The organism is Novosphingobium sp. BL-S-19, from assembly GCF_055521675.1.
This window is the reverse complement of the sequence record NZ_CM145498.1, coordinates 2666458-2722659: the sequence shown is the minus strand read 5'-3', so window position 1 is coordinate 2722659 and position 56202 is coordinate 2666458. Positions and strand designations below refer to the sequence as shown.

At 64.8% G+C, this 56202-nt stretch carries 52 protein-coding genes, 1 other RNA gene and 1 pseudogene; 26 read left to right on the top strand and 28 right to left on the bottom strand.

From position 1 onward, the window contains the following. Window positions 1-162: 162 nt before the first annotated feature. Window positions 163-1380 (top strand): hypothetical protein, encoded by a 1218-nt coding sequence (locus ACZ1JV_RS20995; protein WP_465150365.1) that lies wholly within the window; start codon window positions 163-165, stop codon window positions 1378-1380. A gap of 165 nt (window positions 1381-1545) precedes the next feature. On the opposite strand, the gene ACZ1JV_RS20990 is transcribed toward ACZ1JV_RS20995, so the two are convergent. Continuing rightward, window positions 1546-2808, bottom strand: coding sequence for a CaiB/BaiF CoA transferase family protein (locus ACZ1JV_RS20990; protein ID WP_465150364.1), 1263 nt, complete (start codon window positions 2806-2808; stop codon window positions 1546-1548). 155 nt (window positions 2809-2963) lie between these two features. Here ACZ1JV_RS20990 and ACZ1JV_RS20985 point away from each other — a divergent pair, with 155 nt between their 5' ends. Continuing rightward, window positions 2964-3746 (top strand): SDR family NAD(P)-dependent oxidoreductase, encoded by a 783-nt coding sequence (locus ACZ1JV_RS20985; protein WP_465150363.1) that lies wholly within the window; start codon window positions 2964-2966, stop codon window positions 3744-3746. 150 nt (window positions 3747-3896) lie between these two features. Here the strand turns inward: ACZ1JV_RS20985 and ACZ1JV_RS20980 are convergent, their stop codons facing one another. Beyond that, entirely contained in the window at window positions 3897-4838 is a 942-nt protein-coding gene (locus ACZ1JV_RS20980) for a GGDEF domain-containing protein (protein WP_465150362.1), read from the bottom strand. A 189-nt stretch (window positions 4839-5027) separates the two neighbouring features. Between ACZ1JV_RS20980 and ACZ1JV_RS20975 the strand changes: the two genes are divergently transcribed. Further along, on the top strand, window positions 5028-5528 hold the full coding sequence (locus ACZ1JV_RS20975) for a VOC family protein (protein WP_465150361.1): 501 nt from the start codon (window positions 5028-5030) through the stop codon (window positions 5526-5528). On the opposite strand, the gene ACZ1JV_RS20970 is transcribed toward ACZ1JV_RS20975, so the two are convergent. Then, window positions 5515-6576, bottom strand: a complete 1062-nt coding sequence (locus ACZ1JV_RS20970) for a LacI family DNA-binding transcriptional regulator (protein WP_465150360.1) — start codon at window positions 6574-6576, stop codon at window positions 5515-5517. The genes ACZ1JV_RS20975 and ACZ1JV_RS20970 overlap by 14 nt on opposite strands. A gap of 259 nt (window positions 6577-6835) precedes the next feature. On the opposite strand from ACZ1JV_RS20970, the gene ACZ1JV_RS20965 reads away from it, so the two are divergent. After that, entirely contained in the window at window positions 6836-8011 is a 1176-nt protein-coding gene (locus ACZ1JV_RS20965) for an acyltransferase family protein (protein WP_465150359.1), read from the top strand. 240 nt (window positions 8012-8251) lie between these two features. On the opposite strand, the gene ACZ1JV_RS20960 is transcribed toward ACZ1JV_RS20965, so the two are convergent. From ACZ1JV_RS20960 to ACZ1JV_RS20925, 8 genes are all read right to left on the bottom strand, one after another. Continuing rightward, on the bottom strand, window positions 8252-9421 hold the full coding sequence (locus ACZ1JV_RS20960) for a thiolase family protein (protein ID WP_465150358.1): 1170 nt from the start codon (window positions 9419-9421) through the stop codon (window positions 8252-8254). Beyond that, window positions 9421-9825 carry a Zn-ribbon domain-containing OB-fold protein gene (locus ACZ1JV_RS20955; protein ID WP_465150357.1) on the bottom strand — a complete coding sequence of 135 codons (405 nt, stop codon included), beginning with the start codon at window positions 9823-9825 and terminating at the stop codon, window positions 9421-9423. Before ACZ1JV_RS20955 ends, ACZ1JV_RS20960 begins: the two co-directional genes overlap by 1 nt. A gap of 97 nt (window positions 9826-9922) precedes the next feature. After that, the gene (locus tag ACZ1JV_RS20950; protein WP_465150356.1) at window positions 9923-10843 is read right to left on the bottom strand and encodes a TIGR03619 family F420-dependent LLM class oxidoreductase; all 921 of its coding nucleotides are present in this window, start codon (window positions 10841-10843) and stop codon (window positions 9923-9925) included. 30 nt (window positions 10844-10873) lie between these two features. Continuing rightward, window positions 10874-12082, bottom strand: a complete 1209-nt coding sequence (locus tag ACZ1JV_RS20945; protein WP_465150355.1) for a CaiB/BaiF CoA transferase family protein — start codon at window positions 12080-12082, stop codon at window positions 10874-10876. Window positions 12083-12355: 273 nt separating this feature from the next. Further along, entirely contained in the window at window positions 12356-13507 is a 1152-nt protein-coding gene (locus ACZ1JV_RS20940; RefSeq protein ID WP_465150354.1) for a CaiB/BaiF CoA transferase family protein, read from the bottom strand. Then, window positions 13504-14256: an SDR family NAD(P)-dependent oxidoreductase gene (locus tag ACZ1JV_RS20935; protein WP_465150353.1), complete on the bottom strand. Its 753-nt coding sequence runs from the start codon at window positions 14254-14256 to the stop codon at window positions 13504-13506. The genes ACZ1JV_RS20940 and ACZ1JV_RS20935 overlap by 4 nt, the downstream gene beginning before the upstream one ends. After that, window positions 14256-15698 carry an aromatic ring-hydroxylating oxygenase subunit alpha gene (locus ACZ1JV_RS20930; RefSeq protein ID WP_465150352.1) on the bottom strand — a complete coding sequence of 481 codons (1443 nt, stop codon included), beginning with the start codon at window positions 15696-15698 and terminating at the stop codon, window positions 14256-14258. The genes ACZ1JV_RS20935 and ACZ1JV_RS20930 overlap by 1 nt, the downstream gene beginning before the upstream one ends. A gap of 11 nt (window positions 15699-15709) precedes the next feature. Next, complete coding sequence (locus ACZ1JV_RS20925; protein ID WP_465150351.1) at window positions 15710-16996, bottom strand: metal-dependent hydrolase family protein; 1287 nt, start codon at window positions 16994-16996, stop codon at window positions 15710-15712. Window positions 16997-17235: 239 nt separating this feature from the next. Here ACZ1JV_RS20925 and ACZ1JV_RS20920 point away from each other — a divergent pair, with 239 nt between their 5' ends. The 5 genes from ACZ1JV_RS20920 (at window position 17236) to ACZ1JV_RS20900 (ending at window position 24806) form a co-directional block, all read left to right on the top strand. After that, window positions 17236-17571 (top strand): 2Fe-2S iron-sulfur cluster-binding protein, encoded by a 336-nt coding sequence (locus ACZ1JV_RS20920; protein WP_465150350.1) that lies wholly within the window; start codon window positions 17236-17238, stop codon window positions 17569-17571. Between the two features lie 103 nt (window positions 17572-17674). After that, the gene (locus ACZ1JV_RS20915; RefSeq protein WP_465150349.1) at window positions 17675-19000 is read left to right on the top strand and encodes a cytochrome P450; all 1326 of its coding nucleotides are present in this window, start codon (window positions 17675-17677) and stop codon (window positions 18998-19000) included. Then, entirely contained in the window at window positions 19000-19854 is an 855-nt protein-coding gene (locus ACZ1JV_RS20910; protein ID WP_465150348.1) for an SDR family NAD(P)-dependent oxidoreductase, read from the top strand. The genes ACZ1JV_RS20915 and ACZ1JV_RS20910 overlap by 1 nt, the downstream gene beginning before the upstream one ends. Before the next feature lie 66 nt (window positions 19855-19920). Further along, window positions 19921-22281 (top strand): TonB-dependent receptor, encoded by a 2361-nt coding sequence (locus ACZ1JV_RS20905; protein ID WP_465150347.1) that lies wholly within the window; start codon window positions 19921-19923, stop codon window positions 22279-22281. Between the two features lie 290 nt (window positions 22282-22571). Further along, window positions 22572-24806, top strand: coding sequence for a TonB-dependent receptor (locus tag ACZ1JV_RS20900; protein ID WP_465152619.1), 2235 nt, complete (start codon window positions 22572-22574; stop codon window positions 24804-24806). Window positions 24807-25010: 204 nt separating this feature from the next. Here ACZ1JV_RS20900 and ACZ1JV_RS20895 read toward each other — a convergent pair whose 3' ends face one another. Together ACZ1JV_RS20895 and ACZ1JV_RS20890 are read right to left on the bottom strand one after the other, a co-directional pair. After that, the gene (locus ACZ1JV_RS20895) at window positions 25011-25319 is read right to left on the bottom strand and encodes a YdeI/OmpD-associated family protein (protein WP_465150346.1); all 309 of its coding nucleotides are present in this window, start codon (window positions 25317-25319) and stop codon (window positions 25011-25013) included. Between the two features lie 181 nt (window positions 25320-25500). Then, complete coding sequence (locus ACZ1JV_RS20890; protein WP_465148548.1) at window positions 25501-25728, bottom strand: hypothetical protein; 228 nt, start codon at window positions 25726-25728, stop codon at window positions 25501-25503. A gap of 75 nt (window positions 25729-25803) precedes the next feature. Here ACZ1JV_RS20890 and ACZ1JV_RS20885 point away from each other — a divergent pair. Next, window positions 25804-26621: pseudogene (locus tag ACZ1JV_RS20885) on the top strand (IS5 family transposase). Between the two features lie 550 nt (window positions 26622-27171). On the opposite strand, the gene ACZ1JV_RS20880 reads toward ACZ1JV_RS20885, so the two are convergent. Genes ACZ1JV_RS20880 through ACZ1JV_RS20870 form a run of 3 tightly spaced genes read right to left on the bottom strand, consistent with a single transcriptional unit; the run spans window position 27172 to window position 29391 of the window. Continuing rightward, on the bottom strand, window positions 27172-27969 hold the full coding sequence (locus ACZ1JV_RS20880) for an alpha/beta fold hydrolase (RefSeq protein WP_465150345.1): 798 nt from the start codon (window positions 27967-27969) through the stop codon (window positions 27172-27174). A gap of 8 nt (window positions 27970-27977) precedes the next feature. Beyond that, entirely contained in the window at window positions 27978-28469 is a 492-nt protein-coding gene (locus ACZ1JV_RS20875) for a flavin reductase family protein (protein ID WP_465135642.1), read from the bottom strand. A 28-nt stretch (window positions 28470-28497) separates the two neighbouring features. Then, a complete protein-coding gene (locus ACZ1JV_RS20870) occupies window positions 28498-29391 on the bottom strand; it encodes a LysR family transcriptional regulator (RefSeq protein WP_465150344.1) in 894 nt (297 codons plus the stop codon). A 155-nt stretch (window positions 29392-29546) separates the two neighbouring features. On the opposite strand from ACZ1JV_RS20870, the gene ACZ1JV_RS20865 reads away from it, so the two are divergent. The 7 genes from ACZ1JV_RS20865 to mmsB all read left to right on the top strand — a co-directional run bounded on the left by ACZ1JV_RS20865 (window position 29547) and on the right by mmsB (window position 36039). Continuing rightward, the gene (locus ACZ1JV_RS20865; protein WP_465150343.1) at window positions 29547-31040 is read left to right on the top strand and encodes a CoA-acylating methylmalonate-semialdehyde dehydrogenase; all 1494 of its coding nucleotides are present in this window, start codon (window positions 29547-29549) and stop codon (window positions 31038-31040) included. A 76-nt stretch (window positions 31041-31116) separates the two neighbouring features. After that, window positions 31117-31587 carry a hypothetical protein gene (locus tag ACZ1JV_RS20860; protein ID WP_465150342.1) on the top strand — a complete coding sequence of 157 codons (471 nt, stop codon included), beginning with the start codon at window positions 31117-31119 and terminating at the stop codon, window positions 31585-31587. A gap of 26 nt (window positions 31588-31613) precedes the next feature. Then, window positions 31614-32756 carry an acyl-CoA dehydrogenase family protein gene (locus tag ACZ1JV_RS20855; RefSeq protein WP_465150341.1) on the top strand — a complete coding sequence of 381 codons (1143 nt, stop codon included), beginning with the start codon at window positions 31614-31616 and terminating at the stop codon, window positions 32754-32756. An 18-nt stretch (window positions 32757-32774) separates the two neighbouring features. Next, complete coding sequence (locus ACZ1JV_RS20850) at window positions 32775-33833, top strand: enoyl-CoA hydratase/isomerase family protein (protein ID WP_465150340.1); 1059 nt, start codon at window positions 32775-32777, stop codon at window positions 33831-33833. Then, window positions 33830-34174 (top strand): YunG family protein, encoded by a 345-nt coding sequence (locus ACZ1JV_RS20845; protein ID WP_465150339.1) that lies wholly within the window; start codon window positions 33830-33832, stop codon window positions 34172-34174. Before ACZ1JV_RS20850 ends, ACZ1JV_RS20845 begins: the two co-directional genes overlap by 4 nt. Window positions 34175-34184: 10 nt before the next feature. Further along, the gene (locus ACZ1JV_RS20840) at window positions 34185-34967 is read left to right on the top strand and encodes an enoyl-CoA hydratase-related protein (protein WP_465150338.1); all 783 of its coding nucleotides are present in this window, start codon (window positions 34185-34187) and stop codon (window positions 34965-34967) included. A gap of 202 nt (window positions 34968-35169) precedes the next feature. Then, complete coding sequence (gene mmsB / locus ACZ1JV_RS20835; RefSeq protein ID WP_465150337.1) at window positions 35170-36039, top strand: 3-hydroxyisobutyrate dehydrogenase; 870 nt, start codon at window positions 35170-35172, stop codon at window positions 36037-36039. A 201-nt stretch (window positions 36040-36240) separates the two neighbouring features. Here mmsB and ACZ1JV_RS20830 read toward each other — a convergent pair whose 3' ends face one another. The 6 genes from ACZ1JV_RS20830 to ACZ1JV_RS20805 all read right to left on the bottom strand — a co-directional run bounded on the left by ACZ1JV_RS20830 (window position 36241) and on the right by ACZ1JV_RS20805 (window position 41140). Then, a complete protein-coding gene (locus tag ACZ1JV_RS20830) occupies window positions 36241-38079 on the bottom strand; it encodes a diguanylate cyclase (RefSeq protein ID WP_465150336.1) in 1839 nt (612 codons plus the stop codon). A gap of 166 nt (window positions 38080-38245) precedes the next feature. After that, window positions 38246-38452 (bottom strand): hypothetical protein, encoded by a 207-nt coding sequence (locus ACZ1JV_RS20825; RefSeq protein ID WP_465150335.1) that lies wholly within the window; start codon window positions 38450-38452, stop codon window positions 38246-38248. Window positions 38453-38457: 5 nt separating this feature from the next. Then, a complete protein-coding gene (locus ACZ1JV_RS20820) occupies window positions 38458-39012 on the bottom strand; it encodes an NUDIX hydrolase (protein ID WP_465150334.1) in 555 nt (184 codons plus the stop codon). After that, the gene (locus tag ACZ1JV_RS20815; RefSeq protein ID WP_465150333.1) at window positions 39009-39692 is read right to left on the bottom strand and encodes a TPM domain-containing protein; all 684 of its coding nucleotides are present in this window, start codon (window positions 39690-39692) and stop codon (window positions 39009-39011) included. The genes ACZ1JV_RS20820 and ACZ1JV_RS20815 overlap by 4 nt, the downstream gene beginning before the upstream one ends. Window positions 39693-39708: 16 nt before the next feature. Then, window positions 39709-40530 carry a TPM domain-containing protein gene (locus ACZ1JV_RS20810; protein ID WP_465150332.1) on the bottom strand — a complete coding sequence of 274 codons (822 nt, stop codon included), beginning with the start codon at window positions 40528-40530 and terminating at the stop codon, window positions 39709-39711. Window positions 40531-40534: 4 nt separating this feature from the next. Then, window positions 40535-41140: a LemA family protein gene (locus ACZ1JV_RS20805; RefSeq protein WP_465150331.1), complete on the bottom strand. Its 606-nt coding sequence runs from the start codon at window positions 41138-41140 to the stop codon at window positions 40535-40537. Between the two features lie 213 nt (window positions 41141-41353). Here ACZ1JV_RS20805 and mscL point away from each other — a divergent pair, with 213 nt between their 5' ends. Then, window positions 41354-41770 (top strand): large conductance mechanosensitive channel protein MscL, encoded by a 417-nt coding sequence (mscL, locus tag ACZ1JV_RS20800; protein WP_465150330.1) that lies wholly within the window; start codon window positions 41354-41356, stop codon window positions 41768-41770. A gap of 61 nt (window positions 41771-41831) precedes the next feature. Further along, window positions 41832-42194: a transfer-messenger RNA gene (gene ssrA, locus ACZ1JV_RS20795) on the top strand. A 55-nt stretch (window positions 42195-42249) separates the two neighbouring features. Here ssrA and ACZ1JV_RS20790 read toward each other — a convergent pair. Together ACZ1JV_RS20790 and ACZ1JV_RS20785 are read right to left on the bottom strand one after the other, a co-directional pair. Continuing rightward, window positions 42250-43320, bottom strand: a complete 1071-nt coding sequence (locus tag ACZ1JV_RS20790; RefSeq protein ID WP_465150329.1) for an acyltransferase family protein — start codon at window positions 43318-43320, stop codon at window positions 42250-42252. 84 nt (window positions 43321-43404) lie between these two features. Beyond that, entirely contained in the window at window positions 43405-43683 is a 279-nt protein-coding gene (locus ACZ1JV_RS20785) for a hypothetical protein (RefSeq protein ID WP_465150328.1), read from the bottom strand. A 295-nt stretch (window positions 43684-43978) separates the two neighbouring features. On the opposite strand from ACZ1JV_RS20785, the gene ACZ1JV_RS20780 reads away from it, so the two are divergent. Beyond that, a complete protein-coding gene (locus ACZ1JV_RS20780) occupies window positions 43979-46102 on the top strand; it encodes a malate synthase G (protein WP_465152618.1) in 2124 nt (707 codons plus the stop codon). Between the two features lie 83 nt (window positions 46103-46185). Further along, the gene (locus tag ACZ1JV_RS20775) at window positions 46186-46638 is read left to right on the top strand and encodes a hypothetical protein (protein WP_465150327.1); all 453 of its coding nucleotides are present in this window, start codon (window positions 46186-46188) and stop codon (window positions 46636-46638) included. Between the two features lie 31 nt (window positions 46639-46669). Here the strand turns inward: ACZ1JV_RS20775 and rsmA are convergent, their stop codons facing one another. From rsmA to ACZ1JV_RS20755, 4 genes are all read right to left on the bottom strand, one after another. Next, on the bottom strand, window positions 46670-47488 hold the full coding sequence (gene rsmA / locus ACZ1JV_RS20770; protein WP_465150326.1) for a 16S rRNA (adenine(1518)-N(6)/adenine(1519)-N(6))-dimethyltransferase RsmA: 819 nt from the start codon (window positions 47486-47488) through the stop codon (window positions 46670-46672). Further along, window positions 47485-48552, bottom strand: a complete 1068-nt coding sequence (pdxA, locus tag ACZ1JV_RS20765) for a 4-hydroxythreonine-4-phosphate dehydrogenase PdxA (protein ID WP_465150325.1) — start codon at window positions 48550-48552, stop codon at window positions 47485-47487. The genes rsmA and pdxA overlap by 4 nt, the downstream gene beginning before the upstream one ends. Beyond that, window positions 48527-49924: a peptidylprolyl isomerase gene (locus ACZ1JV_RS20760; RefSeq protein ID WP_465152617.1), complete on the bottom strand. Its 1398-nt coding sequence runs from the start codon at window positions 49922-49924 to the stop codon at window positions 48527-48529. The genes pdxA and ACZ1JV_RS20760 overlap by 26 nt, the downstream gene beginning before the upstream one ends. Window positions 49925-50139: 215 nt before the next feature. Further along, on the bottom strand, window positions 50140-52443 hold the full coding sequence (locus ACZ1JV_RS20755; RefSeq protein WP_465150324.1) for an LPS-assembly protein LptD: 2304 nt from the start codon (window positions 52441-52443) through the stop codon (window positions 50140-50142). Between the two features lie 95 nt (window positions 52444-52538). Here ACZ1JV_RS20755 and ACZ1JV_RS20750 point away from each other — a divergent pair, with 95 nt between their 5' ends. From ACZ1JV_RS20750 to ACZ1JV_RS20730, 5 genes are all read left to right on the top strand, one after another. Beyond that, complete coding sequence (locus ACZ1JV_RS20750) at window positions 52539-54002, top strand: leucyl aminopeptidase (protein WP_465150323.1); 1464 nt, start codon at window positions 52539-52541, stop codon at window positions 54000-54002. 22 nt (window positions 54003-54024) lie between these two features. Then, entirely contained in the window at window positions 54025-54462 is a 438-nt protein-coding gene (locus tag ACZ1JV_RS20745; RefSeq protein ID WP_465150322.1) for a DNA polymerase III subunit chi, read from the top strand. A 110-nt stretch (window positions 54463-54572) separates the two neighbouring features. Continuing rightward, window positions 54573-54995, top strand: coding sequence for a nucleoside-diphosphate kinase (gene ndk, locus ACZ1JV_RS20740; protein WP_054440762.1), 423 nt, complete (start codon window positions 54573-54575; stop codon window positions 54993-54995). A gap of 114 nt (window positions 54996-55109) precedes the next feature. Continuing rightward, the gene (locus tag ACZ1JV_RS20735; protein WP_465150321.1) at window positions 55110-55838 is read left to right on the top strand and encodes an MliC family protein; all 729 of its coding nucleotides are present in this window, start codon (window positions 55110-55112) and stop codon (window positions 55836-55838) included. Window positions 55839-55904: 66 nt separating this feature from the next. Next, window positions 55905-56150 carry a hypothetical protein gene (locus ACZ1JV_RS20730; protein WP_465135617.1) on the top strand — a complete coding sequence of 82 codons (246 nt, stop codon included), beginning with the start codon at window positions 55905-55907 and terminating at the stop codon, window positions 56148-56150. Window positions 56151-56202 lie beyond the last annotated feature (52 nt).

Genomic DNA, 56202 nt, shown 5'->3' with positions numbered 1-56202 from the left:
CGCCAATTCCGGGGACAGCAATCCCTGCGCGTTCCTTGCCATCGTACCGGCTAGGGTGCCCACCTGCGGAACCTGCGGGTTTCTCCCGATTTCGGGCTGATACTCGGGTCTCGATAGTCGCATGCTCCTCGCATTCGATGCGCCAGTCGCAAGGTCTTCGCCATGCACGATCTCGAAGAGCTGTTCCGGCTCGGTCCACCGCGACATCTGGCGCGTTTCGTTCGTGCGTCCCGCCCGCCGTTCGTCAAGCCGATGCCGCGCGTGCTGCTGGTGCTGGCGGTGGGCTGGCTGCCGCTCTTCCTGCTGACGGCCATGAGCGCGCCGGACCAGATGCGCGATCTTGTGCGCGATATTGCCGTCCATGCGCGCTATGCCGTGGCGACGCCGTTGCTGGTGGTGGCTTATTCCTCCTGCGGCCGGCGATTGGGGCTGATCGCCGGTAACTTTGCGCGCGCCGGTCTGCTGGATACAGCAGGGCGGCAGATATTGGTCGAACAGGTCGCGGTCAGTCGACGGCTGCTCCAGTCGCGCACGGTCGAAGTGGTTGCGGTCGTTCTTGCCGTCGCCTCGGCGGCAGCGACGCTGAGCAGCCTTTCGATTTCCGAGGAGATGGCGGCTTGGACGCGTAATGCCGGGGCGAGCGACCTTTCGATGGCGGGGCTCTGGCAATTCGCGATCAGTTTGCCGCTGCTGCTGACGCTGTGGTTCGGCTGGCTCTGGCGCATCGCCGTCTGGGCGCGGCTGCTGGTCCGCCTGTCGCGCCTCGATCTCAACCTGATCGCATCGCATCCGGACCAGTGCGGCGGGCTTGGCTTTCTAGGCCAGTCGCTGCGGGCCTTTGCGGCGTTCGGCATGGCGCTCGGCGCGATTTCGGCGGGGCGGCTGGGGCACAATCATCTCGCCGGAACCTCGACTTCCTTCACCGACGGCTTTCTTGCCGTGGGGACGGTGGCGGTGGTCGCCTTGCTGTGCATCGGCCCGCTTTGCGCGTTTTCCGGGCGGATGATGCAGACCTGGCGCTGGGGTTCGATGGCCTATGGCGCGCTGGCGACCGAACTGGGCACGCGGCTGGAAGCGGCATGGCTGGATCGGCACGATCGGCTGATGGCGGAAGGTGAGCAGGGCAGCAGGCAGGTGGAGCGCACTGAGCCTACGGATGGCGATGACGGACGGCCGGCGATCCTTGAAGCGCCCGATTTCTCGGCAGCGGCGGACTTGTTTGCGGTGGCGGGCAGCGTTCAGTCGATGCGCTTCATTCCGGTGGACACACGCAGCGTCATCATGCTCGCGCTGGCGACGTTGCTGCCTTTCGTGGCTGCGCTGTTCCTGACGATGCCGTTCGACGTGGTGTTGGAGACGCTGAAGAACCTGCTGGTTTGATGGCCCGCGCCGATCAGTCAGACACCAGTTTCGTCATCCCCGCGAAGGCGGGGATCCCGCTTATCTTGCGGCAGGACGAGAGGTTGCAAAAGAAGCGGGGCCCCCGCCTTCGCGGGGGCGACGATGGATTGGTAATGGTACGCGGGTTGATCAGCCGAGAGGTGCTTACACCGCCCCGGCTGCGCGCAGTTCCGTCAGTCGCGCTTCGTCTATGCCGATCTCCGCCAGCACTTCGGCGGTGTGTTCGCCCAGCATCGGCGGAGCCATGCGGATGGTCGCCGGGCTGGCGGACATCTGGGCGAGCGGGCTGGCGATCAGGTCCACCGAACCGCTTTCGGCAAAGGCGTGCGGCGTGGTGGCCCGCAAGTTCCGGTGCTTGACCTGCTCGTCCTCCCACACGTCCGCCAGTTCGTTGTAGCGCGCGGCGGGGATGCCGACTCCGTCCAGCATGTCCTGCATCTGGGTGACGGTGAAGCCGCTGCTCCAGGTGTTGATCAAGTCCATCAATTCGGCGCGGTTGGTCTTGCCGCGCTTCAGGTTGCTGTCGAAGCGCGGGTCGGTGAACAGTTCGGGCTGTTCCATCAGCACGGTCAGGCGGCGATAGTGCTCGTCGGTGCCGGCGGTGAGGTAGATGATGCCGTCCGCGCAGCGCATCAGGTCCGCCGGGCCGCCGCCGTTGCCGCCGTTGCCAAGGCGGGGAGGGGCCTGACCGCTGATCAGGTAATCCTGCATGATGTGGCTGACCATCGCCACCGAACTGTCGAGCAGGGCGATGTCGATGAACTGGCCCTCTCCAGTGCGATTGCGGTATTGCAGCGCGCCAAGGATGGCGAGGGCGGTGTTGTGGCCGGTCACGAAGTCGACGAGGCTGGGGCCGGTCTTCAGCGGACCGTTGCCGGGCTGGCCTTCGGGAATGCCGGTCACCGCCATCATGCCGCCGGTGGCCTGGAATAGCCCGTCATAACCGGGGCGTGCGGCCATCGGGCCGGTCTGGCCGAAGCCGGTGACCGAGCAGTAGATCAGGCGCGGGTTGATGGCCTTCAGGCTATCGTAATCGAGGCCGAAGCGCGCCAGATCTCCCACTTTGTAGTTTTCGATCAGCACGTCCGCCGTCTTCACCAGTTCCTTGAGGATCGCCTGACCCTCCGGCTTGGAATGGTTGAGCGTGATGGAGCGCTTGTTGCGGTTGGAAACGGTGAAGAAGCTGGAATGGCGGGTCTCGATCCCGTCCTTGCCGGGCACCCATGAGAAGCCGTAGCCGCGCCCGTCGTCGCCCACGCCGGGGCGCTCGATCTTGATGACGTCCGCGCCAAGGTCGCCAAGGATCTGCGCGCCTACGGGGGCGGCGAAGACGCGGCTCATGTCGATGACGCGGATGCCGGCCAAAGCGGCATTGGGGGCGGCTTTATCGTTCTGGTTCGTGCTCATGATGGGCCAAGGCTAGACCTGCCCACGGGGGCGGCCAAGGTGCGCGGCCCCGCTTATCGCAGAAGCGATCAAGCATCGTTGCCGCCGTGGTCAGGCTTATCCGCCGCGCCGAAAGCGCCTAGCCGAAGGTGAAAGACGATCACGAGAGGTATGCGATGAAGACGGCGATCATCACCGGCGCGGGCAGCGGCATCGGGCTGGAGACTGCGAAAATCCTTCATGCCGAAGGCTTCGCCATCGTCGGCGTCGGCCGCAGCAAGGACAAGCTGGCCACGCTGGAGGCCGCGATCGGCAACCCGGACCATGTGCTGGCGATCAGCGTCGACCTGACCGACCCTGCCGCACCCGGCGCGATCGTGAAGGCGACGCTGGAACGCTTCGGCCGGATCGACGCGCTGGTGAACAATGCCGGCGTCGGCAGCCCCAAGCCGCTGGACGAGACCGATGACGAGACGCTGGACGACTTCCTGGACATCATGCTGGTTGCGCCGTTCCGCTTGTGCCGCGACGTGATCCCGCACCTTTCGCAAGGGGCCAGCGTGGTCAACGTCACCAGCACCTTCGCGCATATCGGCGGGCGGCGCGGCGGCGCTTATTCTGCGGCCAAGGGCGGCCTCAAGTCGCTGACCGAGCACATGGCCTGCGAATACGGCCCGCGCGGCATCCGTTCGAACTGCGTGGCGCCCGGCGTGACGATGACCGACATGGTGCGCCACCGGTTCGAGGATGAGGGTTTCAAGCGCGCCAACGTGGAAACCACGCCCTATCCGCGCCTTGCACAGCCGGAAGATATCGCCAGCGTCATCGCCTTCCTCTGCCTGCCGGGCAGCGAGATGATCAATGGCCAATCGATCGTGGTCGATGGCGGCTGGACGGCCACCAAGTACCTTAGCCCGCGCGTGACGCGCACGACCTGGGTGGAGCCGGGCGAGGCGTAAGTCCGTTTGGAAAACGGCCATCCCGGCATTTTCTTGCGGCACCGGCCCACTTCCCCACCCGGCCATCCATCAGGGTACGCTCGTGGGTGGCCGGGTGGGGGAGTGGGCTGGTGCCGCGAAATTCGCTGAAAGCGAATTTCCAGACAGATACTACGCCGCCACCATGATCGCGCCGCCGCCCTTGTTCTTGGCGCTGTAGAGGGCGGTATCGGCGCGGACGAACAGGATTTCCGGATCGACGTCCACCCGGGCGGGCACTTGCGCTATCCCGGCCGAGGCGCTGAGCGGCAGCAGTTCGCGGCCCCAGGGCACCGGCGTCAGCAAGTGCGGCAGGCGGCGGCGCAACATGCAGTCCGTCATCTCGATCTCGCCCGTGCGGTTCAGCAGCATGGCGAATTCGTCCCCGCCGATCCGCGCGATCATGCGGGCATCGGGGAAGGATTCGGACAGGCGGCGGGCGAAGACGGCAAGGCAGGTGTCCCCCGCGACATGGCCCCAGCAGTCGTTGATCTTCTTGAACGAATCGAGGTCGAACAGCACCAGCGTGCCCAGATCCGCCAGCATCTGGTCGCCCATCGGCCGGTCGAGGAAGTGCATTTCGAACAGCGCGCGATTGGCCAGGCCGGTGACCGGATCGTTCTCCGCCATGTGGCGCAGGCGCTGCCAGCGGGCGTGTTCCTCGGTCACGTCCTGTTTGGTGCCGAACAGTTCGACCGTGCGGCCGTTTTCCATGCGCGCGGCGGCGGTAAGGCGCATCCAGCGCGTTTCGCCATCGGTGCGGCGGATCTGCGCATCCATCGTGAAACCCGCTCCGGTGGCGATGGTATGAGCGCGCAGCCGCTCCATCGTTTCGCGCGATTCCTCGGCGTAGAACGAAATGGCCTCGCGCCGGTCGATCCGTCGGTCGGTGGGCAGGCCGAACAGATCGAACACGCATTCCGTCCATGACAGGTTCTGCGTCGCCAGATCGCAAGACCATGCGCCCAGACCGATCAGGCGAGCGGCATTGGCGAACAGCGCCGGGTCGGCACTGGCGGTAGGTCCGGTTTGCGGTACGGCTGCGATGGGCGAGCCGACGGGCGAATGGAGCAAGCGAATGTCCTCGGATGGGGGCGACGCTAACGTCTCCGGGAAAGCACTCAAGTTAATAAAGGGAAATGGTAAATGTCCAATAACCGTCCCTGAGGGGCAAGCGCGCCGCCGAGGGAGGCAAGCCGCCGCGATTGCCCCTTGGCGTCGGTCCGCCGATACTTGCGGCAAAACCATAAGGGAGAGCAGGCCATGATCCGGGGTATCCACCATGTCGGCGTGAATTGCCGCGATATCGGCCGGATGAAGCGCTTCTATTGCGAGGCTTTCGGGTTCGAGCCGGTGGGCGAGGGATTCGGCTGGGCGGACGAGCCGGTGATGGACCTGATCGTGGATGTGCCGGGATCCGCCGCGAAGGGTGTGATGCTGCGCGCGGGGCAGTGCTACCTCGAACTTTTCGAATATTCCGCGCCGGCTTCGGATATCGCCCGGCCGCTGCGGCCCAACGATCGCGGTTACACGCACATGTGCATCGACGTGACCGATATCGAAACCGATATCGTCCATCTCAAGGCCTGCGGCATGACCTTCAACGACCGCGATTTCGTGGACGTGGGCCACGTGCGCACGCTCTATGGCTATGACCCCGAGGGCAATGTGATCGAGGTGCAGCAGTGCATGCCGGCCAACGGCTTCACGCTGGAGGAACTGCGCGCGGCGAATGCCGCCAAGGGGAGCGTCAGCGCGGCATAGCGGCCGCTTGCGCCAGCGGCACTTCGCCGATGGGGGCGACGGAGGCGCGCAGGACCGGCCGGGCTTCGAAATTCGCATCGAAGCCCAGATCGGCGGGAGGTGGCAGCGTTCCGCCGGACAGGCGCAGCACGGCGGCGTGGCCCATGCGATCCCACGGCACATGCACCGAAGCGAGCGGCGGCACGGTCATCGCGGCCAGCGGTGTATCGTCGAAACCGGCCACGGAAAGCTCCCCCGGCACCGCGATCCGCATTCCTGCCGCCGCGGCGAGGGCGCCGGCGGCCATCTCGTCATTGCAGGCGACGATGGCGGTGGGGCGGGGGCTCAGTTCCAGCAGCAGGCACGCCGCTTCCATGCCGGAGGCGAAGGAATTGTCTCCAGGTGCAACCAGCCATGGCCCGCGATCCAGCCCCCGCGCGCACAAGGCATCGTGATAGCCCGCCGCCCGCAGCCGGGCGGCGCGCGAGTCGTCCGGACCGGCGATCAGGCCGATGCGGCGGTGGCCGTTGTCGAGCAGCCAGCGGACCAGATCGGCCATGGCTGCTCGCTCGTCCATGGCGCGCTCGTTGACAGCGGGGCCGGTCTCCCCGTCCTCCTGCCCCAACCGGATGCAGCGAGTGCCGGCGGCCCGGCAGACGTCGGCAAGATCGTCCCGCTCGGCCAGCGGCGGCAGTAGCACCACGCCGGCGGGCGAATGGCGATCGAGAAAGGCGCGTAGTCCAGCCGCCTCGTCCCGCTGCAGGGGGGAGAGCACCAGCGCCAGTTCGCTGCCCTCCATCGCACGCACCATGCCGGCTTCCACCGCCTCCCGGATGCCGCGATCCGATCCGTTATGGACCAGCGCGATCAGGAAACTGCGCCTGAGCGCCAGCGCCCGGGCCTGCGCGTTCGGCACGAAGCCAAGTGCGGCAATCGCCGCCTCCACCCGCGCGCGCATGGCGGCGCTGACGTCGGGCGAATTGTTGATGAAGCGGCTGATCGTCTTCTTCGACACACCGGCGATCCGGGCGACATCGTCCATCGTGGGGCGTGGGTTCGTCGGCGTCATATCGCCATGATGGCGGGGGCCGGTTGCCGCCCCAAGCCCAGTTTGATCCATTCCGGATGGACCGCGAAATCGCCCCCCCGGATGCGCAATCCGCGCGGGCCCGCGCGTCAAACGCGACGGAATGATACAACCCCGTCATTGCGGAAAAGCGCAGAAATCCCTAAGTGGGCCGCAATGTCATAAGCTGTGCTATAAGCCGGCGCGTGAGTGTTGTGAGCCGCGTTCCCCCGTGTGGAACCGCCATCCCCGTTGGAGAACGATGAAGCCCGCCCCGTCGCAACGCCACTATGGAATGGATTGGCTGCGCGTTGGCGCCTTCGTCCTGCTGATCTTCTATCATGTCGGCTTTTCGTTCACGCCGTGGGGTTTTCAGACCCCCACGCGCGGTGTGGTGAGCTGGGCGGAAATCCCGCTCCTTGGCCTCAGTGCGTGGCGTCTGGCGCTGCTTTTCGCGATTTCCGGCTATGCCAGCGCGGCGCTGCTGAAGAAGGACGGCAACAACCGCGTCTTCCTGAAAAGCCGGCTGCTGCGCCTTGGCATTCCGCTGCTGTTCGGGCTGACCGTCGTCGTCCCGCCGCAGCCCTACATGGGCCTGATCAACAGCGGTTACGAGCACGGCTACGGCTATTTCCTGTTCCATGACGCCTTCAGCTTCCGCAAGGTGGGCTACGAAGACCTGCCGGCGACCATGCATCTGTGGTTCGTCATCTACCTTCTCGTCTACACGCTGGTGCTCTGCGCCGGGCTGATGTTCCTGCCGGATTCATGGCGGGCTTGGATGCGCGAAAAGGCGGAAATGCTGCTTTCCGGGCCGCTGATGCTGCCGCTGGGCATCGCGCTGATCTTCGGCATCCGCATGTTCTACGATGGCTGGACGGACATCCACAGCCTGTTCGTGGACCGCGCCGCGCATCTCCATTACTTCGGCATGTTCCTCTACGGCTTCCTGCTGCGCGGGTCCGAGCCGATGCGACTGGCGATTGCGAAACAGTGGAAGACCGCGCTGGTGCTGGGCGTGCTCGGTTATGTCTGGGTGATCGGCGATACGCTGCTCTGGCCCGGCAACACGCCGACGCCGGCCGCGTGGGAACAGCCGCTGTCCTTCGCCAAGTCGGTGCAGTGCTGGGGCACGGTCGTCGCGCTGTTCGGCATTGCCGACCGCTACTGGAACTTCGACAGCAAGTGGCGCGCGACTTTGGTTGAAGCCGTGTTCCCGATTTACATCGCGCACCAGACGGTGATGGTCTTCGTCAGCTACGCCATTCGCGACATGGGGCTGACCGCCCTGCCGGAGTTCCTGACGCTTTGCGTGACCGTGGCGGGGGGATCCTGGATCTTCTACCTGATCGGCCGCGAGATCGGCCCGCTGCGTCCGCTGATCGGGCTGAAGCGGCATCGGGCGCCGCGTAAGGTGCCGCAGGTGGCGGTGGCTTGAGGGCGGCCTGAGCACCCGTCGACAATACGATTTTGATCGAGCCTCACACCGCCAAGGCTAACTCTTCAAATCAATACCCCGTCATCCCCGCGAAGGCGGGGATCCCGCTTGTTCTCGCGTGCGTGGTAAAAAGTAAGCGGGGCCCCCGCCTTCGCGGGGGCGACGGGAATTGTTGTGGCGGATTACCGCCCGAAAGCCATCCCCGGCCTCGCAGGAGGAGAGCCCGCGAGGCCGGAGCTTTCAATCCCGTGCCAGCAGCAGCGCCGCCGCCATTGGGCCGCCGCCCGAAGTCGCCACGGCCACTTTGGGATCGCCGGCGATCTGTCGCCCGGTGGCCGTGCCTCGAAGCTGGTTCACGGCCTCATGCGCGAAGCCGAAGCCGTGGAGGCGGCCCGCGCCAAGCTGGCCGCCGAATGTGTTCATCGGCAGTTCGCCGTCCAGCGCGATGCGTGTGCCGCCCTCGATGAACTTGCCGCCTTCGCCCTTTTCACAGAAGCCGAGGCCCTCCAGCCAGGTGATCGGCAGGAACGCGAAACCGTCGTAGAACTGGACGGTATCCACGTCCTTCACGGTATAGTCGGTGCGCGTCCAGAGGTCGGCGCCGGTTTCATAGGCGGCGGGCCATTCGACCTGATCCCACGAGTAGCGATCGACCGATCCGGACATCGCGGCCACGCGCACGGGCGTGGATTTCACCTCGCCCAGCGCATCTCCGGCCGAGACGATCACCACGGTGGAGGCATCGGAGAAACGGTCGCAATCGTAGAGGCACAGCGGCGTGGTGATCATCCGCGCGGACATGTACTTGTCCAGCGTCAGCTCTTCCTTGGTGATCGCCCTTGCGCGCGGGTTGCGCATGGCGTTCTTCGAACCGTTGATGGCGATCTGGCCAAGCTGTTCGCGCGTCAGGCCATAGCGGTGCATGTGGCGTGCGGCGTATTGCGCGGTCCAGCAGGCGGCGGACGTGGCCCAGAACGGGCTGGTCCACTGCGAGGAGCCGGTGACGGTGTCCTGCCGCGCGCCCGACATATAGGTGCCCGGATCGGCCATGCCGCCCGCCTCGTAAACGGTGCGAAAGCAGATCGCGTGGCGGACGAGGCCCTGCTTTACCGCCATCACCGCCGCGCCGATGGCGGCAAGCTGGGCGGGCTGTTCCGCAGCGCCAAGGTGCCACTTGGACTTGATGCCCAGCACTTCGATCAGATCGTCGCTGCTGACGGGGGAGAAGGCGGTGTAGCCGTTCATCTTGCCGGGGTAGGTGAACACGCCGTCGATCTGCGACAGCGTCAGCCCCGCGTCGTCCAGCGCTTCCCGCACGGCATCGACGGTCAAGAGCAGCGGATGGCGCGGCAGGCGCACGCCGACTTCGGACTGGCCGAGGCCGGTGATATAGGCTTCCGCACTGGCCATCAGACGGTCCTCTCGAACAGGGGGTAGAAAATGCCGTCCTGCTCTTCGAACACGACGCGGACCTTGTCCTCGAAATCGACCGCATCGACGGGGCAATTCACGATGTTGGTGGTCAGGTAGACCCCCGGCGCGCCGTCCAGTTTTACGCGGGCGATCACATAGGGGACTTCCAGATCCTTGGCCCAGGGCTGGTGGTTCACCGTGAAACTGTCGATCACGCCGGTGCCGGGCACCGCGTGGGCCGCGACATTCTCGGACTGGCAGTGGCGGCAGAGCAGGCGCGGGGGATGGGTGAACTCACCGCAATCGCCGCACTTCACGATGTTCAGCTTGCCTTCGCTGCCGCCTGTCCAGAACGCGGTGTTCTCCTGGTCCAGCTTCGGCCGGGGCCGCGGTGGATTCATCGTTCCTCTCCCATTCGTTGGGATGAGAAGTCCGGTGCAGGGGCCCCGGCGTCAAGGCGGGCGGGGGATTGATCGTGCCAGCGCTCCCATGGGGCGGTCAGGCGATGGCCGGCATGATCTCCTCGGCGATCCACTGGGTGTAATCGCGGTAGGCATCGACGCCGGAAAGCGGCGGGATCGGCACCGAACTCCAGGTAACGCCCATCCGCGCGAGTGTGCCAAGGCGGTCGATCAGTTCCTCCTTGCTCTGGCCGGGCCGGGCGGAGGGATCGTGTTGCACTTTGTGCCCTTCTCCGACGCGGGCGGTGGAGATGCCGTAGAACACGTCCTGCAACTGCCCATTGTAGTCCGACTGGGAGCGGATGAAGTCGATCCTGTCGGGGATCATCTCGGGCTTGGTCAGGAACGGCCACCAGCCTTGCGCATAGCGCGCGGTGCGCGTCAGCACGGCATCGGCATCGCCGCCGAACCACACCGGGATGTGGGGTTTCTGCACCGGCTTCGGCTCGAACGCGACATCGCGGAAGGAGACGTATTTGCCCTCGAACTCCGGGTTTTCCTGGGTCCAGAGCGCGAGGATCGCCTGAATGTACTCCTCCGCCATGGCCCCGCGTTCGTGGAAAGGAATGCCGAGCAGGGCGAATTCGTCCTCCAGCCAGCCGACTGCGAACGTGATCGTCACGCGGCCGGAAGAGAGCCAGTCCATCGTCGCCAATGCCTTGGCGGTGACTATCGGGTGCTGGGCGGGCAGGATGGCGATGCAGGAATTGACCCGCACCCGCTCCGTGGCGCCGGCGAAGTGGCTCATCGCGGTATAGGCGTTGAAGTAGAACGGGCCGGAGAGATCGACATGGCGCTTCGGAATGACGTGATGCTCGGGAACCGCGATCATCTCGAACCCCAGCTTTTCGGCCCATTTGGCGAGCGCGGTCTGGTCGGCGCCGGTGACGGCCAGTTCCCACGGCTGCATCGTCGCCTTGAGTTCGAGCATGTGCGGCATGGCAAAGGCCAGTTTCATCTAATCCTCCCGCGTGACTTCGGACCGACTTCAGTCGATCACTTTGCGGGCTATCAGATCGTCCATTTCGCTTTCCGACAAGCCCAGAAGCTCGCGGTAGACATAGCCGTTGTGCTCTCCCAGCAGGGGCGCACCGCGTTCGACCAAGGGGCCTTCGGGGCTGATCCGCCATGACGGGCCGATGATCGGGCGCGTGCCGTTGCGATGGTCGCTGACCATGCGAAAGGCGTCGCGGCCCCAGAGGAAACCGTCCGAGCACAAGTCCATTGAACTCATCGCCTTGAACGCCGGAACGCCTGCATTTCTGAGCTTTTCGGCAAGGTTTGCAGCGTCGCGCGGGCGGGTGAGCGTGGAGAGTTCGGCATCGAGTTCGGCGCGATCGGTCAGTCGGTCCGCCAGTGTCGCAAAGCGCGGATCGGAGGCGAGGGCAGGCGCGTCCAGTGTGTCGCAGAGTGCCTGCCATTCCCTCTCGTTCGCCACTGCGATACTTGTCCAGCCGCTCTCGCCGCAGGGGTAGAAGCCGTGCGGGGCCATCTCCGGATGGTAGTTGCCATCGGCCTTGGGCACTTCTCCGGTGACGCTGGCGGCGAAGAGGCTGTCGCCGACAAGGCTGGTCATCGCCTCTACCGCCGACAGGTCGATGAACTGGCCTTCCCCGGTGCTCTCGCGGTGGTGGAGAGCTGCCACGCAGGCGAGTGCGGCCAGCGCGCCGGCGGTGGAATCGCCGTAGCGGATGTTCATGCCCTTGGGCGTTTCGCCCTCATGCCCCACTAGCGCGGTAAGGCCGGAGAGCGCGGCGAAGCAGGGCGCGTAGCCGGTCTGATAGCCCAGCGGGCCGTCGCTGCCCCACATCTTGATCGCGCACTGGATGAGGTCCGGTTTGATCGCCTTGAGGCTTTCGTAATCGAGCCCGGACCGCTCCATCGCGCCGGGGCGGATGTTGTCGATCAGAATGTCGGCCTCGGCGATCATGCGTTTGACGAGGTCCAGGCCCTCGGCGGTCTTCATGTTGACCTGAACTGAGAGGATCTCCTGATTGATCGACAGGAAATAGGGCGCCGCGTCGATGTCCACGCCGCCATAGGCGCGCATCTCGTCGAGGTTGGAGCGGGATTCGATCTTGATGACTTCCGCGCCGAGGTGGGCGAGCAGCTTGCCCGCGTAAGGGCCGGCCCAGACTTTGGCGAGTTCGACGACGCGGATGCCGGCGAGGGGGCCTTGTCGGTCAGGGAGTGGCATGGTGGCGCTCCGGGATTGGGTTCACGCGGAGGCGCGGAGACGCGGAGAAGAAGAGGGAAGAGAAGGGGATGCGCGCAAAGGCGCAAAGGCGCAAAGATGTCGTGTTTTCGGCGAAGCCCTTTACGTTGCGACGATGGCGCGTGCCGCAGCGTTTGGAAGATGAGGAAGCCTGCGGCGCAGCGCGACTCCTTTGCGCCTTTGCGCCTTTGCGTGAAGCCAACCTTCCTACTTCTCTTTTCTTCTCCGCGTCTCCGCGCCTCCGCGTGAAACCAATCATGCTTCCGCCTCCTGTTGGCTGGCGCCCAGTTCCGGCGCGGCAGAGCGAATTCGGACCGGGGTAGCGCTCATGCGGTAGGCGGCGGTGGGATAGGAGACTTCTCCAAACGCCGGATGCTGGGCCTGCTGGAAGAAGCCGCGATGGACGAACTGTTCATGGCGCGGAAGATCGTCGGCGGTCTGGACCGGCACCATGGCGACGCCTGCCTTCTGCGCGGCCTCGGTAATCGGATGCTTGTCCTGCCGGGCGATCCAGCCGGTGAAGTGTTCCCGGAATTTCGCGACATTGGGCGGCGTGCAGTCGAACTCCAACCAGTCCTCCCGCAGTTCCTGCGTCCAGGCCGGATCGCCCATCAGCGCGCAGAGGCCCTTCCAGTGCGCGCGGCTGGTCATCAGCAAGAAAACATGCCCGTCGCGGCAGGCGAAGGAGGTGCCGGGGCCGCCCATGTCGTAGGCGGTGCGTGCGTCGCTGGGCTCGGCCTCTCCCGCTAGCATGCGGTCTAGCACGCAGTCGATGCGGTTCAGTTGCACTTCCACTTCGGAAATATCGACGAATTGCCCCTGACCTTTGCGGCGCAGGCGCAGCAGCGAGGCCATGGTGGCCAGCGCGGCGTCGATCCCGGCTTCGTAGTCGGAGAGGAACCGGCCCGCGCCTTTCAGCGGCGGCTTGTCGGCATGCGTTTCGCTGGGGCTGTGGTAGGCCCAGCCGCCGGCGGCGATGACGTTGATCGGGCGGGCGGATTGCCAGCCTTCCGGCGCGTCCTGTCCGAACGGCGTGATCAGCGTGTGGACCAGCGCGGGATGGACGGCGGCGACGGCTTCGGGCGTCAGGCCCATCGCCCGGCACCACCCGGCATCGTGATCGTCGATCAGGGCATGGGCGCGCGCCACCAGGCGGTCCAGCACCTTGCGGTCGGCCGCATCGGCAAGGTTCAGCACGACCGATTTCTTGTTGGTATTGAGGTAGGCGAACAGCGTCGATTCCCCCGCGGCGAAAGGCCCCATGGCGCGCGTCGGAGCGCCGCCGGGGCGTTCCACCTTGATCACTTCGGCGCCGAGATCGGCCAGCAGCTTGCCGGTATATTCCCCGCTCACCCGCTCGGCGACCTCGATCACGGTCAGCCCCTCAAGGGCACCTCTGCTCGTCATAACGATTGCCCGTCGTCGATCGTGAATGTCGCGCCCGTCACTTGCGCGGAGGCGTCGGAAAGCAGGTAGAGCAGCGTGGGCGTCAGCGCCTCGGCATCGAGCAGGCGGCGGCGGTGGAGGGCGGCGATATCGGCCTGTCCGCGCTCGCTGGCGAACCAGTCCGTGTTGATCTCGGTGGCGATCCAGCCGGGTTGCAGGGTGTTGACGTTGATCCCCTGCCGCACCCATTCGCGCGCCAGCTGTCGGCCTAGGTGGGCAAGCCCGGCCTTGGTGGCCGCATACATCGCATCGCCAGTGCCGTTCTGCTGCGCGGTGATCGATCCGATCAGCACCACGCGCCCGCGTTGATGCTCGCGACTGCCGCCCGCGATCAATCGCCGTCCGGCCTCGCGCGCGACCAGCATCGCGCCGAGCAGGTTGGTATCGAGCACGCGGCGGAGCCCGTCTTCCGGCACATCGGTGGAGCGGCCCCCGGTGCCCACGCCGGCATTGCAGATCACGCCGTCGATCACGCCGAACCGGGCCTCTGCCGCATCGAAGGCGGTACGCACCGAAGCCTCGTCCGTCACGTCCAGCGTGACCGCCAGCGCTTCGCCCAATTCCGCCGCCAGCTCGGCGCAGCGGTCCACGCGCCGCGCGCCCAGCACGACCTGCCCGCCCGCAGCGGCAATGGCCCGCGCGAAACCGGCGCCGATCCCGGAGGAGGCGCCGGCCACGAAAATGGTGCGACCCGATAGTGAAAACGTCATCAGCGTTGAAGGGCCCTAAAATCAGGATGATAGGGCGGCAGCGCCATGTACTTGTCGATGGTCTGTTCGAAGTGGCGCACGCGCACTTCCTGATAGTCGCCCAGGGTGATGCCGGGCTTGGCGCTGGCCTCCAGCCCCTCCTGCTGGGCGTAGAGATTGTCGGTATCCTGATCGAGGATATGGCCGAAACCGGGGTCCATGCCCTGCGCCTCTGCAAAGGACTGGTGATCAGCCAAGATCTCCACCTCGGCCGTTTCTACCTCGCTGCCGTCCTTGGGCTTGGGCCGCATGAACATCACTTCGTAGATCGTGCGGCGATGGTCGCGCGCGTCGGGGCGGAAGCGGTAGATCATCGGCAGCGAGATGCCGGGGAACAGGAACAGGTTCGGGAAGAACGTGTAGCTGTACGTATCGAGCAGTTCGGTATCCGAAACGTGGCTGAGATCGGTGTTCGTCGCCGTCTCGAACATGTCGCGGAACATGTCCGCCATCACCTGCCGCGCGCGTTCGCCCGCCTTCAGTTCGGGCTTGCTGCCGCCCAGCGAGGAACTGTCGCCCAGCGTGAAGTTGGCGATGATGTCCGCCTCGCTGTACTTGTCGCGCAGCTTGGGGCTGACCACGCCGAGCGTGGAGATGAAGCGGTCCACGTGATCGCCGTAGACGTCGTACTGCGAGTTCACGTCGCCATTGGCGGGCGCGACTTGCGGGTGGGTGTCGCCGACGTGATAGGCCTCCATGAAGGCTTCCATCGTCAGCTTCCAGTTGGCCGGATAGCTCTTCTGGACGTGGAGGTAGATGTAGCGATCCTCCAGCTTCCACGCCTTGAGATGGGCGAGGGCCTCCGCACCGAGGTACTCTTCAAGGCTGGGCGCGGCGGGGTCCATGTTGACCCAGACGAAGCCGCCCAGCCGCTCCACCCGTGCCTCGGGCAGGCACATCTTCTGCGTGGCGACATGGGCGAAGTCCCACTTTTCGGGGATTTCCTTCAGCGATCCGTCGAGGTTCCAGGTCCAGCCGTGGAACGGGCACTTCAGGTTCGCGGCAAAGCCTGCGGTGCCGGAGGGCTTCAGCTTGGTGCCGCGATGGAGGCAGGCGTTGAAGTAGGCGCGGATCTCGTCGTCCCCCCCATTTTCATTGGCGCAGCGCGTGACGACGAACGAGTACGATCCGATGTCGTAGACGTAATAGTCGCCCACTTCGGGGATGTGATCCTCTCGGCAGGCCATCTGCCAGGTGCGCGTCCACATCCGCTCGAACTCCGCTTTGGCGAAGGCGGGATCGGTGTAGCGTTCCTTGGAAACGTCCTCACTGCCAAGGTAGTGGTAGCTTTCGCTGGCGGCCCAGGCGGGCGCGGCGTTGCGGTCTGCGGCGATGATGTCCTGCGTGGATTCGGCGGGGCAGCGGGCCTCGCCGGGCTGCAGCGTTCCGGTGGCGACGTTCATTCTGAGGCTCCTTATTCCGCCGCTTCGAGCGTCGGCGTATTCGCGCGCATCGCGAGGGCAGGGCTGATTTTCTGGACCACGCCGTCCTTCATCACGAAGGCGACCTTTTCCGGCCCGGCGAGGATGGAAATGTCGGCAAGCGGATCGCCGTCGACCAGGATCAGGTCGGCCAGCTTGCCCGGCGCCAGCGTGCCGAGTTCGCCGCCATATCCCATGGCGAGGCCGCCGTTGCGGGTGGCGCAGACCAGCGCTTCGGCTGGGGTATAGCCGTAGAAATCGACGAAGGATTTGAGGTCTCGGCCCTGCGTGCCCTGCGGGCTCCAGCCGAAGCCGTAGTCGCCGCCGATCAGGTGGCGGATGCCGCGCTTGCGCAGTTCGGTATGCGTTTTCAGCGAGTTTTCCAGCAGGTCCGGAATGTTCATGTAGCCGCCGACTTCGGGGGAGAGGCCGTGCGCCGAAGCCTCACCCGCCATGATCTGCGCGAAGAGGCCGACGGTGGGGACGACGAAGATGCGGTCCCGCGCCTCCTCCATCATGTCCAGCAGTTCCTCGTCCACGTATTCGCAGTGGAACAGGCCGTCCACGCCCGCACGGACGCAGTGCTTGGATCCTTCGATGGAACGGGTGTGGGCGTTGATCTTGCGGCCATAGGCATGGGCCGTTTCGGCGGCGACGCGCACTTCCTCGAACGTCATCGGCGTCGTGTTGCCGGGGGTGCCGGGGTAGAACGGATCGCCCGAGACATCGAGCTTCACGTTGTCGATCCCCTCGCGGCAGTGGAGGCGCACGGTCTTGCGCATCTCTTCCACGCCGTCGACGATGGCGGAGGGGCCTTGCCTCGGATTGTGCAGCTTGCTCTCATCCCCCATCGCGCCGGTGACGGAGATTTCGAGGCCGCCGGCACGGATGCGCGGGCCGGGAAGGCGGCCGGCGTTGACCTCGTCACGCACGGCGACGGCCAGTTTCAGCTTCGCTTCGGACGCGCCGTAGGCGGAGGTGAAGCCCGCCTCGATCAATGCCTTGGCGCCGCGCGCGGCGGTGAAGACCTGCGTTTCGGGACAGGGGGTGATCAGGTCCTCGGTCGCGCAGACGTTCTCGAACGAGAGGTGCGCGTGGCCTTCGACCATGCCGGGCATCAGGAACATGCCGCTGGCGTCGATCGTGATGTCGTCCGGCTGTGCGACGGTCGTGGTGCCGACCGAGGTAATGCGGTTGCCCTCGACCACCAGATCGCCCTTGATCGTGCTTTTGCCTGTCCCGTCGAATATCGTGGCGTTCTGGATCAGTGTCCGTCCCACGGTTTTTCTCCTTTCGGCCATCGATGTGTGCGTGGCTCGTGGAACGCAGGTTAGGAGCGGGGAGGGGCGCGGCAAATGACGGGCCGGGCAGAGGGCTTGTCCTGTAAGGGAAGGCGCGCGGGCTACGTGGTGGCGGTTTTCCCGCTGGGGCAAGTCGCAAGGCATGGGGAGCGCTTTGCGCGGCCCCCCGGCTGCGGCATCACGTGTGAAAATCAAACGAAGAGGACCGGGCCGGATTTATGGGCAACCTTCATGTCACCATGACCGACATCGACGGCGTGAAGCACGAATTTTCCGATGTGGAGGAGGGCGTGAGCCTGATGGAACTGGGCCGTTCGCGCGGCGTCGCCGGGATCATGGGCGATTGCGGCGGCGGCTGCGCCTGCGCGACCTGCCACGTCTATGTTGCGGCGAACTGGTGGAACGAGGTGGGCGAGCCGGACGATGTGGAATTCGCCATGCTCGACATGGTGGCGGACGTCATGAAGGACACCAGCCGGCTGGGCTGCCAGATCAAGATGAACGACGATCTGGATGGCTTGGAAGTCACCGTGGCGCCGGCGTCGGGATATTGAGAGTTTGCCCGTTGGGGCAAGCACAGGTTCGAGGGCGGGCATGGCTGGCCGTCGCCGCCCGGTCCATAAAAGATCGCAAGGACACAGAATACGGGACAGGCATATGGCTACACAGGCAAGCGAAGATCGGGTGAGCGAGCGGCGGGAACTGACCGCCGAGGAACAGGCGCTGCTCGATAGCGGTTCGCTGGCCGATACCGCGATCCAGGCGCAGCCGAACGAGTTCTATCGCGCCATGCGCCACGGCGATCCGATCCACTATGACGAGCGGCTCGGTTCCTGGCTGGTGACGCGGCACGAGGATATCTCGCAGATCCAGTCGGACCCGGTGACCTTCTCGGTCAAGCACGGCTATTCCGAACAGCAGGCGCGCGGCATGCGGGAGGAGTTTCAGGCCTACCTCCAGGAACATGGCGGCGGCTATTTCCCGGACGCGATCATGTCCGATCCGCCCTATCACACGCGCATTCGCAAGCTGATGGAGCAGGCCTTCACCGCGCACCGCGTTAAGGAGCTGGAGCCGCGCATTACCGAAGTGGTGCGCGGGGTGATCGCCGATGTGGTGGCGCGCGGCGATGGCCAGTGCGATGCCGTGAAGGACATCGCGATCCCGCTGACCATTCGCGTGATCGTTGAGCAGCTCGGGCTCGATCAGGGCATGGAGGAGCAGATTTCGCGCTGGTCGGTCGCGGTCACGGCGCAGATCGGCGCGATGCAGAGCCGCGAGACGATGCTGGCCAATGCCGCGCAGATCGCGGAGCTTCAGCAATACCTGATTGCCAAGATGAAGCAGCGCGAGGCGAACCCTTCGGAAGACATGCTTTCCGATCTGGTCCATGCCGAAGTCACCAATGAGGATGGCGGCAAGGAGAAGCTGACCTTTGCAGAGGCCGTCTCGCTGGTGCGGGCCACGCTGATCGCGGGCAACGACACCACGGCTACTGCCATCGGCAACTTGTTCTACGTCCTCACCACGCGCCCCGGCATGGCCGAACTGCTGGACAGCGTGGCGGACGACGATCGCCAACTCAACCGTTTCGTGGAGGAGCATCTGCGGGCCGAACCGCCGGTGCGTGCGCTCAGCCGCATGACCACGCGCGAAGTCACCGTGAACGGCACGACGATCCCCGCCCATGCGCATATGCTGCTGGTCTACGGATCGGGCAACGATGACGAAACGGTGTTCCCGGAGCCGCGCAAATTTGACCTGACCCGCCCCAATCTCGGCCGCCACGTGGCCTTCGGCGGCGGCCCGCACCGCTGCATCGGGCTGGCGCTGGCACGCATGGAAGTGAAGGTGGCTGCGCGGGAGATCGCCCGGCAGATGAAGAACCTGAAGCTGGCCATTCCCGAAAGCGCGATCCGCTACACGCCCACCGTCGCCACGCGCACCATCGAGTCGCTGCCGATCACTTTCGAGGCGCGCTGATGGAACTTGCGGGCAAAGTAGCGGTCGTTACCGGCGGCGCCAGCGGCATCGGCCGCGCCACCGTGGAACTGTTCGCGGCGGAGGGGGCAAAAGTTGTCATCGCCGATATCGCGGACGAAGCGGGGGAGGCGCTCGCGGAAAGGCTAGGCGCTTCGGCGGTCTACCAGCGCACCGACGTATCCGATCCTGCGGCGGTGGGGGCGATGATCGAGGCCGCCGTCACCCGCTTCGGCGGGATCGACGTGCTGTTCAACAATGCGGGCATGTCCTGCGGCGCATTTCCCAGCTTTCTGGACGATACGCTGGAGGATTTCGACCGGGTGATGCGCGTCAACGTGCTGGGGCCCATGTTGGGCACCCGCAATGCCGCGCGGATCATGGCGAAGCAGGGCAGAGGAGGCGTGATCCTCAACAATGCCTCCATCGCCGGCACGCTCGCGGGCCATGCGATGATGACCTATCGCGCGTCCAAGGCGGCGCTGATCCAGTTTTCCAAGTCCTCCGCCATCGATCTGGCGCGGCACGGCATCCGGGTGAACTGCATCGTGCCGGGGCATGTGCGGACGGAATTGTCCTCGTTCGGGGAGAAAGGCGCGGAAAGCGGCCTTGCCGCGCGGATCGAGGAAGGGGTGAACGCGGTCTACCTCTCCAACCAGCTGATCAAGCGGCGCGGCGAGCCGGATGACGTGGCGCAAGTGGCGCTGTTCCTTGCCAGTGACCGCGCGCGCCACATGACCGGCGCGGTGATCCCGGTGGAAGGCGGCGTGACCGTGGGCGATCCGGTCAACCATCTGGAGCAGATTTTCGACGCTCGCGCTGCGGCATTCGCGGCGATGGAGCGCGTGGAAGGCTGAGAGATCCCGAATACGGGGCCAAGGCTTTTGAGGCGGTGGTGTGCCGCTTCAGGGAGGAGAGGGAACATGAGGAACTGGCTGAAGGTCGCGCTTGCGGCCGGAACCGTGCTGTCGGGCGTCGATGGCGCCTATGCACAGGCGCAGCAGGCACCGGCGGGTGGCGGCGTTACCATCCACGAAGGCGATATCGTCGTGACCGCGCGGCGGCGTGACGAAAGCCTGTCTACCGTGCCGGCGGCGATCACCGCGCTGAATGCCACCGATCTGGTCGAGCGCGGGGTGAAGACCGATTCCGACCTGCAGCGCATCGCGCCGGGCCTGACCATACGCCAGACGCAGGGCAACAACTCGCTGACGTACTCGATCCGCGGGCAGTCCGCCGATACGTTCTCGGGTTCGCCCTCGGCCGTCATCGCCTACCTCAACGAGGTGCCGCTGACGATCAACAGCGCCTCCTCGTTCTACGATCTGGAAAACGTGCAGGTGCTAAAAGGCCCGCAGGGCACGCTGTTCGGCCGCAATGCCACCGGCGGCGCGGTGCTCTACAATTCGGCCAAGCCCAGCGACAAGCTGGAGGCGGCGCTGACCGGCCGCGTCGGCAACTACGACATGTGGGAAGGCGAGGGGATGCTGAACGTGCCCCTGCTGGCGGACAAGATCCTGCTGCGCGGTGCCTTCGATGTGATCCGCAAGGATGGATACATTCGCAACCTGCTGAACGACGAGCGGCTGGGCGATATCCGCCGTGATAGCGGCCGCGTGACGCTGACGGTGAAGCCCACGGACACGATCAGCAACACCACGATGCTGCAATATACCAACACGCGCGGCACCAATACCGGCGCGTCCTACACCTACAGTGTCTATTCCTGCGGCCAGACCAACAACGGCTTCGCGCTGACCTGCGGGGCGGGAAGTCTGTTCGGACCGGGGCTGGACGCGATCACCGGGCCCGGATCGTGGGACGCCTATCTCGCTGCACACCCCGATGCCTATGCACCCGGCCTGATCGACTACGTGAACGAACAGCGCCGCATCGGGCCGTACAAGACGCGCCATCCCGGCGGGGCCAGCCACCATGGCAAGGACTGGTTCGTCACCAACACGACCGAGGCGGAGCTGAGCGACAGCATGACGCTGCGCAACATCTTCGGCTGGTCGGACTCCAAGACCCGTTCCGAGCAGCCGCAGCTGGGCGCGCCCTTCGTGACGATCCTGACCGCCAATGCCGCTGCGGACGAGTTCGGCAACCAGCTTAAGGTCCGCTCCATATCCGAGGAATTGCAGCTGGTCGGCGATGCCATGGACGGCAAGCTGGACTATATCTTCGGCTACTACTTCCAGAACCAGCGCAGCGACACGCTCTGGCCGCAGACCTATTTCGATGTCTCGCCGATCATTCCGCCCAGCTACGTCACCAATAACTTCCGCATCCGCAACCGGACGAATGCCGTCTACGGCCAGGTCTCCTATGAAGTGGTGCCGGACCTGAAGCTGACCGGCGGCCTGCGCTATACGTGGGAGCGCGTCTCGATTGCCCAGCTTCCCGCCGCAACCTACACTTACGGCGCGCCGGATCAGAGGAAGACCTTCCATGATCCGTCATGGGAAGTGGGGCTGGAATACAAGGTCACGCCGGACTGGTTCGCCTATCTCAAGACGCGTGGGAGCTTCCGTTCGGGGGGCTTCAACGGCGCGGCCCCGCCGGTCAACGCGACGGCGACCGATGGCGGCAACCTGTTCAATTCGGAGCATACGCAGGATATCGAAGGCGGCGTGAAGTTCGCCGGCGATGTCATGGGGCGCCCCGCCAACTTCGCCAGCGCCGTGTTCATCCAATGGGTGCAGGACGTGCAGCGCGTGGAGTTCCCCGATCCGGACGGCCCCGGCGGCCTCGCCTCGATCGCGGTGACCGCAAACGTGCCTTCGGAACGCATCTGGGGCTTCGAGGCGCAGGGCAATATCCGGCCCGCCGCATGGCTCGAACTGGGCGGTTCGGCGGCCTATACGAACGCGACGTTCACCGACGGCGAGATCGAACTGTTCGGCACGCCCTATTCCTACGGGCCGGTGGGCGATACGCCGAAGTTCTCCGGCACCGCCTATGCGCAAGTGTTCCTGCCAGTGGGTGAGGATGCGGGCGTCTCCTTGCGCGGCGATCTTTACGGGCAGACCGCGCAGTATTTCTCCAACGCGGCGGATTCGATCGCGCCGGGGACCAAGCTGCCGGGCTATGTGCTGGTGAACGGCCGGCTGAACTGGAACGGCATCATGGGATCGGACTTCTCGGCCGCATTGTTTGCCAAGAACCTGACGGACAAGGCCTATTTCGTCGGCGGCATGACCTTGGCCGCCGCGCTGGGTCACAATGCCGCCGCTGTGGGTGAGCCGCGCACTTACGGGCTGGAGATCAGCTACAAGTTCTGAATTACCGGCGGGTTTGCGACGAACTTGTCGCAAGCCCGCCAATTGCCCATTCAATCCATGGTGGAGGTGAAAAGCGTTGCCTAATTGCATCGCTGAATTGGAAATCATCGCCCTGAATGTTGCCCGGACTGGCGTGTGAAGTTCTTGTAACGGAAATGTAACAGCCCGTTTCTAGCTGCCCGTTCGGCTCAACCCATAAGGGACATCCCCCCGTGCGACACATTTCCTGCCTTCGACCTGCCCTTCTTCTTGGCTCAGCGCTCGCCTCGCTCGGCTTCGCCGATGCCGCCATGGCGCAGGACGCGGCCGATGCCGCTCCCGCCGCCAGCGAAGGTCTGGGCGAGATCGTCGTCACGGCCGAGCGTCGCCGCGAAAACCTTCAGGACGTGCCGGTTTCGGTTGGCGTCGTCTCCGGCGACCAGCTGCGCAATTTCCAGGCCGCCGGTGACGACACGCTGGCGCTGGCGGGCCGCGTTCCGGGCCTTTACGCCGAAACCACCACGGGCCGCATCTTCCCGCGCTTCTACATTCGCGGCCTTGGCAATATCGACTTCTACCTCGGCGCCTCGCAGCCGGTGTCGATCATCCAGGACGACGTGGTGCTGGAGCACGTGGTGCTGAAGTCCAACCCGGTCTACGACATGGACCAGGTGGAAGTGCTGCGCGGCCCGCAGGGTTCGCTGTTCGGCCGCAACACCACTGCCGGCATCATCAAGTTCGACACGATCAAGCCGACGACCGATCGCTGGACCGGCCGCGCCAGCGCCAGCTACGGTTCGTACAACACCGCCACGTTCGACGGCGGCGTGGGCGGCCCGATCATTCAGGACTTGCTGGCGATCCGCGTTTCCGCACTCTACCAGCGCCGTGACGACTGGGTGGACAACACCTATGACGGCCCCAGCGCCGACGGCACCGTATCGCCCAAGAAGGACGTGATGGGCGGTTTCGAGGAGCGCGACGCCCGCGTGCAGCTGCTGCTGGCGCCGACCGGCAGCGGTTTCTCGATGCTGACCAGCTTCCACGCCCGCAAGTATGACGGCACTTCCACGATCTTCCATCGCGGTGCCTTCACCAAGGGTTCGAACGATGTTTCGGATGAGCCGCGCAGCAAGATCGCGCTGGATGAGGCGCACAACAATCCGCAGGCCTATGACACTTACGGCGCGTCCAACCGCATCGCGATGGACTTCGGTCCGGTTACGCTGACCTCGATCACCGCATGGGAAACGACCTCCGGCTACAGCCGCGGCGATACCGATGGCGGCGCGGCGGCGGACTTCCCGGTGAACGGCGTGCCCAACGGCTATGGCCAGTCGCAGGGCAACGTGCGCGATCTGGACCAGCTGAGTGAGGAACTGCGTCTGGCCAGCAATGGCGACACCCGCTTCAAATGGCAGGTGGGGGCGATGTGGTTCGATTCGCGTGACATCACCGATTTCTACCAGCGCGCCTATTTCCTGACGCCGCCGGCCAACAACCCCAACAACTGGGTGCGCCTGCGCAACGTCAACACCAGCTGGGCCTTCTTCGGCCAGGCCAGCTATGAACTGGTGGATGGCCTGACGCTGACCGCCGGCGCGCGCTATACCAACGACACCAAGAAGACCCGCCTGATCAAGACCGCCGATACCGCCGCCGGCGTGGTGACCTACAAGGGCCGCTACAACGTGCGCCTGTCGGACGAGAAGCCCAGCTGGGACGTCAGCCTGAACTACAAGGTGAACCCGGACGTCAGCGTCTATGCCCGCGTCGCCACCGGCTTCCGTGGACCCACCATTCAGGGCCGTTCGGCGGTGTTCAATACCGACTTCACCACGGCGGATTCGGAAACGATCCTTTCGGGCGAAGCCGGCATCAAGACGCAGCTGTTCGACAACAAGGTACGCTTCAACCTCTCGGGCTTCGCCTATCGGGTGAAGGACATCCAGCTGAATGGCAACGATGCCGATGGCAACGGCGTGCTGTTCAATGCCGACAAGGCGCAGGCCTACGGCATGGAAGCCGAACTGGAAGCGCGCCCGGTTCCGAACCTGACGCTGACCGCCGGCCTCAGCCTGCTGCATACCGAGATCAAGGACAAGAACGTCTACGCACAGGTCTGCGCGCTGAACGGCGTGGTGGTCTGCACGGTGGAAGATCCGACGATCACCGTCGCCGGCAAGGGCGTCTTCGCGCAGATCGACGGCAATCCACTGCCCAACGCGCCGAAGTATACCGCCAACGTCACCGCGCGGTACGATGTGCCGCTGGGCAACGGCGGCTCGATCTTCGCGGCGACCGACTGGATGTTCCAGGGCTACACCAACTTCGTGCTCTACAAGACCAAGGAGTTCTACTCTAAGGGTGACTTTGAGGGCGGTCTGAAGATCGGCTACTCGGCCCCCGGCGGCCAGTACGAGATTGCCGCCTTCGCCCGCAACATCACCAATGAAAAGAACCTCAAGGGTGTGATCGAGAACTACATGGCCGCCGTGTTCAACGAACCGCGCGTGATCGGCGCTTCGATCTCGGGCAAGTTCTGATTTGAGGGCAGGGGCCGGGGATGTCTCCGGCCCCTGTCGTCATTGCGAGCGTAGCGAAGCAATCCAGCGGTGGTTCTGCGCCGCTCTGGATTGCTTCGCTACGCTCGCAATGACGAATATCGTTTGATCGCTCCCGCCCCCAACACACACCGCTCATCCTGAGCTTGTCGAAGGATGGGAACCCGGCGCTACGCTACCGCCAGTTCACGGCGCCTTCTTCTGCTTCTCGATCAACACGGCCTGCTGCCACTTGCTCGGCGCCTTGTCGGTACGGTGAATGCATCCGGGCCAACAGCAGGGGCGCTTCTTGCCCTCCACCAGTTCCTCGCAAGTCCGCTCGATCCGGCGCTGACGGGTTTTCGCCTGCTTCGCATCATCCACCCAGCAGATGAACTCGTTCCGGCCAAGCGGCGTCAGGTTTTCCCATAGCTGCAGGATGTCCGGGTCCGCGCGCAGGGCGGTTTGCAGGTCTTCGCCTGCTTCGTGGACGGTGCCATGTGCAAAGGCGTTCAACGCGAAATCTCCAGCGGGTGGTCGCAAGTTGAAGGGTGAGCTTGGCCATCTTGCGAGCAATTGTCTATGGCGTGTGGGGTTGGTTGGTCCTGATGCTGCGCTGAAAGATGTAACGCATTTCTGCTGGCTCTTAAGGGTGATTTAGGCGGCGTTGACAAATTAAGGGTGCGAGGCTCGGCGTTTATCTGGGTTGATCGCCCGTCGCAAATTGCACGACGAAGAACAGCACTGCGCACCCGCACCAAAAGATCGCCCATGCCGTGAAGGCCCTGCGGAACGTCGATGGGTATTCCGGTTTTTGGATGAACCAGACAAAGATATAGGGGCACCAGAGCGTCAGAAAGCCCATGACCGCCAGCTTCAATGTCGATGCCTTGGGCACAGCTTCGTCTATTGGCGTGGCTATCATAGGCACCTTATCTCGGAAAGCAGCGGCTTTCGCAATCGAACCGCTGGAAAGGCGCGCAGCGATTGACGTAAGGCGATGAAGTTGATTCAAGGCTGCTTTTTGGAGGCAGGCTTGAGCAGGGGCGATCTTACCGAGGCGGAATGGCGCATCCTAAAGGACTTGCTGCCGATCGAGTCCGAGAACCGTGGCAGAGGCAGGCCGCCCGAGCAGAACCGATCGATCATCAACGGTATTCTTTGGCGGCTTCGCTGCGGTGCTCCGTGGCGCGACGTGCCGCCCAAATACGGCAGTTGGAACACGATCTATCGCCGGTTCCGGCGCTGGAGCGAAGCCGGGGTTTGGGAAATCGTGGCGGTGACGCTGGCCGAGATTATGGCGGACAGCGGCCACTACAGCATCGACAGCACAACAGTCCGCGCCCACGTCTCGGCAGCGGGCGGAAAAGGGGGACTCATCGACGCGCTCTTGGCCGCTCGCGGGGCGGGTTCACCAGTAAGCTTCACTGCCTGGCTGATGCCCTCGGGCGACCGCTTGCCTTCCACCTGACGGTCGGGGAAGCGGCAGACTGCAAGGCGTATGATGCGCTCATAGCTTTGCCCGAGCGCACGCCCGACGCCCTGCTCGCCGACAAGGGCTACGACGCCGATTCCATCCGTGCCGATCTCGCCAAGCGGAAAATCGAGGCCGTCATTCCTGGCCGGTCAAACCGCCGCGTGAAAATCGAACATGACCGGGCGCTCTACGTGCAGCGCAACCGCATTGAGCGCATGTTCGGCCACCTCAAGATCAATCGCGCCATCGCCACCCGCTACGACCAGCTTGCCAACAGCTTCCTCGGCATGGTTCATATCGCTACCGCCAGATACTGGCTCAAATTTGTCCACGCCGCCTAGCCAAGCAATGAACCCTTCGCTTGCCTTCTTGGCATCTGCTCGCAACGCGATGATGGCATCAAGTGATTTAGCCCGCTCCAAGCGGAAACTGCCGCGCACGTAGCAATCCCTTGTAAATTTGCGCCACGGATCGAGATCTGTTTCGCGTTGGGCGGGGCCGCGCCCTATGCCGGACGCATAATCGTCGAAGTGTTCGATCATGTCGCGGAGGGCTTTAAGCCCGTTGCGTCCGCCGGTATCAAAGTTGGCATCAAACCGCTTGATAGCAGCGCGTGCTGCTATCGCTGCTTCGTCGATTTTGGTGAGTGTTCTGATAGTGGTGCGATATAGCCAAAGGCGTATGATGAGATTTTCCCAGCAGTACTCTGTCGGAAACCCCAAATCGTCGTCGCCCTTGAGGTCTTCAAAGGATCGGAAGGCTAATACCACCATATTCCATGCATGGGTTTGCCGGGGTCGATAGTAATTCCATATCTGCCGTTGCAGTTCTTTGGTGTCCGTCATCCGAACATGAGTAGCGTTCTCTGGCAACGGCAAGCAACTGGCAGTTTCAATTCAAGAACGCCGCAATTTCTCCCGCCAACACTTCGGGAATTTCGAGATTGAGCAGATGACCGGCCCCGGCATGGTCGATGCGCGTGACGTCCTGACCGGCGCTGGCGACAAGCTCCGCGATCAGGCGGAAGTCCTCGGTGTCGCGCTCTCCGGTCAGTAACAGTGTCGGCACGGAGAGGGCGGTCAGCCGGTCCACGTCCGGCAGCTCCGGGCGTTGGTCGTCCTGCACCCATTGCGTGCCGGGAAACGCCTCTATCGATGCCTTGAGATGCGCGGCGACAGCCGGAATTTCGCGCGTGCTGTCGAACAGCGGATGGGTCCACCAGAGGCTGCGCGCGGTGGCCATGTCTCCGGCCCGGGCGGCGCGGCCCATGGCTTTCCAGCGGTCGATCCACTCGCCTGTCCATGACCAGCCGAGCATCAGCGGGCTGACCAGAACGAGCCGGCGCACGCGTTCTGGATGGTCAAGCGCGAAGTGCAGCACATTGCCGCCGCCCATCGACAGGCCGCAAAGATCGGCGCGCTCGACACCCAGAGCTTCGAGCAGGGCGAGGAGGTCGTCGGCGTGAGAGAAGGGCACGCCCGGTTCGGCGGGAGAGGTGCCGAAGCCGCGCGCGTCGTAGGCGATCAGCGGCAGTTCGGCGGGAAGCGCGGCAATAACCGCGTCCCAGTCCTGCCATGATCCGCCGAAGCCGTGGGCGAGAACCAGCGGCGCGTCCGAACCTTGGCCCGAACCTTCGCGCCGCACGCCGACGAGCGCTCCGCCCGGCAGATCGACACGAAAGTCCTGCATTCCGGCAATCACATCCGCTCGGCAAAGCCGCCGTAGCGGCCCTTGTGGAACAGCATCGGATCGTCCTCACGCACGGTTTCCATGCGCAGCACTTCGCCCAGCACGAACCAGTGGTCGCCCGCTTCGGTCACCGAATAGAGGCGGCATTCGATGGCGGCGATGGAGTTGGCGATGATCGGCAGGTTGTGCTCCGATACGGTATATTCCACACCCACGAACTTTTCCGCACCCTTGGCGGTGACCGCGCGGGCGACGGCCGCCTGATCGCTGGCCAGCACGTTCACGCAGAAGTGGCCCGCCTTTTCGATCAGCGGCCACGAGGTGGAGCGGCGGTCCGGGAAGAAGCCCACCAGCGGCGGATCGAGCGAGACCGAGGTGAACGATCCCACCACCATGCCGGCCGGGCGGTCTTCGTCCAGCGCGGTGATCACGCAGACTCCGGTGGGATAGCTGCCCAGAACCTTGCGGAATTCGGCCGGATCGATGGTCGTCGTGGTCACTGTGCGTGCTGTCCCTGAATATTGCCAGTCATGGCGTGAGAACTCCCTCCATGCGCCTGACGGTTTCGTCAAGCCACTGCCGGAACGCCACTACGCGGGGGAGCTTGCGGATGTCTTGGTGCGTGACGAACCAGAAGCTGCGCAGGATGCGCTTTTCGGGCAGCACCGGCACCAGTCGGGGATCGCCATCGGCCATGAAGCAGGGCAGCACGCCAAGCCCGGCGCCGCTGGCGATCAGGCTCTGCTGCGCGGTGATGCTGGGGGAGCGGACCGTGGCGCGCAGCCCGGCGTGGATCTCGTCCAGATAACGCAGTTCGGGCGCGTAGATCAGGTCTGGTATATAGCCGACGAGCGCGTGCCCTTCGAGCAGGTCCGCCGGGCGTTTCGGCGTGCCGTGCGCGCTCAGGTAGTCGCGGCTGCCGTAGAGCGCCAGTGTGTAGTCGGCCAGCTTATGCGCCACCAGCGGCCCGGTGCGCGGGCGCGAGAGCATTACGGCCACGTCCGCCTCGCGCCGGCCGGGGCTGAGGAAGCCGCTGGATGCGACAAGGTCGATGGCAAGGCGAGGGTGGGCGGATTGGAATTGCGGCAGGTGGCGAGCGAGAAACCAGCAGCCGAACCCTTCGGAGGTGCTGATGCGCAGAGTGCCGGAAAGTCCGTCGCTCTGGTCCGCCCGCTCGCTGATCCGTCCGGCGGCGCTGGCCATGGACTCCACGGAGGCGAGCAGCGCCTCACCGGCCTCGGTCAGGTCCTGCCCGCTGCGGGTCTGTTCGAACAGGCGGGTGCCGAGTGCCGCTTCCAAACGGCGCAACCGGCGGCCCATGGTGGTAGGGTCCACGCCCAGCGCGCGCGCGGCGGCGGCCAATTGCCCCGCCCGGGCGATGGCGAGGAAGGCCTGATAGTCGCTCCAGTCTATCGATGGCATCAGTAAGGCATCGTCACTGCGGGAAATCACTCTCTGGGCTGCAAATGTGCAGTTATCGATGGCGTATTTTCAGCTTGCCTGCAAATCGAGCCGGGACCACCTAGCCTTGAAAGGGCGCGCCTGTGCCCGAAGACAGAATTTCGAAAGGATGAGGAATGCGCCTGATTGACCACTTCGTAGTCGGCGGACCCGGCAGTCCGTCCGCGCGTCTCGGCGATGTCTTCAACCCCAGCACCGGCGCGGTGCAGGCGCAAGTGCCGCTGGGCGACGCTGCGTTGCTCGACCGTGCAGTGGCTACCGCGCAGGCCGTGCAGCCCAAATGGGCGGCCATGAACCCGCAGCGCCGCGCCCGCGTGCTGTTCAAGTTCAAGGAACTGATCGAGCAGAACATGCAGAGCCTCGCCGAACTGCTGGCGAGCGAGCATGGCAAGGTGGTGGACGACGCCAAGGGCGACATCCAGCGCGGGCTTGAGGTCGTGGAATTCTGCTGCGGCATCCCGCATATGCTGAAGGGCGAATATACCCAGGGCGCTGGTCCGGGCATCGACGTCTATTCGCTGCGCGCGCCGCTGGGCGTGGGCGCGGGCATCACCCCGTTCAACTTCCCGGCGATGATCCCGATGTGGATGTTCGCCCCGGCCGTCGCGGTGGGCAACACCTTCATCCTCAAGCCGTCGGAGCGTGATCCCTCGGTGCCGAACCGCCTTGCCGAACTGTTCATCGAAGCCGGCGCGCCCGAAGGCGTGCTGCAGGTGGTGCATGGTGACAAGGTGATGGTGGACGCCATCCTCGATCATCCGGGCATCGCTGCCGTCAGCTTCGTCGGCTCGTCCGACATCGCGCACTACGTCTATTCGCGCGGCGTTGCCGCCGGCAAGCGCGTGCAGGCGATGGGCGGCGCGAAGAACCACGCGATCGTCATGCCCGATGCGGACATGGATCAGGCCGTCAACGACATCATGGGCGCTGCCTATGGTTCGGCGGGCGAGCGCTGCATGGCGCTGCCGGTTGCCGTTCCCGTGGGTGACGAAACCGCCGAGATCTTGCGCGAAAAGCTGATCGCCGCGATCGACAAGCTGAAGGTGGGCGTCTCCAACGATCCCGAGGCACAGTACGGCCCGGTCGTCACCGCCGTGCACAAGCAGAAGATCGAAAACTGGATCCAGACCGGCGTTGATGAAGGCGCGGAACTGGTCGTCGACGGTCGCGGCTTCTCGCTTCAGGGCTATGAGGAAGGCTTCTTCGTCGGCCCGTCGCTGTTCGACCATGTGACGCCCGAGATGAGCGCCTACAAGGAAGAGATCTTCGGCCCGGTGCTGCAGATCGTCCGCGCCAAGACCTTCGAGGAAGCGGTGGAGCTTCCCACCAAGCACCAGTACGGCAACGGCGTCGCCATCTTCACGCGCAACGGCCACGCCGCGCGTGAATTCGTGAACCGCGTGCAGGTGGGCATGGTCGGCGTCAACGTGCCGATCCCGGTGCCGGTCGCCTACCACAGCTTCGGCGGCTGGAAGCGTTCGGCCTTTGGCGATCACAACCAGTACGGCATGGAAGGCGTGCGCTTCTGGACCAAGGTGAAGACGGTGACCCAGCGCTGGCCGGACGGCGGCGCGGGTGACAGCGCCTTCATCATTCCGACCATGGGGTGAGCTAGACGGGAAGGAACAGCGGGGCCATCGAAGGCGTTCTTCGTTGAATGCCCGAAGTGCAAAAGGACGTTTCGTGATGAATATCAGGACCGTAGCCGCCCCGCTTTCCCTTTCCGTCGCGCTCGTTCTGGGTCTGTCGGCCTGCCAGAAGCAGCCGCAGCCCGAAGCGACCGCGACGAGCGAGACACCGGTGGGGGAGGCTACGACGGAAGTCGTGCCGGCCCCGCTGCCCACCGAGATTCCAGAGGGTTTGCGTGGGCGCTGGGGCATGGTCGATGCGGACTGCACCAGCACCGCCGGCGATGCCAAGGGCCTGCTGACCGTCGATGCCAAGCGGCTGACGTTCTACGAAGCCGTCGCCTCGCTGGGCACCATCAAGTCGGCCGCCGACAATGCGATCGAGGCCGATTTCGCCTTTTCGGGCGAAGGGCAGAGCTGGAACCTTGACGTTGCGCTCTCCAGCCCCGACGGCGGCAAGACGCTGGTCCGCAAGGACACCGGGCCGGATGCCGCACCCGGAACGCTTACATACAAGAAGTGCCCCTAGGGCACCCACCAGACAGCAGGATTGAGATGACCGAACAGTTTGGCCTCACCGAAGACCAACTCGCGATCCAGGAAACGGCGCGCAAGTTCACCGCCGATCGCATCACGCCATACGCTGCCGAGTGGGACGAGAAGCACCACTATCCGGTAGACGTGTGGAAGGCCGCGGGCGAACTGGGCTTCGGCGCGATCTACGTTTCGGAAGAGAACGGCGGCATCGGTCTTGGCCGTCTGGACGCGGCGCTGATCATGGAGGCCATGTCCTACGGCTGCCCGGCCACCAGCGCCTATATCTCGATCCACAACATGGTAGCCTGGATGATCGACAAGTTCGGCGACCAGCAGCTGAAGGACCGTTACCTTCCCGATCTGGTGACGATGGACAAGATCGGCTCCTACTGCCTGACCGAGCCGGGCTCCGGCTCCGACGCGGCGGCGCTGAAGACCACCGCGCGGCTGGATGGCGATCATTATGTTCTCAACGGCACCAAGCAGTTCATCTCCGGCGGCGGCGTCAATGACGTCTACGTGGTGATGGCGCGCACGGGCGAGCACAAGTCGCGCGGCGTCTCCTGCTTCGTGGTGGACAAGGATACGCCCGGCGTTTCCTTCGGCGCGCCGGAGAAGAAGCTGGGCTGGAATGCCTCGCCCACCGCGCAGGTGATCTTCGAGGATGCGCGCATCCCCGCCGAGAACCGCGTGGGTGCAGAGGGTGACGGCTTCAAGTTCGCGATGGCCGGCCTTGACGGCGGCCGCCTCAACATCGGTGCCTGCTCGCTGGGCGGCGCGCAGCGCTGCCTCGACGAAGCGGTCGCCTATGTGAAGGACCGCAAGCAGTTCGACCAGCCGATCGCCGAATTCCAGAACACCCAGTTCCGTCTGGCCGACATGGCTGCCGAACTGGAAGCTGCCCGCGCGCTGCTTTATCTGGCCGCCGCCAAGGTGACTGCCGGCGCGCCGGACAAGACCCGCTTCGCCGCCATGGCCAAGATGATGGCCAGCGACACCGGCTCCTCGGTGGTCGACCGGGCGCTCCAGATGTTCGGTGGATACGGCTATCTGAAGGATTATCCCATCGAGCGGTTCTGGCGCGACCTGCGCGTCCATCGTATCCTCGAAGGCACCAACGAGGTCATGCGCATGATCATTGGGCGTGACCTCCTCAAGTAAGCCGGAACGGGGACGACCATGACCACCGATTTGCTGACTGAAGAACTGCTTACGTCCCGCGAAGGCATTGCCGGCGTGATCGCGCTGAACCGTCCGAAGGCGATCCACGCGCTCACTTTGGGCATGTGCGAGTCGATGAGCGATTCGCTGACCCAGTGGGCGGACGATCCCGAGGTGAAAGCCGTGTGGATCGAGCACAGCGAAGGACGCGGGTTCTGCTCCGGCGGAGACATCAACCTGCTGCGCCGTTCCGCGCTGGAGGATGACGGCCATTCGGGCCGCCGCTTCTTCTTCGCCGAATACCGGCTGAACCATCAGCTGTTCGAATATCCCAAGCCCGTGGTCGCCTTCATGGACGGTATCACCATGGGCGGCGGCGTCGGCATCTCGCAGCCCGCGCATTACCGCGTGGCGACCGAGAACACCCGCTTCGCCATGCCCGAAACCGGCATCGGCCTGTTCCCTGACGTGGGCGGCGGCTGGTATCTGTCGCGCCTGGAAGGGCGGCTGGGCCAGTTCCTGGCGCTCACCGGCGCGCGGCTGGACGGCGCGGAATGCCTCTGGGCCGGGCTCGCCACGCATTACCTGCAGAGCGAGGACCTGCCCGAAGCCAAGCGCCGTATCGCCGCCGGGCATGACATCGGCGCCGTGCTCACCGCGCTTTCGGTGACGCCGCCGGAACCGAAGATCGCCGCGCACGATGCGCAGATCCGCAAGCACTTCGCGTTCGATACGCTGGAACAGGTGCTGACCTCGCTGGAAGGCGACGACAGCGAATGGGCCGCGCGCGAACTGGCGACCTTGCGCACCAAGAGCCCGCAGGCCTGCAAGGTCTCGCTGCGCCAGCTTGCCACCTCGCTGACCTTGGACACCTTCGCGCAGAACATGGCGATGGAATACCGCATCGGCAGCCGCGTGCTGGTCCTGCCGGACTTTGCCGAGGGCGTGCGCGCGGTGATCGTCGACAAGGACCATGCCCCGCGCTGGAAACCGGCCGAGCCCGAGGGCGTGACCGAAGAGATGCTCGATGCGATCTTCGCGCTGCTGCCACCTGAGGAAGAATGGAGGCCGATTTGACGTTTGCGACGCCGATCGATCTCTACCACGTCGTCAAGAAATCCTGGGGCCCCGACAGCATTCCCGATCCGTTCGATCCCGCCAATCCCGCGCGCAACCAGTGCGCGGTAACGGCGCTGGCGGTGCGGCACTACTTCGGCGGGGACATCTTCAAGACGGCCACCAAGGGCGGCACGCATTTCTACAACCGGATCGACGGCCGGTTCTGGGATCTGGCGACCGATCAGTTCGACGAGCCGATCCCCTACGACAACACGCTGACCTCTTCCGAAGAGGCGCACGAACACGCCAGCCCGGCCCATCTGGCCGCGCTGATCGCCAACATCGAAGCGAACACCTGAAGGAATTGCGATGAGCTACGAGACGATTCTGGTCGAGAAAAAGGACAACGTCACTCTCATCACGCTGAACCGGCCGCAGGCGTTGAACGCGCTGAATTCGAAGGTTCTGGCCGAACTGATCGAGGCTTTCGCCGCATTCGAAGCCGATGCCTCGCAGGGCTGCGCGGTGCTGACCGGATCGGGCGAGAAGGCCTTTGCCGCCGGCGCCGACATCAAGGAGATGTCGGACAAGCCGAGCGCCGAATTCTATTCGCAGGACTTCTTCGCCGGCTGGACCAGCCATGTGGTCAAGGCCACGCGCAAGCCGTGGATCGCGGCGGTGAACGGCTTTGCGCTCGGCGGTGGCTGCGAAGTGGCGATGATGGCGGACTTCATCATCGCGTCCGAAAACGCCAAGTTCGGCCAGCCGGAAATCAAGCTGGGCGTTGCCCCCGGCATGGGTGGATCGCAGCGTCTGGCCCGTGCTGTGGGCAAGTCCAAGGCGATGGACATGTGCCTGACCGGCCGCATGATGGACGCGGCGGAAGCCGAGCGTTCGGGCCTTGTCAGCCGCGTGGTGCCGCTGGACCAGCTTCTGGATGAGGCGCTGAAGACCGCCGCCACCATCGCCGGCATGCCGCCGCTGGCCGCGACGATGAACAAGGAAATGGTCAACCTCGCGTTCGAGACCACGCTCGACACCGGCCTCATCATGGAGCGCCGCATGTTCCAGGTGCTGACCGCCACCGAGGACAAGGTCGAAGGCATGGCGGCGTTCGTTGAGAAGCGGCCGGGCGTTTGGAAGGGTAAGTAAGCTTGCGTGAAGGGGGCGCCCTGATTGGGGCGATCCCCTTCGTCAGCAATTTCGTCATTCCCGCGCAGGCGGGAATCCCGCTTCTGGCCGGCTGCACAAGTGCTGTTCCGCAAGCGGGATCCCCGCCTGCGCGGCGATGACGGGGAAGGGGCGCTACGCTCCGAATGGAAGCCTTTGCCCGCATGAATTGGGAGAGAATGTCATGAAAATCGCCTTCATCGGCCTTGGCAACATGGGCGGCGGCATGGCCGCGAATCTTGTGAAGGCCGGGCATTCCGTGAACGCCTTCGACCTTTCCGGCGATGCGCTGGCCCGCGCGGCTGAACAGGGCTGCGCGATCTTCGAAACGGTTCCCGATGCGGTCGACGGTGTCGATGCCGTCGTCACCATGCTGCCCAATGGCGGGATCGTTCGCGCGGTCTATACGCAGGAAGTTTTCGGCAAGGCGCCCAAGGGCGCGCTGTTCCTCGACTGCTCGACCATCGACCTGGCCACGGCGCGCGAAGTGGTCGAACTAGCGCAGGCGGCGGGTTACGAGATGGCCGACGCCCCCGTCTCCGGCGGGATCGCGGCGGCCAATGGTGGCACGCTGACCTTCATGGTCGGCGGCAGCGATGCGGTGTTCGAACGGGCCAAGCCGATCCTTGAACCGATGGCCAAGGCGGTGATCCATGCCGGCCATACCGGGGCAGGGCAGGTCGCCAAGATGTGCAACAACATGCTGCTGGCGATCCACATGATCGGCACGTGCGAGGCGCTGGCGCTGGCCGAGAAGGCGGGCCTCGATCCGCAGACTTTCTATGAAATCAGCTCCAAAGCCACCGGCTATTGCTGGTCGCTCAACGACTATACGCCGATGCCCGGCGTGGGGGCGACCAGCCCGGCGGACAATGGCTATGCGGGCGGCTTCGCCTCGGCATTGATGCTGAAGGATCTGCGTCTGGCGATGGCCGGTGCGGAAACGTCCGGTGCCACCGTGCCGATGGGTGAGCATGCGACGAAGATCTACGAGGCCTTCGTCGAGGCCGGCAACGGCGGCAAGGACTTCGGCGCGATCTTCACGACGCTGTGATCGGCGTGCTGCCTTATCAAACTTAACTCGTCATCCCCGCGCAGGCGGGGATCCCGCTTCCTTGGCGACGGCCGCGTTTAGACGCGGCGCCGGAGAAGAAAAGCGGGGCCCCCCGCCTGCGCGGGGGCGACGGGGTGTTATGTTGAGAACAGAGAGTTTGAAAACGGAGAATTGAGTTGGTGGGGCGGATCTAGTCCCCGCTTACGCCGCCATCATCTCCGCGCGGCCGTCCAGCACCACGCGGTTACGGCCGTCGCGCTTGGCGCGGTAGAGTGCGGCGTCGGCGGCCTTGATCAGCGTGGAGCCGTCGCGCTCCATGTTCTCTTCCCAGGTGGCGATGCCGAACGACATGGTCGTCAGCCCCAACATCCGTCCGCCCTGATGCACCGAAAGCTCGCTGATCGCCTGACGGACGATTTCCACGCGCTCGGCCAGAACGGTGGCGGAGGTGCCCGGGGCGATGATGGTGAATTCCTCTCCGCCGAAGCGGCAGACCACGTCACCGTCGCGGAAGCGTGAACGCATTTCCGCCGCCACCGCGTGCAGCACGGCGTCGCCCGCTTCGTGCCCGAACTCGTCGTTGAAGCGCTTGAAGTGGTCGACGTCGCACATGACCAGGCTGAGCGGGCTGCCGGTGCGCGTGGCGCGGGCGATTTCCAGCGCCAGCGTCTCTTCCATGTAGCGGCGGTTGAACAGACCGGTCAGCGGATCGCGGATCGTCTGTTCGCGGAGGCCGCGCTGGAGGCGGTGGTTGACGAGGGCGGAGGCGATGTTCTCGGTCAGCACCGTCAGGCGGAAGCGGTTTTCGGCCCCGACCACGCCCTTCAGGTAGAGCACGCCGATCACTTCGCCGCCGGCCAGCAGCGGCTCGCAGTGGTAATGGTCGGTATCGTGGCCGATGTGCGCGCAGACGATGTCGGAGCCCGGCTCGATCACGAAATGGCTCTGGCCGCGGCGCAGGGCCCAGCACTGGTCCGGCGCGAAGCCGGCAGCTTCCACTTCCAGCCCGCCCCATGCCGCGATCGGCACCAGCAGGTTGCGCGAATTGTTGTGGGCGTAGAGCGCGCCGGGAATCTCGGGCAGTACGCGCGGCACGAAGACGCGGATGATGGAGGCCAGTTCCTCGTCGGTGCGGGCGGCCTGCATCCGATGGGCCATGCCGCCCAGCAGTTCGATCACCTCGCCGCGTTCGCGCAGAACTTCGGCGTTGCGGTTGAGTTCGGCGTTGGCGTGGTGAAGCTGTTCGGAGCTTGCCACCTGATCGGAAACGGCGGCCTGCAACTCGTCGGCCATTGCGTTATAGCCGCGGGCCAGACGCTGGAATTCGCTCGATTCCATGCGCGCGGTGATCCGCGCACTGCGGTCGCCAGAGCCGAGCTGGCCCATCACTGCCATCATCTGTTCGACGGGACGGCGCAGGCGGCTGATCAGCGCGGTGGCCATGAACGTGATGGTGATGACGGTAATCGGCGTGCCGAAGATCACCAGCCAGCGGATGTTGTCGAGGCGGAACTGGACGGCAGCCATGCGCTCAGCGGCCAGTGCGCGTTCCGCATCCAGCAGGTCGTTCAGGCGGGCGTTGACCAGCATCATCAGGTCGCGGCCCTTGCCGGTGGCGACGCGGGTGCGGGCGCCGGCAAAGTCGCCGTCACGGGCTAGCTGGCCGGTTTCATCGAGCGCCTGTGCGCGCTGGGCGATCAGCGACTGCACCTGCCGGGCGCGGGTGCTTTGCAGCGGATTGTCGGAGGTCAAGGCAACCAGCGTCGCGGCATCGCGGCGGGCCGCGGCGATCTCGTCGGTGACGCTGGCGGCGAATTCCGCGTTCTGCGTCAGCACGAAGCCGCGCTGGCCGGACTCTGCGGCCTGCAGGTGGCGCAGCGACCGGCTGCCGGTTTCCAGCACTTCGGACGAATGCGCTACCCAGCCAAGACTCGTGCGCATCTGTGCCGACGCATCGAGCAGCAGGCCGGCCAAGACGGCCAGCACCACGCTAAGAATTGCGCAGAGGACGACGATGCGCCGGGATAACGATCCGACCAAGGGAAACTCCGTAGGGGGCTGAGGTTCAGCCCTCGGTCAATCGTAGGATTCTTGCAACCTCAATCGGTTGCATCGATCCAACTTTTTGCCGTGCAGTGGCCGGGAAATCGACGAGTTGAGCGCGAACCCGCGGCGTCTTTGCCATGTGACGGGCGCGCGACGCGGATTACGGAATGTCGGAGTGCCGTTCGCGCCGCTCACGCTCGAATCGGGGCAGGCGCATGCCTTTGGTGCGGCTGGTCAGGTGCCAGCGCCGGCAGAGCGGGCAGCGATAGGGGCGCAGTGTGACGTCCGCCTGCGCCGCGACTGCCAATGCTTCCTCTTCGGTTTCGAAGCGCCGCTTGCGCTGGCAGATGCCGAGCCGAGTGCGCACAGCGCTCAGCCCAGTAGCCGCGCGCCCAGCAGCATCAGCAGCTTCACGTCCATCGCGTAGCCCGCGTCGCGCCACTCGGCGATCTGGCGTTCGATGCCGGCCATGGGCACGCGGTGGACGATGATGTCTTCGCTGTCCACGCCGCCACCTTCGCCGACCTTCACAAGATCGTGCGCGCGGAACAGGGTGAAGCTTTCGCTGACCATGCCGGGGGACGAGTAGAATTCGCCCAGGTTTTCCATGCGGCCGGCGTGGTAGCCGGTCTCTTCCTCCAGTTCGCGCGCGGCGGCGACGCTGGCGTCTTCGCCCACGACATCGTCATGATCGCCGACAAGGCCGGCGGGCAATTCGATGCAGCGCTTGCCCAGCGGCACGCGGTACTGGTCGACGAGGATCACGTGGTCTTCGGCATCGATCGGCAGGATCACGGCGGCACGGATGCCGCGCGCGCGGCTGACGTATTCCCAGCGGCCACGCTTGCGGGTGGTGATGAACCGGCCCTGCCACATCACCTCATCGGGAGCGTCGGCATCGGGGGGCAGTTGGGTCACTTCGGTCATACTTCGATCAGCCTGTCGGGTAGTTCGTTGATATCGTCATCGGCGCGGGGGAAGTGCTGGGAGAGGATTTCGCCCACTTTGCCCACCGCGACCACCATGCCGTCCGCCACGCGGTCCTCGCGCACATGGGTGAGCATCGCGGTCATCACATGGCCCCAGATCTCGGGATCGACTTTGGCGGCGATGGCCTTGTCCGCCACGATTTCCGCGCGGTGCTCACGCATCGAAAGGTAGATCAGCACGCCGGTGCGGCCCGTGGTGCGTTGTTCCGCGCCGATGCGGAAGGCGCGCAGGGCGTGGGCGTGGACGCGCATGGTCTTCACCGGGCCGGGCACCAGCCAGAACTTCAGCGGTTGCCAAAGTTGCAGCGCCAGCATGGCGGCGAACTTGATCGCGGCGACCCCGGCGGCAAGGCCGATGATCATGCGCGGCGTCCATTCGTGCCCCCAGTCGGCCAGCAGCCGGTCATAGAGGCCCATGTAGAAATGCGGCGCGATCACCAGCGCGGCGAGGGCGAGGAACGCCACGACGACGCTCCACGCCAGCGCCACGTCGGTATAGCCGTCCGAACGATCCGCCAGCACGGTGACAATCTCGCCCGAGCTGTGCATTTCCGCCTCGCCCACGGCGGCGCTGATACGGGCGTGATCCTCGGCGGAGAGGTAGATGGGTGAGGGCATGTCCGGTCTCTCTCCTCTACCAGCTTCCGCTCGCGCCGCCGCCGCCGAAGCTGCCGCCGCCGCCCGAGAAACCGCCGCCTCCACCGAAGCCGCCTCCGCCGCCCCAGCCGCCGCCACCGCCCCAGTGGTCGTCATCGTCGTCGCGGCCGAACGGGCCGGGCATCCAGATGATCGGGCCGCCAAGGCCGCTGCGTCGCCGCCCGCCGCCGCGCGCCTCGTTGATCATCGGCAGCACCACGAACAGCACGATGAAGCCGATGAAGATCACGGTGCCAAGCGGGAAGCCGCCTTCCTGCGGCTTGCGCGCGGCATCGGCGTTTGCGGCCACCTGACGCGCCTGATCGGGCGGCAGGGTCAGCTGCTTGATCAGCGCATCGGTGCCGGCGTTGATGCCGCCGGGATAGTCGTTCGCCTTGAAGCGGGGGAGGATGTCGTTGTTGATGATCAGGAAAGAGAGGCCGTCGGTGATGATCGGTTCCAGGCCGTAGCCCACCTCGATCCGCACCTTGCGCTCGTTCGGCGCGACGATCAGCAGCGCGCCGGTGTTCTTGTCCTTTTCACCGATGCCCCAGGCGCGGCCGAGTTGGTAGCCGTAGTCCGAAATCTCGTATCCCTGCAGGCTGGGCAGGGTGACGACCACAAGCTGGCGGCCGGAGTTCTTCTCCAGCGCGTCCAGCTTCTGGGTCAGCTGTGCTTCCTGATCGTCCGGGATGATGTTGGCATCGTCGACGACGCGGCCAGTCAGTTTCGGAAATGTCGGCTCGGCGGCCGCTTGCTGGGCAAGCAGCACACCGAAGGCCAACAGGATGGCCGCAAGGACGGCCCGAACGCGGGTCACCGTATTACATCTTGCCTTCGAGGCTGGGCGCCACTTCCGCGCCCGGCGTCGTCGCCTGATAGGGCACCATCGGGCTGGCGCCGCGCAGCTTCGCGCCGATCATCGTGGGGAAGGTGCGGACCTCTGTGTTGAAGTCCTGAACCGCCGCATTGTAGTCCCGCACGGAGATGCGGATGCGGTTTTCCTGACCTTCAAGCTGGGTCTGCAGCATCTGGTAGTTCACGATCGACTTGAGCTCGGGATACTGCTCGACGCTGACCAGCAGGCGTGAGAGGCTCTGGCCCAGTTGGCCCTGCGCGGCCTGGAACTGCTGCATCTTAGCCGGATCGTTCAGATCGTCGGCCGAAAGCTGGATAGAGGTGGCCTTGGCGCGCGCTTCCACCACGCCGGTCAGGATTTCTTTCTCCTGCGTAGCTGCACCCTTGGCGACGGCGGCAAGGTTGGGGACCAGATTGGCGCGTTCCTGGAACGCGGCCTGCACATCGGCCCACTTGGCCTTGGCGGCTTCCTGCTTGGTAGGCACCGAGTTGAAGCCGCAGCCGGCCAGCGATGCCGTTACGCCCACGATAAGGGCGGTGCGGCCGATACGCGATGCAGGGGAAAGGCGCATGGGGGGTGATCCTCCTGATGGACTATGCTCATGACGGGCCGGAAGGGCCGCGTCTCGTCCTCTTGGCATAGATAGCAGGCGTATATGCCGGTTCAAGGACTGGCGCCATTGCAACTTATGGCCGCAACCGATTGTTACCAAAGGGCCATTGTGGCAATTTTGCGCGGTGCGGCCAGGCAGACTTGCCCGAGAAACTCAGGGGATCAGCTAATTATGCTACAGGAATTCAAGACTTTCATCGCCCGCGGCAATGTGCTGGACTTGGCGGTCGGCGTGATCATCGGCGCCGCGTTCGGCAAGATCGTGTCCTCGCTTACGGACGACGTGATCATGCCGTTTATTGGCCTGGTCACCGGCGGCATCGATTTCAGCAACAAGTACGTGGTGCTGGGTTCGGTTCCGGCCGGCTATACCGGGCCGATGACTTATGCCGGACTGAAGGCGGCGGGCGTGGCCATGTTCGGCTATGGCGCCTTCCTGAACGCGGTGATCAACTTCCTGATCCTGGCCTTCGTCATCTTCCTGATCGTGCGTCAGGCCAATCGCCTGATGCCGGCAAAGGAAGCCGCGCCTGCCGGCCCGACGGAAGTGGAACTGCTGGCCGAAATCCGCGACGCGCTGAAGAAGTAGACCGCCGAGGCAAACGGTCCGGGAAGCCCCGGCGCGAAGGGAGGGGAGGGCGCAAGCTCTCCCCCTTTTCTTTTGCGGCGGACACCCTATATGCGTCTTTGCCGGCTTGCCGGCTATGAGGATAAACTGCGCCGTTCAATAGGCACAGCGGACCCGGGGGCGGTACCCGGCGGCTCCACCATCACCCGTCCAGCCAGGCTGGGCAACCCTGTTGTCGCAGGGGTGTTGATGGGGCCGAACTAGGATCGACGTGTGTTGAAAAGCGGTGTTTTCTTCCGGGCTGAGTAACCCGTTCAAGGCTCAAAACTCATAAGTGCCAACGACAACGAAGCACTTGCTCTCGCGGCGTAATTCTAGGGCTTAGCGGCCTGAAGTTACAAAGTTAGAACACGGTTGGACCCACCGGGTAACAGAAGCGGATTCCAGGGGCTGGGGGCGAGCCTTGCAACAGAATCGCCCTACCTTCCTTTCCTTTGCAATCACAAGGCCGCCTGCGTGAGCGGCGCATCGCCGCGTGCGGGCCGGATGCGGCGCGCCAGCCAGTGCGATGGGCGCTCCACTCCCAGCCACAACAGCGTGGCACCGGCGATGCAGGCGGCCAGGATCAGCACCAGGCAGAGAAGATCGGCGGCAGGTCCATCGCCGAACAGTCGGTGGCCTACGAACCCTGCCGCGCCCGTCAGCGGGTTGTGGATGAGGTAGAGGCTGTAGGAAACCGCACCCAGAAACTGCAACCAGCGCCAGCTGAGGCCCGTCCGCGCCCAGCCGCTGCGCATCGCCAGATAGAGGAAGATCGCCGTCAGCGCGGCTGTGCGGTCGAACCCCGGCGTCGTCACCAGCGCCGCGCCCAGCGTTATTGCTGCCAGCTTGGCCACTTCCGAATCCAGCGCCCTGCGTGCCAGCACGCCCAGATAGAAGACCCCCCAGAACTGGACGAACCAGCCGGACCAGTTCTGCCCGAACCACCCCTGGGCGGATGCCAGTGCGAGTACCCACATCACCAGACTGGGCCATGGCGCCAGCGGCCAACCGTGACGCGACCATTTCGCGCGGATCAGCAGCATCATGGCGAGGAAGACGTAGAACTGGATCTCGCACGCCAGCGTCCAGTAGACGGGATTGATCGGTGCGATCTTCAGAACGTCCTGAAGATAGAGCGCATGTGCGGCGATCTGGCCGCCGGTGGGCACCAGATGGGGCTCATGCCGGATCATCGCCGAAAACCCGGCAAGCGCCACGACGAAAGCGATGGATAGCCAATAAGCCGGGGCCAGGCGGATGGAGCGGCGCAACAGAAACCGGCCAAAGTCTGCGCCATTCGCGATCGGGGTTTCGGCAGGCGCCTTGCCGAAAAGGCTATGCGCGATCACGAATCCGCTGAGCGTGAAGAAGATCGCCACACCCAGATGCCCATCCGCGAAAAGAAACGGCGAAAGCGGGGCCACGCTTTTGAGTTGCCCACCTTCGGCAGCGTGGAAAAGCAGCACCCAAAGGCAGGCCACTCCGCGCAATGCCTGGATCACAGTGTAATTGACGCGTGGCTCCGACATGACGGCACAGTGTCAGCAAGCGCGCGGAACCCGCAAGAATCAGGACTGCGGACGGCAAATCGAGTGCGGAAGAATCGGGAGTGGTCAGGCGGCTTCGCGGTCCCGAAGCGACGGTGCGCCGTGGGTCGCTTCAGCTGCGGCCAGTCGCTGCGCCTTCTCGTACTTCAGCGCGTCCAGGATCTTGCCGCCGGCCATGAACACCGCGCCGGTGCAGGCCAGAAACAGCAGCTTGCCGCCGAAACCCGGAAACCGCGTCAGGTAGACGCTGCCGCGCTCCACCGCGCCCAGCGCGAGCGCATAAATGATCATGTAAGCTTCCCAATTCGTCTTGATGACGAAAAGCCGGGCGATTTTGCGAAACATGACGTTCCTTCTCGGCCTCGCCCCCACCTTGCTCTCATTCCACTGAGCAACGTCCATGCCAGTCACGGGTTCCAGGCGGACTTGATGGTTGACGAGTCCTTACAATGTAAGCCTTTCCGACGCCGTTGTAAGAGGGACCGACGAGGTACTCCCTTTGCGGCACACCGGCGAAGGCGCTGTTGCCAATTGCGGATCGATCGGGCATAGGTGCAGCGATTCCTCCCCGGGACAGTCTTGGCTACTATCACGGACGCGCCGCGCTCTCTTGAGCCGCGCGTATGGACTGCGAGGAATGATGACGGACAATTTGGAAAGAGCGGGCCTGCGGGTCGACGCGGGACTTGCGCGCTTTGTCGAGGAGCAGGTCCTGCCCCCCGTTGGCCTCGACGCGGCGGCGTTCTGGAGCGGCTTTGCGGCGCTGGTGGACGAATTCGCCCCGCGCAATCGCGCTTTGCTGGCGAAGCGGGACGATCTTCAGGCGCAGATCGACGCATGGCATCTGGCCTGCGCGGGCAAGCCGATCGATCAGGACGAATATCAGGCCGTCCTGCGCCAGATCGGCTATCTCGTCCCCGAACCGGGCGATTTCACCATCGGCACCAAGGGCGTCGATTCCGAAATCGCGACCATGGCCGGGCCGCAGCTGGTCGTTCCCGTACTCAACGCGCGTTTCCTGCTGAATGCTGCCAATGCCCGCTGGGGTAGCCTCTACGACGCGTTCTACGGCACCGACGCGCTGGATGCGGCGCCTGCGCAGGGCAAGGGCTATGACCCGGTGCGCGGCGCTGCGGTGATCGCGGCCGGGCGTGCATTTCTGGACAAGGCGCTGCCGCTGGCCGCAGGGTCCTGGGCCGATGCCGAAACGGCCGATGCCCCGCTGGCGGATCCGTCGCAGTTCGTTGGGGAGACTGCCAACGGTCGTCTCTATTGCTCGAACGGCCTCGGCGTCGAGATCGTGGTCGATCCGTCGAGCCCGGTCGGCGTGACCGACAAGGCGGGCATTGCCGACATCGTCCTCGAATCCGCGCTGACTACCATCGTCGATCTGGAGGATTCGGTCGCGGCGGTCGATGCCGAGGACAAGCTGGCCGCCTATTCCAACTGGCTGGGCCTGATCCGCGGCGACCTGACCGAGACGTTCGAGAAGGGCGGCAAGACGCTGACCCGCGAACTGGCGGGGAACAAGACCGTCACCGCGCCCGGCGGCAAGTCGGTCGATCTGCCGGGGCGTTCGCTGCTGTTCATTCGCAATGTCGGCCATCTGATGACCAATCCGGCGATCCTGCTGCCCGATGGCAGCGAGATTCCCGAAGGCGTGATGGATGCCGTGCTCACCAGCGCCATCGGCAAGCAGGATGTCATGAGCCTCACCCGTTTCGGCAATAGCCGCGAAGGGTCCATCTACATCGTCAAGCCGAAGATGCACGGGCCGGAAGAGTGCGCCTTCACCAATGACCTGTTCGATGCCGTCGAAGACCTGCTGGGGCTGGACCGCCACACGATCAAGGTCGGCGTCATGGACGAGGAACGGCGGACTTCGGCCAATCTTGCCGCCTGCATCCATGCGGTGAAGGACCGTATCGTTTTCATCAACACCGGCTTCCTCGACCGCACGGGGGATGAGATCCACACCTCGATGCGGGCCGGGCCGATGATCCGCAAGAATGCGATCAAGGCCTCGACCTGGATCGCCGCTTACGAGAAGCGCAATGTCGCCATCGGCCTGGCGCACGGGCTTTCGGGCGTGGCGCAGATCGGCAAGGGCATGTGGGCCGCGCCGGACATGATGCGCGACATGCTGGAACAGAAGATCGGCCATCCGAAGACGGGCGCGAACACCGCGTGGGTGCCTTCGCCCACTGCGGCGACGCTCCATGCGATGCATTACCATCAGGTCGACGTGTTCGGTCTGCGCGAAGAAATAGGGCAGGGTGACGTTCCGGGGCTCGACCTGCTGCTGCAGGTTCCGCTGGCCGATGGCGCGAACTGGTCCGAGGAGGAGATTCGCGAGGAGCTGGAGAACAATGCGCAGGGCTTGCTCGGCTATGTCGTGCGCTGGATCGATCAGGGTGTCGGGTGCTCCAAGGTGCCTGATATTAACGATGTGGGCCTGATGGAAGACCGGGCGACCTTGCGCATTTCCAGCCAGCACATGGCCAACTGGCTGCTGCACGGCGTTTGCAGCGAGGCGCAGGTGATGGATGCGCTGCACCGCATGGCGGCCAAGGTCGATGCCCAGAATGCAGGCGATCCGCTCTATGAGCCGATGGCGGGCAACTGGAATACGTCCTTCGCGTTCCGCGCGGCCTGCGATCTGGTGTTCAGGGGCGTGGAACAGCCCAACGGTTATACTGAGCCGCTGCTCCATGCGTGGCGTCTGCGGAAGAAGGCGGAAGCACCGACTATGGTTGATGCCTGATTTACACTGCTTATCAGTATTAACTTCCTTTTGAAGCTTGGCGGATATGGTCCCCGGGTGACGAGTGCCGGGGGCCGTATTCCATGAAGGAGCAGAAGATTCTCGCGGGGGAGCACGCGCGCATGTCTGTGCGGCTGCGTGTGCGGGGGTCTGCGAGTGGCGGCGATGCGCAGGTGCTGGCGGCCAGTACACGTGCGCTGCGCGTATCGATGAGCGCACCGCCGGCACGGGGCGAAATCGTGGAGATCATGGTGGGCCGTCAGTCGCTGGTCGGCTGGGTGCGTTGGCGGATCGGCCGGCGCTGCGGCATCGGGTTGGCCGAGCCGATCAACGTCATCGCCCTGCTGGCGGGCGACGTGGTCCCGCTTGTTCTGCCGCCTGCGACGGAGATCGCTTTCGAACGTCGCCGCACATTGGCGGTGGCACTTGCCTCGGACGGTCCGATACAGGCGCGCCTGTTTCAGGCAGCGGTTATTTTGGCGATCCTGACATGCGGCACGGCATGGGTTCTCCACCTCGCCGGCATGGCCGGCTGACCTAAGGCCCTGAATTTAAACAATATGCGCGTCAGGACAGTTCGCGCGCCACGCTGACGAATTCGGAAACCGACAGCGTCTCCGCGCGGCGCTGGGCATCGATGCCCAACCGTTCCAGCGCATCCAGCGCGCCGGGCACGCCCTTCAGGCTCTGACGCAGCATCTTGCGGCGCTGGCCGAAGGCGGCTTCCGTCACCCGTTCCAGCACGCGCATGGACACGCCTTCGGGCGCCTCGCCCGGCACCACATGGATGATGGCGGACATGACCTTGGGCGGCGGTGTGAAGGCGCTGCGGTGCACCTTCAGCGCCAGCTTCGCCTTCGAACGCCACTGCGCCAGCACGGCCAGTCGGCCATAGGCGGAGGTATCGGGATCGGCCACGATGCGGCGAGCCACTTCCTCCTGGAACATCAGCGTCAGCGATAGCCATTGCGGGGGCCAGGCCGCGCCCGAGAGCCAGCTGGTGAACAGCGCGGTGCCGACGTTGTAGGGCAGGTTGGAGGCGATGTGGTATGGCCCGTCGAACAGCGTCGCCGGGTCGATCTTCATCGCGTCGCCCTCGATCACCTTCAGCTTGCCGGGGAAGGCGGCTCCCAGTTCGGCAAGCGCGGGAAGGCAGCGGCGGTCCATCTCGATCGCGGTGACATTCGCCCCGGCGCGGAGCAGCGCGCGGGTCAGGCCGCCGGGGCCGGGGCCTACTTCGAGCACGTTCGCGCCATCAAGGCTGCCGGGGATCGCGGCGATCCGGTCCAGCAACTGTTCGTCGAACAGGAAGTTCTGGCCCAGCGCCTTGCTGGCCGAAAGCCCGTGCTTCGCGATCACTTCGCGCAAGGGGGGAAGGGTGGTCATGCAGTCAATTCCGTGGAGAGCCGCCGCGCGGCGCATTCGCCGGCCATGCGCAGCGCCGCGATCATCGCGCCCGCGCTGGCCACGCCCTTGCCGGCGATGGCGAACGCGGTGCCGTGATCGGGCGAGGTGCGCACGATCGGCAGGCCGAGCGTGACGTTGACGCCGGCGTCGAAATCCAGCGTCTTGATCGGGATCAGCGCCTGATCGTGATACATGCAGAGCGCCACGTCGAACCGGCTGCGCTCATGCGCGGCGAACAGCGCGTCGGCGGGATGCGGGCCGGTGACGGCAAGGCCCTCTGCGGCAAGCGCGGCGATGGCGGGGATGATTGTGTCGATTTCCTCGCGCCCCATGCGGCCGTCTTCGCCGGCGTGGGGGTTGAGGCCGGTGATCGCGATGCGGGCGGGTGAAAGGCCGAAGTCTCGTGCCAGCGCGCGGGCAACGATCCGCGCCTTGCGTTCGATCAGGTCGCGGGTAAGCAGCCTTGGCACCTGAGTCAGCGCCACGTGGACGGTTAGTGGCACCGTGCGCAGGTTCGGCCCGGCCAGCATCATCACCGCATCGTCATGTGCCACACCGCAGGCATCGGCGCAGAATTCGGTCTGGCCGGGCTGGGTGAAGCCCACTTCGGCCAACTTGGACTTGGCGATGGGGCCGGTGACGATGGCGCCCGCCGCACCCGAAACCGCCAGCGCGGCGGCCTGAGAGAGCGAATGGAGTGCCAGTTCGGCGCCTTCGCGCGAAGGGCGGCCGAAATCGGCGGGTGCGTCCGCATCGCCCAGCACGGGCAGCCCGTGGGCAAAGGCTTCGCGGGCCTCGGCCGGATCGGCGATGCGGATCACCGGCAGGTCGATGCCCCGCGTGCGTGCGGCGGCGGCCAGCACCCGGCTGCCGCCCACCACGAAGAACGGCGTGAGCGCCGCCTCGTCCCGGCGGGCCCAGCTTTCCGCGATCAGTTCGGGGGCGATCCCGGCGGGATCGCCCAGCGAAACGGCAAGCGGCGCCGCAGGCGTGACTTCGGTGCCGCCCACGCAGCGATCAGTTGTATTCGATGATCGCGTCACGCCGCAGATCGCGCAGGTACATCTGCGCACGCTTGTTGACGCGGTCGTCCTCGATCTGGGCCTGAAGCTGTTCGAAGCTGGGCCCCGAATCGACCTGCGGATCGTCGCGGCCGCAGAGCATCAGGATGCGCACGCCCTCGGTCAGCGAACCGAACGGCGGCAGCGTCTCACCGGGCGAGAGGTTGAGGATCGAGGTCTGGATGGGGCCGGGCAGATCGCGCGCCTTGACCTGATCGTTGGTGACGACCTGCGCACCGATGCCGGTGGCAACCTTGTCCACATCACCACAGCCCTTGGCGGTGGCGATGCTCTTGGCGAAGGCTTCGGCGCGGCTGTTGGCGTCGGCCTCGCTGATGCCCTTGGGGAAGTTCATCGAGATCTGCTTCAGCGACAGCACCGCGTCGCGCGGATCGGCGGTCAGCACCTGGCGCTTGTCGATCAGGTAGATGATGTCGTAGCCGCCGGGCACTTCCACCGGGCCGACCAACTGGCCGGGCTGCATGTCGCGCGCGGCAGTGGCCAGTTCGGCGGGCAGCTGGCCAAGGCGAATCCAGCCAAGGTCGCCGCCGACCGCGGCGGTGGACGCCTGCGAGTACTGGCGGGCATAGGCGACGAAGCTGCCGCCCTGCTTGAGCTGCTGCACGATCTGCATCGCGTTCTGGTAGACTTGCTGCGACGATTCCGGGGTCGAGGACAGATAGATCTCGCCCAGCCGGTACTCGTCGGTACCCTTGGCCGCCTTCATGCGTTCCAGCATTTCGTTCACTTCGTCGTCGGAGACGTTGATGAACGGCTGGACGTTACGCTGCAGCAGGCGCTGCCACGAAAGCTCACCGCGGATCTGGCGCTTCAGCGATTCGGGCGAAGACCCGACGCGCTTCAGGTAGCCGTCCATGGCCTTGGTATCCTGGCCGAAGTTCTGCGAGGCAACGCGCGCATAAGTCTGGTCGACTTCCGCGTCGTCCACCGTCACGTCGGCAGCCTTGGCGCCCTGGATCTGCAGGGTTTCGTCGATCAGGTTGCGCAGCACCTGCAGACGCAGACGCTTCTTCTCTTCCTCATCGATCTTGCCCTGGTTGGCGGCCAGGATCAGCGCCAGGCGCTGGTCGACGTCGGTACCGGTGATGATGTCGCCGTTAACCACGGCCGTCGCGCGGCGCAGGTTCGGGTTGTCGTTGCCGAAGATCTTGACGTCGTCCGGGATGACGATGTCGCCCTGTTCGGACGTGGAAGACGCCACCGGGGCATCGGCCTGCGCGCCGGCCTGTGCAAGCGCGACCGTCGACGTCGCGAGCGGGGAGAAAGCGGACGCGATTGCGCCACCGGCGATCGCGCAATTGCGTGCCGCGCGCTTGAACCTGCTACCTTGGATTGCTGTCACCGTGTTCTCTATCCCGTCTGCGACCGGTCATTCCCGGTCCCCGGGCGCGGGTGCAAAACACCCCGCGCACGTTTTCCGGCCTATGTCGGCCTGCGGCTTAACCGAAACTGAGTGCGTCCGATAGCGGCTTTGGCAAGGCCTGCCAACGCCCCGGACGCGTGCCGGTCAACCAATTGATGTGCCTGTCGATGTCAAGAAGGCTTGCCTCAGTGAACCCCGATGTTCTTGAGGGCGAAGTGAAGCTGGAAGGAATTGCCCTTGCGCGCGTCGCCGTTGGATACGTAGTCGCGGCGCCAGGTCAGCGAGATTTCGAGGCAATCGTCCTCGTATGCGAAGCCAAGGCGCGTGCGCAGCGGCTGGAAACCGTCCGACCCGTTGGTGGGATCCTCGCTCTTGTCGGTCAGGTTGACCACCGCCGAACCGAACATCGACCAGTAGTTCGCAAAGGCCACGCGGCCGGCGGCGCGCACTTCCTCGCGATCCTGAAGATCCTCGATCATGTTCGAGATGTTGCGGTCCAGCTTGGCGTAACCCATTTCGAAATAGGTCTGGTTGCCGCCCAGCGAAAGGTCGAATTCGTTGCGGCGGAAGGCCAGGCTGTCCTTGTCCAGCCGGAAGCGGTGGATCACGCTGACGAAGTTGCGGTAGCGCACTTCGGTCCGGCCGACATAGTCCGAAGTCTTGTCGGCAAGGCCGGTGCCGTCGGGCAGGATCTGTTCTTCGTTGCTGAGCCGGATCGACTGGCCCAGCGTGCTTTTCACGCGCCAGCGCGGGCGTTCGAACGTCCAGTCGAACCCGTAAGTGAAGCGCACGCCATCCTCGAACCGGTCATAGCCGGGGAAGCGATTGAGCGAGAAGAGGTTGGTATCCTCCAGTTCGATCGCGCGCGAATCCTCGTTCGGGATTTCAAGGTTGCGGATATGCGGCGTGGCGACCAGCTGGACGCGCGGGGTGAGGACCTGCGTACCGCCGAAGACCTGGCCGACCAGCGGCCATTTCACATCGGCTGCGGCCAGCGCGATTGCGCGGCCCTGCCAGCCCGATTCGCCGCGGTAGAGCAGGGTGGTGGTCGTGTCGTTCTCGTCGGAATGATAGACGTCGCCGCGCAGCAGGCCGGTCAGCACCAGTTCCTGGCCCATGCTGGTGATCTTGCGCAGCGACCATTGGGCGCTGGCGAACGCGCGCTGCGTATCCTGCCCCTCCTTGCGCGTGATGCCCATGGTGTTCGCCTGAATCTCGAACTTGCCGCCCAGCAGCGGATCGTCGATGCGGCGGCGATAGTCGATCACCGGAATGGCGACGGGCATCAACCCCTGGTCCTGCCCGGAGCGCATGGTCTGCGTGGTATATCCGGCGAAGGAGAAATAGCTGTCCTGATCGATCCGCTCGATCTCCACGCTGGAGCGCAGGCGATCGTCGCGGCTGATGTCATAGCGGCGCAGGAACGTGCGATCCGTCGCGCGGCGGATGGAGGCGGTGATGCTCCAGTTCGGGTCGAGCTGGAACTTGCCGTTGGCGAAGATATAGCCGCGAAACGCGCGTTCGCGGTTTGGATCGGGATTGGTATCGTCCAGCGAGATGCGGTTGGACGAGGTGGCATAGCCGGTGATCTGATATGCGCCCTTGTCGGTAAGCGCGCGATATTCGAACGAGGCCATCGGCGCCGACTTGGTGAAGACGTGCAGTGTGCCGGTGAGATCGCGGTTGGGGGCGATCTTCCAATAGTACGACTGGGCGACTTCGATGCCGTTGGACGGGCTGGACTTGATATCCGGTACCAGGAAGCCCGATACCGCGCCGCCATTGGTGCTGACCGTCAGGCCCAGCAGCGGGATCTGCACTTTGCCGAAGAGTTCCAGCCGCGCGTCGGAAAAGCGGACGAGGCTCTTTTCCTCGCTGTAGACCACCGTCTTGGCCAGCACGCTCCAGGTCGGGCTCTTGGGGCATCCGCTGTCGTCGGACACCGCGCAGCCGGTGTAGGCGGCGTGGTGCAGCACGACATCGCCGTTGGCCAGCCGCTCACCCTTGTTCGCCGCCAGCCGCGCGCCTTCGCGCAGCACCAGCAGCAGGTTTTCCATCGCGCCGGTCTTCAACTCGTCGGTCAGTTCGACCTGTTCGGTATAGAGCTGGTTGCCGTTCTGATCGACCAAACGGACATTGCCGGTGCCGACGATCTGGCCGGTGTTGCGATTCCAGGTGACGGTATCGGCGCGCACGGATTGCTTGTCCTTGCGCAGCACGACATTGCCCTTGGCGGTAACCGTTTCGCCGTTCTGATCGTACTCGACAGTGTCCGCCTCGAACGCGACGGGCACTTCTTCCGCAGTTTCTGCAGGAGGCGCCGGCGGCGCGCCCTGGATCGGTGTGGTGTCAACCGGACGGGTCAGGTCCTGTGCCGATGCAGCGCAAGGCAATGAAATGGAGGCAATTCCCACGGCCAGCAGGGGCAGCGGGAGGGAAAGCAAGCGCAATTTGCGGACATGCAGCAGGGTCTGAGCGGCCGGGAGCATGGCTTGCCTATCGCACCGCCTGTGCCTAACTGCAATCCGCTGTTGCGGCGAAGCGCACAAGTCCGTCGCTCGCCCACGAGAATTCAGGAGATCCCATGAATATCCAGTTCCTTGACGCCGCTGCCGCCCCCACGGCGCGTCTGGTCGCCCGCTTCGTGAATCAGGACGCGATTCCCGCCGATCTGGAAGCGGTGCTGGCGGAAGGCGCGAAAGCCTCGCGCTTTACCGGCAAGGCCGGACAGGTGTTCGAGGGCTTCGTAGAGCGTGACGGCAAGATCGTGCGCGTGGCGCTGGCCGGGATCGGTGCTGCCGATGGTAAGGACCGCAAGGGCGCTGTCGAGCGTGCGGGCGCGGGCATTGTCGCCAAGTACCTGACCTCGGGCGAAACCGCTGTGACGCTGGACCTGACCGGCGCCGGCCTTTCGGCCGACGAAGCGGCTGGCGCTCTCCTCGGCGCAGTGCTGCGCGCATGGCGTCTCGACACCTATCGCACCAAGCTGGCCGATGACGCGAAGCCCAGCCTGGTCGACATCGCCGTGATCGGCGCGCCGGAAGGCACCGAGGCGGTCTGGGCCGTGGAACAGGCCATCGTGGAAGGCGTGTCCTTCACCCGTGAACTGGTGACCGAGCCGGCCAACGCGATCTATCCGGAATCGTTCGTCGCGCGCTGCGAGGCTAAGATGGCCGGCAGCGGCCTGAAGGTTCGCGTGCTGGACGAGAAGGAAATGGCCGATCTCGGCATGGGCTCACTGCTGGGCGTGGCGCAGGGCTCTGCGCGTCCGGCGCGCCTGCTGGTGCTGGAATGGCTGGGCGGCAATGCCGGCGAAGCCCCGGTTGCCTTCGTGGGCAAGGGCGTGACGTTCGACACCGGCGGCATCTCGATCAAGCCGGCGGCCGGCATGGAAGACATGAAGTGGGACATGGGCGGCGCCGGCGCGGTGGCCGGCACCATGCTCGCCCTCGCGCTGCGCAAGGCGAAGGCCAACGTGGTCGGCGTCTGCGGCCTTGTGGAAAACATGCCCGACGGCAATGCCCAGCGCCCCGGTGACGTCGTCACCTCGCTCTCGGGCCAGACCATCGAAGTCATCAACACCGATGCCGAAGGCCGTCTGGTGCTGTGCGACGCGCTGACCTGGGTGCAGCGTGAGTACAAGCCGGCCAAGGTGGTGGACCTTGCCACCCTGACCGGCGCGATCATCCTGTCGCTGGCGCACGAATATGCGGGTCTGTTCTCGAACAACGACGACCTTGCCGCGCAGCTCACCGCCGCCGGCGACACCTCGGGCGACCGCCTGTGGCGCATGCCGATGGGCCCGAACTACGACAAGATGATCGACAGCCCGATCGCCGACATCAAGAACGTCGGGCCGCGCTTTGGCGGCTCGATCACCGCGGCGCAGTTCCTCCTGCGTTTCATCGAGAACGACACCCCCTGGGCACACCTCGACATTGCCGGCACCGTGTGGACCGACAAGCCGGGCGCGACCTGGGACAAGGGTGCTTCGGGCTTCGGCGTGCGCCTGCTCGACCGCTTCGTGCGCGACAACCTCGAAGCATAAGTAAAACGGGCAGGGCCGCGACATGCGCGTCGATTTCTATCAGCTCAGTCGTGACCCTGCCGAAAGCGCATTGGCGCTGATCGCCGGAAAGGTCGCGGGGAATGGCGAGCGTCTGCTCGTCGTCTCCGCCGACCTTGGCCAGCGCCAGCGCATCTGTCAGGCGCTGTGGTCCACTGGCCCCGAAAGTTTCCTCGCCAACGGTTTCGCGGGCGAGAACGGAGAGGGTCGCCAGCCGATCCTCATTTCCGACGCGCCTGAGCCTGCCAACGGCGCCAAATTCATGGCGATTGCCGATGGCCAGTGGCGCGAGGGTGCGGAGCCTTTCGCGCGCACCTTCTTCCTGTTCGACCAGTCCACCCTCCAGCACGCGCGCGATACGTGGCGCGCGCTGCGCGAACGTGAGGGCGTGGAGCACTATTACTGGAAGCAGGATGGCGGGAGATGGGTTCAGGCCGGATGATTTTCCCCCTCTGAGGGTTAATCATTACAGCGCCTAATTCTTGCGGAGCGACGCGTTCCCGGCTACGGGCCCGCGCAACAATTCAAAACCCCTCTCGCAAGGAACCTACCATGGCGGTTACCCGCACCTTCTCGATCATCAAGCCCGACGCGACCCGCCGCAACCTGACCGGCGGCGTGACCAAGCTGCTTGAAGAAGCCGGCCTGCGCGTCGTCGCTTCGAAGCGCATCCAGCTCTCGCAGGAGCAGGCTGAAGGCTTCTACGCCGTCCACAAGGAACGCCCCTTCTTCAACGATCTGGTGTCGTTCATGATCTCGGGCCCGGTGGTCGTGCAGGTTCTCGAAGGCGAAGACGCCGTGAAGACCAACCGCGACGTGATGGGCGCCACCAACCCGGCCGACGCTGCTGAAGGCACCATCCGCAAGACCTTCGCCGAATCGATCGAAGCCAACTCGGTCCACGGTTCGGACTCGGACGAGAACGCGGCGATCGAAATCGCCTACTTCTTCAAGCCCGAAGAAATCGTCGGCTGAAGCAAGCGCTTCATTCGATAATGAGAAGGCCGTCCAGTTGGGCGGCCTTTTTGTTTTTGTTCGAGTGGTTTCACTGGTAATTGGTTGTCCGTCTCATGCGACTGGAGGCAGGCGATGAAGCAATTGGCCGTACCTAGCATACTCCTGTTCCTCGCAGCCTGTTCGGGCGGGGGAGGCGCAGAACCCAGTCCTTCAGCCAGTCCCGAGGTAGAGGATACGGCCACCGAGTTCGTCACCGAGACGGTGGCGGCCACAGATGCGGCACCGGCCGCGGTGGCGACGCCCAGCTTCGATTGTGCGAAGGCGGATGGCGATACGCAGAAGCTGATCTGCACCACGCCCGAACTGGCGGCGATGGATCGCGAACTGATGCGGCTCTACGAGCTTGCCCTTACCGGCCCGCACGTAAACGCGCAGCGCAAGAAGGAGCTTCAGGCCACCCAGCGCGGCTGGATCAAGGGGCGCGACGATTGCTGGAAGGCCGACGACAAGCCCGCCTGCGTGCGCAATCAATATGCCATGCGCATTCACGAACTGCGTGAAGGCTATGCCGATGCCCGTGCGGACGATGCCAAGGGGGTGTCGAAAGGCCCGCTGGCGCTGGCCTGCAACGGTCAGGACTTCGGCGTCTCCGTCACTTTCGTGAACACCGATCCCGGTGCGGTCTGGCTGGCGTGGAAGGATCAGGGGGTGGGGCTTGCCCATGTCGTCAGTGCATCGGGCGCGCTTTACGAAGGGCAGAACTACGCCGGCAAGGCCAGCCTCTTCACCAAGGGTGACGACGCTATGCTGACGCTGCCCGGCGGCACGCAGAAGACCTGCAAGATCGAGGAAATCGGCTGAGCGGCATGCTTTTCGATTTGGCGCTGCCGGCATCTGAGTTACTTTCCCCGCCAAGAGGAGAGAAAAATGCAAGGCATGGGTGAAACGGGCGAAGCCTGCCCCTTCGAATTCAATTTCGACGCCGCCTCGTTCAAGGTGGGCGATACCGTCAGCTACCGCGTCAACGGCAGCCTTGAAGGCTTTCCTTTCGTGGGCACGCTGGTGGAGGTTCACGACGACCACGTCCTGATCGCGGGTGATCCGCGCGAGCCTGACAAGCGCTATCTCGGCACCCGTGAAAGCCGGCCGCAGGTGGATTACTCGCAGATCTGAAATTTTCCGCCTTGCGCTTGATCTCGCGCAAGATGCGGCGAGGGGCGAGGGG

Excerpts from the sequence above, each read along its gene's own strand:
- ACZ1JV_RS20905 (WP_465150347.1), top strand. The coding sequence starts at position 19,921 with ATGAGGAACTGGCTGAAGGTCGCGCTTGCGGCCGGAACCGTGCTGTCG.
- ACZ1JV_RS20880 (WP_465150345.1), bottom strand. The coding sequence starts at position 27,969 with ATGCAGGACTTTCGTGTCGATCTGCCGGGCGGAGCGCTCGTCGGCGTG.
- mscL (WP_465150330.1), top strand. The coding sequence starts at position 41,354 with ATGCTACAGGAATTCAAGACTTTCATCGCCCGCGGCAATGTGCTGGAC.
- ACZ1JV_RS20890 (WP_465148548.1), bottom strand. The coding sequence starts at position 25,728 with ATGATAGCCACGCCAATAGACGAAGCTGTGCCCAAGGCATCGACATTG.
- ACZ1JV_RS20915 (WP_465150349.1), top strand. The coding sequence starts at position 17,675 with ATGGCTACACAGGCAAGCGAAGATCGGGTGAGCGAGCGGCGGGAACTG.
- mmsB (WP_465150337.1), top strand. The coding sequence starts at position 35,170 with ATGAAAATCGCCTTCATCGGCCTTGGCAACATGGGCGGCGGCATGGCC.
- ACZ1JV_RS20900 (WP_465152619.1), top strand. The coding sequence starts at position 22,572 with ATGGCGCAGGACGCGGCCGATGCCGCTCCCGCCGCCAGCGAAGGTCTG.
- rsmA (WP_465150326.1), bottom strand. The coding sequence starts at position 47,488 with ATGACCACCCTTCCCCCCTTGCGCGAAGTGATCGCGAAGCACGGGCTT.
- ACZ1JV_RS20965 (WP_465150359.1), top strand. The coding sequence starts at position 6,836 with ATGAAGCCCGCCCCGTCGCAACGCCACTATGGAATGGATTGGCTGCGC.
- ACZ1JV_RS20755 (WP_465150324.1), bottom strand. The coding sequence starts at position 52,443 with ATGCTCCCGGCCGCTCAGACCCTGCTGCATGTCCGCAAATTGCGCTTG.
- ACZ1JV_RS20985 (WP_465150363.1), top strand. The coding sequence starts at position 2,964 with ATGAAGACGGCGATCATCACCGGCGCGGGCAGCGGCATCGGGCTGGAG.
- ACZ1JV_RS20750 (WP_465150323.1), top strand. The coding sequence starts at position 52,539 with ATGAATATCCAGTTCCTTGACGCCGCTGCCGCCCCCACGGCGCGTCTG.
- ACZ1JV_RS20775 (WP_465150327.1), top strand. The coding sequence starts at position 46,186 with ATGAAGGAGCAGAAGATTCTCGCGGGGGAGCACGCGCGCATGTCTGTG.
- ACZ1JV_RS20960 (WP_465150358.1), bottom strand. The coding sequence starts at position 9,421 with ATGGCCAGTGCGGAAGCCTATATCACCGGCCTCGGCCAGTCCGAAGTC.
- ACZ1JV_RS20930 (WP_465150352.1), bottom strand. The coding sequence starts at position 15,698 with ATGAACGTCGCCACCGGAACGCTGCAGCCCGGCGAGGCCCGCTGCCCC.
- ACZ1JV_RS20955 (WP_465150357.1), bottom strand. The coding sequence starts at position 9,825 with ATGAATCCACCGCGGCCCCGGCCGAAGCTGGACCAGGAGAACACCGCG.
- ACZ1JV_RS20780 (WP_465152618.1), top strand. The coding sequence starts at position 43,979 with ATGACGGACAATTTGGAAAGAGCGGGCCTGCGGGTCGACGCGGGACTT.
- ACZ1JV_RS20805 (WP_465150331.1), bottom strand. The coding sequence starts at position 41,140 with ATGCGCCTTTCCCCTGCATCGCGTATCGGCCGCACCGCCCTTATCGTG.
- ACZ1JV_RS20865 (WP_465150343.1), top strand. The coding sequence starts at position 29,547 with ATGCGCCTGATTGACCACTTCGTAGTCGGCGGACCCGGCAGTCCGTCC.
- ACZ1JV_RS20970 (WP_465150360.1), bottom strand. The coding sequence starts at position 6,576 with ATGACGCCGACGAACCCACGCCCCACGATGGACGATGTCGCCCGGATC.
- ACZ1JV_RS20735 (WP_465150321.1), top strand. The coding sequence starts at position 55,110 with ATGAAGCAATTGGCCGTACCTAGCATACTCCTGTTCCTCGCAGCCTGT.
- ACZ1JV_RS20790 (WP_465150329.1), bottom strand. The coding sequence starts at position 43,320 with ATGTCGGAGCCACGCGTCAATTACACTGTGATCCAGGCATTGCGCGGA.
- ACZ1JV_RS20815 (WP_465150333.1), bottom strand. The coding sequence starts at position 39,692 with ATGCCCTCACCCATCTACCTCTCCGCCGAGGATCACGCCCGTATCAGC.
- ACZ1JV_RS20995 (WP_465150365.1), top strand. The coding sequence starts at position 163 with ATGCACGATCTCGAAGAGCTGTTCCGGCTCGGTCCACCGCGACATCTG.
- ACZ1JV_RS20990 (WP_465150364.1), bottom strand. The coding sequence starts at position 2,808 with ATGAGCACGAACCAGAACGATAAAGCCGCCCCCAATGCCGCTTTGGCC.
- ACZ1JV_RS20940 (WP_465150354.1), bottom strand. The coding sequence starts at position 13,507 with ATGACGAGCAGAGGTGCCCTTGAGGGGCTGACCGTGATCGAGGTCGCC.
- ACZ1JV_RS20910 (WP_465150348.1), top strand. The coding sequence starts at position 19,000 with ATGGAACTTGCGGGCAAAGTAGCGGTCGTTACCGGCGGCGCCAGCGGC.
- ACZ1JV_RS20730 (WP_465135617.1), top strand. The coding sequence starts at position 55,905 with ATGCAAGGCATGGGTGAAACGGGCGAAGCCTGCCCCTTCGAATTCAAT.
- ACZ1JV_RS20920 (WP_465150350.1), top strand. The coding sequence starts at position 17,236 with ATGGGCAACCTTCATGTCACCATGACCGACATCGACGGCGTGAAGCAC.
- ACZ1JV_RS20855 (WP_465150341.1), top strand. The coding sequence starts at position 31,614 with ATGACCGAACAGTTTGGCCTCACCGAAGACCAACTCGCGATCCAGGAA.
- ACZ1JV_RS20870 (WP_465150344.1), bottom strand. The coding sequence starts at position 29,391 with ATGCCATCGATAGACTGGAGCGACTATCAGGCCTTCCTCGCCATCGCC.
- ACZ1JV_RS20945 (WP_465150355.1), bottom strand. The coding sequence starts at position 12,082 with ATGCCACTCCCTGACCGACAAGGCCCCCTCGCCGGCATCCGCGTCGTC.
- ACZ1JV_RS20785 (WP_465150328.1), bottom strand. The coding sequence starts at position 43,683 with ATGTTTCGCAAAATCGCCCGGCTTTTCGTCATCAAGACGAATTGGGAA.
- ACZ1JV_RS20975 (WP_465150361.1), top strand. The coding sequence starts at position 5,028 with ATGATCCGGGGTATCCACCATGTCGGCGTGAATTGCCGCGATATCGGC.
- ACZ1JV_RS20950 (WP_465150356.1), bottom strand. The coding sequence starts at position 10,843 with ATGAAACTGGCCTTTGCCATGCCGCACATGCTCGAACTCAAGGCGACG.
- ACZ1JV_RS20850 (WP_465150340.1), top strand. The coding sequence starts at position 32,775 with ATGACCACCGATTTGCTGACTGAAGAACTGCTTACGTCCCGCGAAGGC.
- ACZ1JV_RS20840 (WP_465150338.1), top strand. The coding sequence starts at position 34,185 with ATGAGCTACGAGACGATTCTGGTCGAGAAAAAGGACAACGTCACTCTC.
- ndk (WP_054440762.1), top strand. The coding sequence starts at position 54,573 with ATGGCGGTTACCCGCACCTTCTCGATCATCAAGCCCGACGCGACCCGC.
- ACZ1JV_RS20860 (WP_465150342.1), top strand. The coding sequence starts at position 31,117 with ATGAATATCAGGACCGTAGCCGCCCCGCTTTCCCTTTCCGTCGCGCTC.
- ACZ1JV_RS20745 (WP_465150322.1), top strand. The coding sequence starts at position 54,025 with ATGCGCGTCGATTTCTATCAGCTCAGTCGTGACCCTGCCGAAAGCGCA.
- ACZ1JV_RS20820 (WP_465150334.1), bottom strand. The coding sequence starts at position 39,012 with ATGACCGAAGTGACCCAACTGCCCCCCGATGCCGACGCTCCCGATGAG.
- ACZ1JV_RS20935 (WP_465150353.1), bottom strand. The coding sequence starts at position 14,256 with ATGACGTTTTCACTATCGGGTCGCACCATTTTCGTGGCCGGCGCCTCC.